Annotated in this window: 49 protein-coding genes (1 of these 49 running past the window's edge); 16 read left to right on the plus strand and 33 right to left on the minus strand. The window is 44.7% G+C overall.

Going from position 1 to position 57671, the window contains the following annotated elements:
- Positions 1-315: 315 nt before the first annotated feature.
- The 4 genes from IJE10_00290 to IJE10_00305 are packed head-to-tail and all read right to left on the minus strand — an operon-like array spanning position 316 to position 3859.
- On the minus strand, positions 316-510 hold the full coding sequence (locus IJE10_00290; protein ID MBQ2966545.1) for a hypothetical protein: 195 nt from the start codon (positions 508-510) through the stop codon (positions 316-318).
- 15 nt (positions 511-525) lie between these two features.
- Positions 526-1326 carry a prolipoprotein diacylglyceryl transferase gene (locus IJE10_00295; GenBank protein MBQ2966546.1) on the minus strand — a complete coding sequence of 267 codons (801 nt, stop codon included), beginning with the start codon at positions 1324-1326 and terminating at the stop codon, positions 526-528.
- Position 1327: 1 nt separating this feature from the next.
- The gene (locus IJE10_00300) at positions 1328-2602 is read right to left on the minus strand and encodes an insulinase family protein (GenBank protein MBQ2966547.1); all 1275 of its coding nucleotides are present in this window, start codon (positions 2600-2602) and stop codon (positions 1328-1330) included.
- Complete coding sequence (locus tag IJE10_00305) at positions 2603-3859, minus strand: insulinase family protein (protein MBQ2966548.1); 1257 nt, start codon at positions 3857-3859, stop codon at positions 2603-2605. It lies immediately after the preceding gene.
- 171 nt (positions 3860-4030) lie between these two features.
- Here IJE10_00305 and IJE10_00310 point away from each other — a divergent pair, with 171 nt between their 5' ends.
- Positions 4031-4321: a hypothetical protein gene (locus IJE10_00310; GenBank protein ID MBQ2966549.1), complete on the plus strand. Its 291-nt coding sequence runs from the start codon at positions 4031-4033 to the stop codon at positions 4319-4321.
- A gap of 42 nt (positions 4322-4363) precedes the next feature.
- On the opposite strand, the gene argB is transcribed toward IJE10_00310, so the two are convergent.
- From argB to IJE10_00345, 7 genes are read right to left on the minus strand one after another with little or no spacing between them, the layout of a single operon-like run.
- Positions 4364-5245, minus strand: a complete 882-nt coding sequence (gene argB, locus IJE10_00315; protein MBQ2966550.1) for an acetylglutamate kinase — start codon at positions 5243-5245, stop codon at positions 4364-4366.
- Positions 5246-5255: 10 nt separating this feature from the next.
- Entirely contained in the window at positions 5256-6296 is a 1041-nt protein-coding gene (locus tag IJE10_00320; protein ID MBQ2966551.1) for an N-acetyl-gamma-glutamyl-phosphate reductase, read from the minus strand.
- 59 nt (positions 6297-6355) lie between these two features.
- The gene (locus IJE10_00325; GenBank protein MBQ2966552.1) at positions 6356-7594 is read right to left on the minus strand and encodes a methionine gamma-lyase family protein; all 1239 of its coding nucleotides are present in this window, start codon (positions 7592-7594) and stop codon (positions 6356-6358) included.
- Between the two features lies 1 nt (position 7595).
- A complete protein-coding gene (locus tag IJE10_00330; GenBank protein ID MBQ2966553.1) occupies positions 7596-8453 on the minus strand; it encodes a hypothetical protein in 858 nt (285 codons plus the stop codon).
- Positions 8447-9436, minus strand: coding sequence for a M20/M25/M40 family metallo-hydrolase (locus IJE10_00335; GenBank protein ID MBQ2966554.1), 990 nt, complete (start codon positions 9434-9436; stop codon positions 8447-8449). Before IJE10_00335 ends, IJE10_00330 begins: the two co-directional genes overlap by 7 nt.
- Positions 9430-10458: a M42 family peptidase gene (locus IJE10_00340; GenBank protein MBQ2966555.1), complete on the minus strand. Its 1029-nt coding sequence runs from the start codon at positions 10456-10458 to the stop codon at positions 9430-9432. The genes IJE10_00335 and IJE10_00340 overlap by 7 nt, the downstream gene beginning before the upstream one ends.
- 9 nt (positions 10459-10467) lie before the next feature.
- Entirely contained in the window at positions 10468-11823 is a 1356-nt protein-coding gene (locus IJE10_00345; GenBank protein ID MBQ2966556.1) for a UDP-N-acetylmuramoyl-L-alanine--D-glutamate ligase, read from the minus strand.
- A gap of 194 nt (positions 11824-12017) precedes the next feature.
- Here IJE10_00345 and IJE10_00350 point away from each other — a divergent pair, with 194 nt between their 5' ends.
- The 4 genes from IJE10_00350 to IJE10_00365 all read left to right on the plus strand — a co-directional run bounded on the left by IJE10_00350 (position 12018) and on the right by IJE10_00365 (position 14853).
- Complete coding sequence (locus tag IJE10_00350; GenBank protein ID MBQ2966557.1) at positions 12018-12329, plus strand: hypothetical protein; 312 nt, start codon at positions 12018-12020, stop codon at positions 12327-12329.
- A complete protein-coding gene (locus IJE10_00355; GenBank protein MBQ2966558.1) occupies positions 12322-12801 on the plus strand; it encodes an Lrp/AsnC family transcriptional regulator in 480 nt (159 codons plus the stop codon). Before IJE10_00350 ends, IJE10_00355 begins: the two co-directional genes overlap by 8 nt.
- Before the next feature lie 80 nt (positions 12802-12881).
- Positions 12882-13967, plus strand: a complete 1086-nt coding sequence (locus tag IJE10_00360; protein ID MBQ2966559.1) for an aminotransferase class I/II-fold pyridoxal phosphate-dependent enzyme — start codon at positions 12882-12884, stop codon at positions 13965-13967.
- A gap of 1 nt (position 13968) precedes the next feature.
- Positions 13969-14853, plus strand: coding sequence for a hypothetical protein (locus IJE10_00365; GenBank protein MBQ2966560.1), 885 nt, complete (start codon positions 13969-13971; stop codon positions 14851-14853).
- An 18-nt stretch (positions 14854-14871) separates the two neighbouring features.
- Here the strand turns inward: IJE10_00365 and IJE10_00370 are convergent, their stop codons facing one another.
- Positions 14872-16119 carry a helix-turn-helix transcriptional regulator gene (locus IJE10_00370; protein MBQ2966561.1) on the minus strand — a complete coding sequence of 416 codons (1248 nt, stop codon included), beginning with the start codon at positions 16117-16119 and terminating at the stop codon, positions 14872-14874.
- 249 nt (positions 16120-16368) lie between these two features.
- Between IJE10_00370 and IJE10_00375 the strand changes: the two genes are divergently transcribed.
- Positions 16369-20013, plus strand: a complete 3645-nt coding sequence (locus tag IJE10_00375) for a hypothetical protein (protein MBQ2966562.1) — start codon at positions 16369-16371, stop codon at positions 20011-20013.
- 41 nt (positions 20014-20054) lie between these two features.
- Here IJE10_00375 and IJE10_00380 read toward each other — a convergent pair whose 3' ends face one another.
- Positions 20055-21722, minus strand: coding sequence for an S-layer homology domain-containing protein (locus IJE10_00380; GenBank protein ID MBQ2966563.1), 1668 nt, complete (start codon positions 21720-21722; stop codon positions 20055-20057).
- 78 nt (positions 21723-21800) lie between these two features.
- A complete protein-coding gene (locus tag IJE10_00385; GenBank protein ID MBQ2966564.1) occupies positions 21801-21989 on the minus strand; it encodes a helix-turn-helix transcriptional regulator in 189 nt (62 codons plus the stop codon).
- Positions 21990-22087: 98 nt separating this feature from the next.
- Between IJE10_00385 and IJE10_00390 the strand changes: the two genes are divergently transcribed.
- Positions 22088-22363: a barstar family protein gene (locus tag IJE10_00390; protein ID MBQ2966565.1), complete on the plus strand. Its 276-nt coding sequence runs from the start codon at positions 22088-22090 to the stop codon at positions 22361-22363.
- A 93-nt stretch (positions 22364-22456) separates the two neighbouring features.
- Here the strand turns inward: IJE10_00390 and IJE10_00395 are convergent, their stop codons facing one another.
- Entirely contained in the window at positions 22457-26242 is a 3786-nt protein-coding gene (locus tag IJE10_00395; protein ID MBQ2966566.1) for a hypothetical protein, read from the minus strand.
- 1851 nt (positions 26243-28093) lie between these two features.
- On the opposite strand from IJE10_00395, the gene IJE10_00400 reads away from it, so the two are divergent.
- On the plus strand, positions 28094-28840 hold the full coding sequence (locus IJE10_00400) for a helix-turn-helix transcriptional regulator (protein MBQ2966567.1): 747 nt from the start codon (positions 28094-28096) through the stop codon (positions 28838-28840).
- A gap of 80 nt (positions 28841-28920) precedes the next feature.
- Here the strand turns inward: IJE10_00400 and IJE10_00405 are convergent, their stop codons facing one another.
- The 8 genes from IJE10_00405 to IJE10_00440 all read right to left on the minus strand — a co-directional run bounded on the left by IJE10_00405 (position 28921) and on the right by IJE10_00440 (position 33900).
- Positions 28921-29175, minus strand: a complete 255-nt coding sequence (locus IJE10_00405; protein ID MBQ2966568.1) for a 30S ribosomal protein S18 — start codon at positions 29173-29175, stop codon at positions 28921-28923.
- Positions 29176-29202: 27 nt separating this feature from the next.
- Positions 29203-29670, minus strand: a complete 468-nt coding sequence (locus tag IJE10_00410; GenBank protein MBQ2966569.1) for a single-stranded DNA-binding protein — start codon at positions 29668-29670, stop codon at positions 29203-29205.
- A gap of 19 nt (positions 29671-29689) precedes the next feature.
- Positions 29690-29983, minus strand: coding sequence for a 30S ribosomal protein S6 (locus IJE10_00415; protein ID MBQ2966570.1), 294 nt, complete (start codon positions 29981-29983; stop codon positions 29690-29692).
- Positions 29984-30115: 132 nt separating this feature from the next.
- The gene (locus IJE10_00420) at positions 30116-30508 is read right to left on the minus strand and encodes a hypothetical protein (GenBank protein ID MBQ2966571.1); all 393 of its coding nucleotides are present in this window, start codon (positions 30506-30508) and stop codon (positions 30116-30118) included.
- Positions 30509-30558: 50 nt separating this feature from the next.
- Positions 30559-31248, minus strand: coding sequence for a hypothetical protein (locus tag IJE10_00425; protein MBQ2966572.1), 690 nt, complete (start codon positions 31246-31248; stop codon positions 30559-30561).
- A gap of 13 nt (positions 31249-31261) precedes the next feature.
- Positions 31262-32035 (minus strand): hypothetical protein, encoded by a 774-nt coding sequence (locus tag IJE10_00430; protein ID MBQ2966573.1) that lies wholly within the window; start codon positions 32033-32035, stop codon positions 31262-31264.
- Positions 32036-32046: 11 nt separating this feature from the next.
- Positions 32047-33258 carry a cofactor-independent phosphoglycerate mutase gene (locus IJE10_00435; GenBank protein ID MBQ2966574.1) on the minus strand — a complete coding sequence of 404 codons (1212 nt, stop codon included), beginning with the start codon at positions 33256-33258 and terminating at the stop codon, positions 32047-32049.
- A gap of 18 nt (positions 33259-33276) precedes the next feature.
- Positions 33277-33900, minus strand: coding sequence for a YggS family pyridoxal phosphate-dependent enzyme (locus IJE10_00440; GenBank protein ID MBQ2966575.1), 624 nt, complete (start codon positions 33898-33900; stop codon positions 33277-33279).
- Positions 33901-34023: 123 nt separating this feature from the next.
- On the opposite strand from IJE10_00440, the gene IJE10_00445 reads away from it, so the two are divergent.
- From IJE10_00445 to IJE10_00465, 5 genes are all read left to right on the plus strand, one after another.
- Positions 34024-35073: a rod shape-determining protein gene (locus tag IJE10_00445; GenBank protein ID MBQ2966576.1), complete on the plus strand. Its 1050-nt coding sequence runs from the start codon at positions 34024-34026 to the stop codon at positions 35071-35073.
- A 132-nt stretch (positions 35074-35205) separates the two neighbouring features.
- Positions 35206-35754: a phosphodiesterase gene (gene yfcE / locus IJE10_00450; protein ID MBQ2966577.1), complete on the plus strand. Its 549-nt coding sequence runs from the start codon at positions 35206-35208 to the stop codon at positions 35752-35754.
- On the plus strand, positions 35751-36434 hold the full coding sequence (locus IJE10_00455; protein MBQ2966578.1) for a DUF554 domain-containing protein: 684 nt from the start codon (positions 35751-35753) through the stop codon (positions 36432-36434). The genes yfcE and IJE10_00455 overlap by 4 nt, the downstream gene beginning before the upstream one ends.
- A gap of 16 nt (positions 36435-36450) precedes the next feature.
- Entirely contained in the window at positions 36451-37020 is a 570-nt protein-coding gene (locus IJE10_00460) for a TIGR00730 family Rossman fold protein (GenBank protein MBQ2966579.1), read from the plus strand.
- A 9-nt stretch (positions 37021-37029) separates the two neighbouring features.
- Positions 37030-37689: an HD domain-containing protein gene (locus IJE10_00465; GenBank protein MBQ2966580.1), complete on the plus strand. Its 660-nt coding sequence runs from the start codon at positions 37030-37032 to the stop codon at positions 37687-37689.
- Positions 37690-37726: 37 nt separating this feature from the next.
- On the opposite strand, the gene IJE10_00470 is transcribed toward IJE10_00465, so the two are convergent.
- The gene (locus IJE10_00470; GenBank protein MBQ2966581.1) at positions 37727-38173 is read right to left on the minus strand and encodes an SEL1-like repeat protein; all 447 of its coding nucleotides are present in this window, start codon (positions 38171-38173) and stop codon (positions 37727-37729) included.
- Between the two features lie 119 nt (positions 38174-38292).
- On the opposite strand from IJE10_00470, the gene IJE10_00475 reads away from it, so the two are divergent.
- A complete protein-coding gene (locus tag IJE10_00475; GenBank protein MBQ2966582.1) occupies positions 38293-38535 on the plus strand; it encodes a helix-turn-helix transcriptional regulator in 243 nt (80 codons plus the stop codon).
- A 23-nt stretch (positions 38536-38558) separates the two neighbouring features.
- Here the strand turns inward: IJE10_00475 and IJE10_00480 are convergent, their stop codons facing one another.
- Positions 38559-43460, minus strand: coding sequence for an S-layer homology domain-containing protein (locus IJE10_00480; GenBank protein ID MBQ2966583.1), 4902 nt, complete (start codon positions 43458-43460; stop codon positions 38559-38561).
- Positions 43461-43590: 130 nt separating this feature from the next.
- Between IJE10_00480 and IJE10_00485 the strand changes: the two genes are divergently transcribed.
- Both IJE10_00485 and IJE10_00490 read left to right on the plus strand, forming a co-directional pair.
- Positions 43591-44463 (plus strand): helix-turn-helix transcriptional regulator, encoded by an 873-nt coding sequence (locus tag IJE10_00485; protein MBQ2966584.1) that lies wholly within the window; start codon positions 43591-43593, stop codon positions 44461-44463.
- 90 nt (positions 44464-44553) lie between these two features.
- The gene (locus IJE10_00490; GenBank protein MBQ2966585.1) at positions 44554-49080 is read left to right on the plus strand and encodes a hypothetical protein; all 4527 of its coding nucleotides are present in this window, start codon (positions 44554-44556) and stop codon (positions 49078-49080) included.
- A gap of 45 nt (positions 49081-49125) precedes the next feature.
- Here IJE10_00490 and IJE10_00495 read toward each other — a convergent pair whose 3' ends face one another.
- The 8 genes in view from IJE10_00495 to IJE10_00530 are tightly spaced (at most 30 nt apart) and all read right to left on the minus strand, a layout consistent with a single transcriptional unit that may run on beyond the window.
- The gene (locus IJE10_00495; GenBank protein MBQ2966586.1) at positions 49126-50043 is read right to left on the minus strand and encodes an EAL domain-containing protein; all 918 of its coding nucleotides are present in this window, start codon (positions 50041-50043) and stop codon (positions 49126-49128) included.
- 30 nt (positions 50044-50073) lie between these two features.
- A complete protein-coding gene (locus IJE10_00500; GenBank protein MBQ2966587.1) occupies positions 50074-51015 on the minus strand; it encodes a glycosyltransferase family 2 protein in 942 nt (313 codons plus the stop codon).
- Positions 51016-51025: 10 nt separating this feature from the next.
- Positions 51026-52408, minus strand: a complete 1383-nt coding sequence (locus tag IJE10_00505) for an EAL domain-containing protein (protein MBQ2966588.1) — start codon at positions 52406-52408, stop codon at positions 51026-51028.
- 14 nt (positions 52409-52422) lie between these two features.
- Complete coding sequence (locus tag IJE10_00510) at positions 52423-53490, minus strand: glycosyltransferase (protein MBQ2966589.1); 1068 nt, start codon at positions 53488-53490, stop codon at positions 52423-52425.
- A 7-nt stretch (positions 53491-53497) separates the two neighbouring features.
- On the minus strand, positions 53498-54517 hold the full coding sequence (locus IJE10_00515) for a glycosyltransferase family 2 protein (protein ID MBQ2966590.1): 1020 nt from the start codon (positions 54515-54517) through the stop codon (positions 53498-53500).
- 10 nt (positions 54518-54527) lie between these two features.
- Entirely contained in the window at positions 54528-55586 is a 1059-nt protein-coding gene (locus IJE10_00520; GenBank protein MBQ2966591.1) for a glycosyltransferase, read from the minus strand.
- A 5-nt stretch (positions 55587-55591) separates the two neighbouring features.
- Positions 55592-56800: a glycosyltransferase gene (locus IJE10_00525; protein ID MBQ2966592.1), complete on the minus strand. Its 1209-nt coding sequence runs from the start codon at positions 56798-56800 to the stop codon at positions 55592-55594.
- 9 nt (positions 56801-56809) lie between these two features.
- Positions 56810-57671: the 3' portion of an O-antigen ligase family protein gene (locus tag IJE10_00530; GenBank protein MBQ2966593.1), read on the minus strand. Its footprint extends 428 nt past the window's final position; 862 of the gene's 1290 nt are visible here — the last part of the coding sequence; its start codon lies beyond the right edge, outside the window — the gene reads right to left on this strand; it ends in the stop codon at positions 56810-56812.

The following is a 57671-nucleotide window of genomic DNA, read 5'->3' on the forward strand; positions in this document are numbered from 1 at the left end:
ACAGCAATTTTGTGTGTTGCAAGAGGGAGCTTATTTTAATGTAGTCGCAGCCTAAGCAAGCTCTCTTGTGGTACCCAAAACCGTTTTAACGCTACCGCTAAACGGTTTTGACCACTCCGCCCCGAGCTGACAAAACAGTCCACCGGACTGTTTTGTTTAACCGCTCGCGCATAGCAAAAACGCATTTATCAAAAGAAAACGCGCAAAATTTTGCGTGTTTTCTTCATTTTGTGTCTTTCTCGTGAGTTTGCACAAACTTTGTTCGTCTTTATACTCGCGTTTTTGCGATCCGGACTTTTTTTACATTCCCTTTTTTTACTCTTTCTTTTCTTCTTGCGGTAGATTGAGTTGTTTTTCAATTCGTTTTAAAGCTATGTAGTTGCAGATTGAGAAAACGGTCGCAACAATACACAAAATGACTGCGACAAAAAAGCAGACAAAACAAAAAACAGTAAACAGACTCACACCCACAATAAAATCGCTGGGCAACGTATTTAAAAAATGAATCATCCCTTGTTTCTCCTTTCACTTTAACGGTTCTTTATCTTTTTTCATGAGGCGGTACAGCAAAACGGCACCAAGTACCGCAGTGAGCAGGGCAACCACCTGTGAAATACGGAAAGGTCCCCAATAAAGACTGTCGGTACGCAGACCCTCAATAAAAAATCTGCCTACACCATACCAGATGAAATATGTAAAGCACACCTGTCCATCCTTTTTCTTGTGCTTGTTCAGCCATATCAGCAGAAAAACACCGCACAGACTCCAGAGACTCTCATACAAAAAGGTGGGATGCACAAACACTTCGCTTCCACCCGAGGTGTGAAGTTCCATGCGCCAGGGCAGACTTGTTTCTCCGCCGAACGCCTCGCGGTTGACAAAATTCCCCCATCTGCCGATGGCTTGTCCTAACATAACCCCCGGCACACACACATCAAACAGCTTTTTCCAGTCAATTTTTTTGTATCTGCAATAGGCATACGCCGCAATGCACGCACCGATGATGCCACCGTAAACCGCAAGACCGCCCTCCCAGATTTTAAAAACATCCAAAAGATTGTCTGCATAATGCTCAAAGCGGAACGCGCAGTAATAAAGCCTTGCACCGATGATGCCGGCAGGGGCACCCCACAGTACAACGTCTAAAATGTTATCGGCGGTTAAATTATGCTGTTTAGCAAGATGTGTACACAAAATAACCGCTAAAATGATGCCGGTTGCAATCAGTACGCCGTACCAGTATACATCTTTTCCGAATAAATTGAATGCCACGGGGTTGACATTAAAAGAAATGCCAAGCCCGGGAAATCCGATATAGGTATCCATATTATTTCGGCAAAATGACAGACAAAACGCATCTGTCTTCTGCCAGCTCCTCTCTGATAAATTGTTCCACATCCTGCTTGCTTACGCTGTCGCACGCTTTTAAATAATCAAAGAAATTGTAGCCCAGAAATGCCGATTCCATCACGTTATGCACAACCGTTTCCACATTGTTGAAGCGACGGATATATCCGCTTCGGCAAAGGGTAAGCTTGCGGTTAAATTCCGTGTCCTCCACACCGTTTTCCACAGCCGAAGCAATGGTTTTTAAAACTCTTTCCCGCACCGCTTCGTATTGGTCGCCCTCACCTGAAAGGATTGCATGGCGATACATAGGACAGCACTCAAAATCAAACTCGAAATTTTCGTTGATTAAGCCTTCATCATACGCATCCAGATAAAAGGCACTGCTTTTACCGAACAAAATATCCAATGCGGTTTTGCCAATAATTTCCTGACGCAAAAGTTCAAAGCCTTCCGCCTTTTTTATCCCTTTAAAGCCAATCATATACAAAGGAAAGCCTACTGCAAGCTTTTGCTCCGTGTAAGATTTAAGCACTGCAGTTTGCTCTTCCGGATAGTGCTTTACAGGCGCTTTTCTCGGCTCTAATCCCGAAAGCATCTGCTCTACCTTACCTGCGATTTCATCCGCATCCAAATCCCCTGCGATAATCAGTGCCATATTCTCGGGTGCATAATACATGTTATAGCAATCGTACAGAAGCTCAGGGGTAATGCCAGAAATGCTTTCCACGCTGCCCGCAATATCCCGTCTTACGGTACAGTCCTTATACATCGCCTCCAGCAGATTCTGGTACACTCTCCAACCCGGCTCGTCTAAATACATGTTGATTTCCTGCCCGATAATGCCCTGCTCCTTTGCCACATTTTCCTTAGTAAAATAAGGCGTGCGCATCAGGTCGATTAAAATTTCAAGATTTTCTTCCAACTTGTCGGTACAGCTGAAGTTATACGCCGTACAGCCAAAGGAAGTAAAGGCGTTGGCAGACGCACCGGTTTTTGCATATTTGGAAAAGGCATCTCCCTCTTCGCTTTCAAACAGCTTATGCTCTAAAAAGTGTGCCAGACCGTCGGGGATACCGTACGTTACACCGTCTTTTTCATAAAAAACATCCACCGACCCGTAATTTGCCGCAAAATAGGCACATTTTTTGGAAAAACCGGGCTTGGGACAAATATAAATCTTAAGCCCCGACGCATGGGTATACACATATATCTTTTCGTCTAAGGCTTTATGCTCTAACAGAATCCGTTCCATTTATTCTTCTCCTTTTAAAAAGTAGACTGTATCCAAAGTCACGCTGTTTGCCGCCGCAACAATTTCTTCTTTGGTTACGGCATTTAACTGCTCAATCACATTTTCGAGTGTGTCCTCTACACCGATTGCCGAAAGATTTGCATAAAAGGTTGCAAGACCTAAGCCGGTATCTGTGATGCCGTTTAACGCATCGGTTAAATCGAGCTTTGCCGCTTTAATATCCTCGTCGGTAAAATTGCCCTTCTGCATTTCGGAAAGCTGCACCAAAATTTCGTTTTTTGCCGCCTCGTAGTTTTTGAATTCAATACCGCTCGAAACAATTAAAATGCCTTTTACATTCACAAACCGCGAGGAAGCATAATAGGCAAGGGACAGCTTTTCACGCACATTCAAAAACAGCTTTGAATAGGGCGAACTGCCAAACAATGTATCAAACAGCATCATAGAATAAAAGGCAGGGTCGGCACGCATAATGGCAGAGCGGAATCCCATGCAAAGCTTGCCCTGGGTCACAGGTGCCGATTCTTCCACATATCGCACGGAATCTGCTTTTTTCACATGCACGGGAAGATGGATTTTACGGGTGCGTTCTGCCCGGATGGGTAACACATTTTCAAGTGTCCTGCAAACCGCTTCTTTATCAAACTGTTCTGCGAAATAGAACGAAATATCCGCATTCTGAAGCAATGACAAATACGCCGCATACAGCTTTTCGGGTGTAATCTCGTCTACCGTTTCTTCTGTGCCGTTTTCGTTAATACTGTATTCCTCGTTTTTGCACATTTCTTCAATCAGGCGCTGGGATGCATATTTTCTTTTATCATTCACCACACCTGCAAGAAAGATTTTCAAATTCTCCTTTTCCCGTTCCACATAGCTTTTACGGAAAGCATTATTCTCCAGCAACGGACGGAACAGTACCTCTGCACAGAAATCAATCAGCTTTAAAAAGGGGGCTTTCCCTTCTGCATACTTGTCTGCCACCGTTTTAAAGCGGAGTGCCAGCAACTGACACGCGCCCTGCTTGCTGATATTAAAAGAGCAGGAGGCACCGTAAAGCTCTTCCAGATATACATTCAAATCCCCTGTTTCAGGATATTTTGCACAGCCACGCGTTAAAACCGCAGGCAAAAGTGCATTCAGTGCGGCACTTTTTTCATCCAAAGGTGTGCGGATATATACGATAAAGGTTGCCGTTTTAAACCGGTTGTCCGGCAAAAGACAAACCTCAAATCCGTTAATCGTTCTTTTTTCCATTTTCTTTCCTCCAATGCAAGGTACCCGCATGCAAAAAGCATCTTCGGGCATACTCTATTTATTATAGCATATATTCTGCAGAAAATCCATAGATTTTTATTGATTTGTAAAGCAAAATCGTGTATAATTAAAGTAAATTCATTTACTTTAGCGATTTTAAAGGGGTATTTCATGAAAAAATTTAATCCCGTTTTTAAAGGGAAAAGTTTTAAAATTTTGAATATCTGTTGTGTAAAGTTTCGGGGAAGCTTTGTGCTTGCCAACCTTCCCAATACCATTTCGGTAACCGGTATTGAGAAATATTACATCAGCATTGAGGACATTTTGCCCTATACACAACGGGACGGCTCTACCCTTTGCGCGCCCAATTTTCGTGAGCAGCTCCGCTACGAATTCTTAAACCGCCTCAAAAAGCCTGATAAGCATTTAAAAGAAAACAACAGACATACTTCCTATTATTAAAAAAAAGCGATTGCTCTGCTCTGCAATCGCTTTTTTAATTCCCTATTTCAAAAACATAGTACCAATACCTGTATCGGTAAAGATTTCCAGCAAAATAGAATGGGGAATACGTCCGTCAATGATATGTACGCGGTTTACCCCTTCCTTTACGGCATGCATGCACGCATTTACTTTTGGTACCATACCGCCGGTGATGACGCCGTTTTCAATATAACGGTGTGCGTCGTCAATGTTTAATGCAAACAAAATGTCGCCCTTGCTGTCCTTTACGCCCTCTACATCGGTTAAGAAAATGAGTTTTTCTGCTTTCAGATGCGCTGCAATTTCATTGGCAACGGTGTCAGCATTGATGTTGTAGCTGTTTCCCTCTTTATCAGTACCGATTGGTGCGATAACCGGGATGTATCCGCTGTGAATGAGGGTGTCAATCATGTCGGTTCGTACCTTTTTGATTTTGCCCACAAAGCCGATATCCACGGGATTTCCATCCTCGTCCTCGGTCAGCTTTTCACATTCCATCAGCTTACAGTCAATACCCGATAAACCAATCGCATCTGCACCTTTTGTGTTCAAAAGCGAAACGATTTCTTTGTTGGTTTTTCCGATTAAGGTCATCTGTGCCACGCGCATGGTGTCCTTGTCAGTCACGCGCAAGCCGTTTTCAAAATGGCTTTCAATATTAAAGATTTTTAGGTTTTCGTTGATGTCGGGGCCGCCACCGTGCACCAGTACGGGGTTAATACCGATAAATTTTAAGAGGGTTAAATCCTCCATAACCGAATTTTTCAGATGGTCATTAATCATGGCGTTGCCACCGTATTTTACAACCACCGTTTTTCCGTTGAGCTTACGGATGTATGGAAGTGCTTCAATCAATATGCCCGCTTTTTCAATTAAAACTTGCATTTTTTCTGTATTTTCCATGATTTTCTCCTTACAAATAGTATCCGGGCGCCGCAAGACCTGTCTTTTCGTCTAAACCAAACAGAATGTTCATGTTCTGGATTGCCTGACCGGACGCACCCTTAATTAAATTATCCAGCGTAGAAATTACAATGACGCGGTTGACTCTCTTATCCACCGTAATACCGATTTCCACAAAGTTCGAGCCGGCTACATTTTTAACCTGCGGAATTTTGCCTGCATCCAGCACACGAACAAAGTATTCATTCTTATAGAATTCTCTGTACATTTCCACAATTTCCTCGCAGGACAAATCCTTGGAAAGGTTTGCATACATAGTAGAATATATACCGCGCTTAAAGGGTGCTAAGTGAGGTGTGAAGGTGAGCTTAATGTCTTCGCCTGCCAGAATAGAAAGCTCCTGCTCAATTTCGGAGGTGTGACGGTGGGTTGCTACCTTATAAGCCATCATGGTGTTATCACATTCGCTGTAGTGATACGCAAGTCCTAAGCCTCTGCCTGCACCGGTTACACCGGATTTGGCATCCACGATAATGGTTTTTGTGTCAATAGCCTTTGCCGCAGCAAGCGGTGCCATACCCATAATAGAACAGGTGGTAAAGCAACCGGGATTGCCCACAAGAGAAGTCTTTTTAATTTCATCTCTGTGTAATTCACAAAGACCGTACGCCTTCACCTTTAAAAGCTCGGGCGCGCAATGGGCATCTTTATACCATTCCTCATACACCTTTACATCGTTGTAACGGAAATCGCCCGAAAGGTCGATAACCTTAATCCCCTTTGCATAAAGAGCAGGGATAACCTCTTTAGAAGCACCGTGCGGAAGAGCGGTAAATGCCACATCACACTCTCCGGCAACCTTGTCGATATCCAGCTCCTCGCAAACCAGATTGCAGACATTTTTAAAATTTCCGTAAATTTCATCAATGGGTGTGCCTGCAGTAGAATGGGAAACCAGCATCTTGATTTCTGCCTCGGGATGCATGGAAAGCATACGAATCAGCTCTTCCCCCGTGTATCCCGTAGCACCTAAAATTGCAACTTTAATCATATGTATCAACTCCTGTTTGCACCATTATACACTATAATGCATAAAAATGCAAGTATTTTTTATTTATTCAATAAATTTTTCTTATTTAAATTGTCAAGGGCACTTTTTAAGCCTAATTTCCCGTAGCTGTAGGTCAGTCCGCCTTGCATATATACAATATAAGGTTCAATCACGGGACCGTCTGCCGAAAGCTCAATGGAGGAGCCTTGTGTAAACGCACCCGCCGCCATAATCACCTCGTGCTGATAGCCGGGCATTGCCCATGGCTCAGGCAGAACCTTTGAATCTATGGGCGAGCCCATCTGAATACCCTGACAAAAAGCAATGAGCTTTTCTCTATCCTCTAAACGGATTGCCTGAATAATGTCTGTCCGTTTTTCATCCGATGCCGGGCAAACCGAATAACCCAAAGACTCGAACACACCTGCCGCAAGCACCGCGGTTTTTAACGCCGAGCAAACTGCAGAGGGTGCCATAAACAATCCCTGATAAAAGGATTTGTTGACCCCTAAGGTCGCCCCGCCCTCTTTGCCGATGCCCGGGCTTGTCATGCGGTTTGCAATGCGCTCGATTATTTTTTTCGAGCCTACAATATACCCCCCTGTGGGTGCAATGCCGCCGCCGGGATTTTTAATAAGCGAGCCCGCCATCACATCGGCACCTATATTGGTCGGCTCTACCCGTTCGGTAAATTCACCATAGCAGTTGTCCACAAAGATAATGGCATCTGTTTTGGTTTTCACAAAGCTTAACAGCTTCTCCATTTCCTCCATGTCTAAGGATTTTCTGTAACTGTAGCCCTTAGAGCGCTGAAGCATCACCATTTTCGGATTATGCTCTGCAATAGCCTTTTCAATGCCTGCATAGTCGGGGGCACCGTTGCTTAACAAATCCACCTGCCCGTATGTAACGCCCAGTTCCTTTAAAGAGCCGGGTGCCTCTCCGCGGATGCCGATGGCTTCCTCTAAGGTGTCATAGGGTTTGCCGGTGATGGCGAGCAGATGGTCTCCGGGGAGCAGAACCCCGAACAGCACCGCCGTTAAAGCATGGGTACCCGAGGTAATGGTATGCCGTACAATGGCATCCTCGGTACCAAAAATCTCGGCATATATTTCTTCTAAAGTGTCTCTGCCGAAATCGTCATAGCCATAGCCCGAGCTTGAGGCAAAATGCGCTTCATTCACCCCAAACTTCTGAAAGGCACGAAGCACCTTTTCGGCATTGTAATATTCATTTTCTTCTAAGACACGGAAAGAGGCTTTTACCTTTTCCTCTGCCGCGCGTATCAAATTATCCATTTCAATCCTCCAAAAGAGTCTGTACAATTTTTTCAAGGTTGTTTGCCGTTTTTACGCGGATACCCTGACGGACATAGTCCGTAAAAAGGGTTGGAATACCTAATACCGCTGTGGTATTCCATGCCGATTTACTTCCTAAAGTCTTTTCGGTATTGTCTGCAGTGCGTGCATACGGGATTTCTGCTTTTTGCAGAGCTTCTTCTAACAAAGATGAACTTTCGGCAGAAGCACTAAAGCCTTCTCCAAGCATTTTTAGCGCAAATGTATCGCTTTTGGTTTCTTCAAAAATCAAAGTTTTGTCAGGCTTTATGGTTTCGGTTGCTGCCTGCAGACCTGTGGTGTTGTGGTGGGAATTTACCCCCAGCACCACACAGATATTCCGCTTGGTTTCGGGCGCGGTTAAAAGGGCTGCCACAGCTAAACGGTTTGCAATGCTTTTGCCGAGCAGAAGATTTTGTTCCTTGTCGGTTTCGCCTTCAAACTCCCCGTCAAGCACACCGCATCTTCCCTGCTCTATCCCTTCTCCGCCGTCTGCCATATAGAGATATTTTTTATCTCCTTCTTCACAGACAATGCCGGTATAACCGCCAAAAGACACCGTCATGGACGGATAAATCTTACGGCTCCCCAGGTGCGAAAAATACACCTTTTCATTTTTAATTTCCATGGCAAGCACCGCATCCTCATCCAGCGAAGCATACAGCATGGTAAGTGCGCCTTCACCGTTGTTCCGGTATACTAAATTACCAAACGCATCCTCTTTAAAATGCGGATATTTCATGGTAATATATTTTTTCAAAATGCCCTCGTCCCCACAAGGGGCAGGCAAAGCACAAAGCATCTGTAACAAATCTAACATAAGCTTTCTCCTTTCAGATAAGCATCCAAGAGATTGACTGTATTTTTAAAATCTTCTTTCGCAATCACACCCACCTGCGCATGCAGATACCGGCAGGGACAGGATACTGCCGCAACTTTTTTGCCGTTTGAGGCGATGGCTCTTGCATCGTTTCCGCCTGCGGTCACATTTTTAAACTGGTGCGATATATCGGTTTGTGCAAGTCTGCTTCGCACTTCAAGATTTGCAAAGGAAGCACCGTCTGCAATGGTAATGGCAGGGCCGTCACCGCAATTTGTGGAACGCTTTTCCTTTTCCACATCCGGCATATCCAGACAGGTTGTGTTTTCCACTACAATATAAACGTCCGCATCAATCCGTCTTGAGGCAACCGTTGCACCGCGTGTGCCCACCTCTTCCTGGGTGGTGAACACAAACCAGATGTCATGGGCGTAGGTGTTTTTCGCAAGCTCTGCTAAAATTGCACAGCCCGCACGGTCATCAAAGGCTTTGCCGAATATGTGTGTTTTTGTTTCATGCCAAAACCCTTCAAAATATGCAACATCACCCTTTTTGACCACCGTTTCGGCTTGTTCTGCAGAAACCGCGCCAATATCGATATAAAGCTTTTCTAAGGGCAATTTTTCTTTCTTTTGTGCATCGCTCATCAGATGCACCGCTCTTGCGCCGATGACACCGGAGATACTGCTCGGACCAACCGTCACCCGTTTGCCCACCAGCACACTTTCGTCAATACCGCCTACGGTGCGGAATTTCAGCAATCCCTCGGGAGTGATGGAGGAAATAATAAGTGCCACCTCATCGGTGTGCGCAAAAAGTGCCACCGTTTGCCCTAGGTCTGTGCCCTTTTTAAAAGCATACAGATTCCCGATATTATCCCGAAACACTTTGTCACAGCATGCCTTCATTTTTTCGGTCAGTACCGCTGATACCGTTTCTTCAAAGCCTGAGGTGCCGTTTAGCAAAGACAGTTGTTTTAGCATACTTCCACCTCCGAAACCGCACGGATTTCATCCGCAGAAAGATTTGTAATATAGGCAAAAAGCAAATCTGCCGTACTTTCAAAATCGTTTATAAACATGGTTTCCACGGGGGTGTGCATATAGCGGATGGGTACAGACAAAAGTCCGCAGGGAATGCCTAAGTTTTGCACCTGATACATCCACGCATTGGTGCCCGAACACCCCTCTAACACCTCGGTCTGGTACATAATGCCGTTTTTTTCGGCACGGTCCAAAAGGCCCTTACTGATTGCTTTATGCATATTCGGTCCCACGCCGATGGCAACACCCTTTGTGCAATCCAACGCCTCGTCCGAGGTTTCGTCGGGGGTTTTGCCAAAGGTTACATCCAGAACAATTGCCATATCGCCCTGTACCGCACCGTATTTTGCACCCTTTAACCCCATTTCCTCGCCGGTGGAAAACACCGCCGTCAGGTTAAAGGGTAATTCAACATCTTGTAGTCGTTTAAAGGTTTCAAGAATCAGTCCACAGCCCACGCGGTTATCTAAGTAAGTACCGCTTACCGCAGACAACATTTCCGCAAAGCGGGGTGCATAACGGATACGGTCGCCTACACGGATGCTTTCCGCATTGTCACCCGTGTCCACCCAAAGCATGGAAAGGGAGACTACATTTTCCGCATCTTTTTTATCCATCAGGTGTGGCGGTTTAGATGCCACTACGCCCGGAATGTGCTCTTTTCCGATTTCCACCAGGGTGTTGGGCAGAATTTTTGCATCCATACCCCCTACCGATGCAACCCGTAAGAAACCTCTTTCGCCCACTTCCTTTACGCAAAGACCTACAGAATCCATATGCGCATCCAGCAAAAGGGTGGGTGCGTGTTCATTCTTACTCTTTTTAACTGCAATCAGGTTTCCGGCTTTGTCGGTATACACCGCATCGGCTGTGATTTCTTTTTTCAAAGCCTCACGGACTTCATCTTCCTCACCCGAAACTCCGAACGCCAAACACAGGCGTTCCAGCTGTTTTATATCCATATATTCTCCTTACAGATTCATGACAAGCTCTTTAAAGAGGTTGCCTCTTTCTTCAAAGTTTTTAAACATATCAAAGCTGGTGCTGGCGTTGGACAAAAGCACCACATCGCCATTTTCCGCCTTTTCTCTTGCGGTTTTCACCACATCTTCGTATGTAGTAAAGCGCAGAATTTCCACCTTATCGCCATTTTCCGCTTTGCGCACCGCGCTTTCAATGGCATCAGAGGTTGCACCGATTAACAGCAGGCATTTTACATGCTCTGCAATGGCAGGTCCGATGTCATCATAAGCAATACCCTTGTCTTTACCGCCTGCAATCAAAATCACCTTTTGCGGAAATACTTTCAAGGTGTTAATGGTACGGTTCGGACTGGAATCAATGGAGCTATTGTAATACCGAACCCCATCTAAAGTACGCACCAGTTCAATTCTGTGGGGCACACCGCCAAAGTCCTTTGCCACATTCACAATGCTCTCTCTGCTTACCAGATCATGCACTGCCCCGATGGCAGTCATGTAGTTTTCCACATTATGATTGCCGGGAAGCTTGATATCTGCGGTATCCAAAACCGCTTCATCCCCATAGTAAATTACACCGTTTTTTAAATGCAAAAGGGCATCCCCTTTGGAAGAAAAGGTACGAAGCACCCCTTTTGCTTGTTCCGAAACCTTTAAGGTATCCGCATTGCCTGCATTGGTTACAAATATATCGGATTCACTCTGATAAAGCATGATGTTCTTTTTCGCATCAATGTATTCCTGATAATCCTTGTGCACATCCAAATGGTTGGGCGAAAGGTTGGTCATCACCGCAATGTGCGGAGATTTCTTAAAGGTCATCAGCTGAAAGCTGGAAAGCTCCACAACCACCTTATCGTTTTCTTTCACCTGAGCAATATCGGGAAGTAAAGGCTTACCGATGTTACCGCCGAGCCATACCTTATAGCCCTCTGCTTTCAACATTTCGGAAATTAAGGTTGTGGTTGTGGTTTTGCCGTCACTGCCCGTTACCGCAATAATCTCGGCAGGACACAAATCGAAAAACACTTCCATTTCAGAGGTTATGATACTGCCCGAAGCCTTTAGCTCTAAAAATTTCGGGATGTCGGGACGGATACCCGGGGTACGGAAAATGATTTCCCCATGCATGTTGTCGGGGAATGCATCCCCAAGCACCAACTCAACGCCTCGCTTTTCAAGGTCGTCCGCAACCGCGCCTAACTGTGCTTTTGTTTTCTTGTCCCCCGCGACTACCTTTGCGCCACAGTCAAGCAGCATGGAAATAAGCGGAATGTTGCTGATTCCCATACCAAACACACCTATTGTTTTGCCTTTTAAGCCTGCAAAATATTCCTGATATTGCATCATACTAACCTCCAAAACTTTCTAATATAATAGTATACCACTTTTTTTGCGGTAAATCAATCTTTTTTGCGGTTTGAAGTAAAAAAAATACACCTTTTTTAAAAATTGCGCAATTTTTTATAAAAAAGAGTATACAAATTCCAAAAATTGTGCTAAAATAATCATAATAATACAGGTTTGGAGGTTTACAGACCATGAAAGAGGGTAAAATTTTTTCTGTACGACCCATGGGCTACAGCAAAAAGAATGTAAATGCCTATTTGCTGGAGTTGGATGAGCGGGCACAGCAAAAGCTTGAAGAAGAGCGTCGTAAAAACGAAAAGCTCGCCAAAGAGAATAAAAAATTACAGGAGGCTTTAGAAGCACAGAAAAAAGAGCTTTCGGCATTAAAGGAACAAACCGACAAACTGAAGGCGGAGCTGGAAACAAAAGCAAAAAAGGCTACGGGTGGTGCCCTTTCCGCCCGCTTTAGAAAGCAGAAACAGGAGGTAAAAAAACATGCGTGAAATCATTAAAATTTTAGAAAAAGACGGCAAAGCAACAGCTGAAAAAATCGCAAAGCAGTTAGGTCGCGATGTAGAAGAAGTAAAAAAAACCATCAAGCAGATGGAAGAAGATAAGATTATTGCCTGCTACAAAGCGGCAATCAACTGGGAAAAGGTGGACAGCGATTTGGTGGTTGCCATGATTGAAGTAAAAATCACCCCACAGATTGGCAAAGGCTTTGACAGAGTGGCAGAGCGTATTTACCAGTTCCCCGAAGTTAAAAGTGTGTACTTGATGTCTGGCTCGTATGACCTTGCCATTAACATCGAAGGCAAAAATGTGCGTGATATTGCGCGTTTTGTCAGCGAAAAGCTGGCGGCACTGGAATGCGTAATTTCCACTGCAACCCACTTTGTTCTCAAAAAATATAAAGACGGCGGTGTTATTTTAACCGATGGCCCGAAAGATGACAGAGAGGTGATCGGCATTTGAGCTTTTCCTTTGAAATTTCGCCTATTGTTACGGACATCAAGCCCTCGGGCATCCGTAAATTCTTTGACCTGGCAAGTGAAATGACCGATGTGCTGTCCTTAGGAATCGGTGAACCGGACTTCGTGACCCCCTGGCACATTCGCGATGCAGGTATTATGTCTTTGGAAAAGGGGCAGACCTATTACACCTCAAACGCAGGCCTATCTGAGCTTAGAGGTGAGCTTTGCACCTATTTAAAAAGACGTTTTGATTTAGAGTATACCCCTGACCAGGCACTTATTACCGTCGGTGGCAGTGAAGCCATTGACGCAGCTATCCGTGCGCTGATTACCGAAGGGGATGAAGTGATTATCCCCGAGCCGTGCTTTGTTTGCTATGACCCCATTGTGCGCTTGGCGCACGGTGTACCGGTGCCGATTGTTACCGAGGAAAAGGATAATTTTATCTTAACCCCCGAAAAATTAAAAGCGGCAATCACACCCAAAACAAAGCTTTTAGTTCTCCCCTATCCCAACAACCCCACCGGGGCTGTGATGACAAAAGAGCAGTTAGAAGCGATTGCCGAGATTTTAAGAGACACAAATATCGGCATTTTGTCGGATGAGATTTATGCAGAGCTGACCTATTCGGGCAAGCATTGTTCTATTGCAAATCTTCCCGGTATGCAGGAAAGAACCATCATTGTAAGCGGTTTTTCCAAGGCATATGCCATGACCGGCTGGCGTTTAGGCTATGCCGTAGGCAACCGCGACGTGATTAAAGCCATGACCAAAATCCATCAGTTTGCCATCATGTCCTCCCCCACGACCGCGCAGTATGCGGCAATTGAGGCGTTAAAAAACGGCGATGAGGATATTGCGGAAATGGCATCCCAGTATGACGAACGAAGAAGAGTTTTGATTGACCGCTTGAACGAAATGGGACTGACCTGCTTTGAAGCTCGCGGTGCCTTTTATGTGTTCCCGTCCATCAAATCCACAGGACTTTCGTCCGAGGAATTCTGCAAGCGCCTTCTGGAAACCAAAAAGGTTGCGGTAATCCCGGGCAGTGCCTTTGGCGAATCGGGCGAGGGACATGTGCGTATTTCATATGCCTACTCCCTAAAAACCATCAACAAAGCGCTCGACCGCATGCAGGAATTTTTAAACGAGCTGAAAGAAGGATAATATGACTTTAGCGGTAATTGACTTAGGCTCTAATTCTTTGCGCATGGGTGTGTATCAAAAAACGCCTGACGGCATTCAAATGGTGCATCAGGAACGGTATCCCACCCGTCTGAGCGAAGGCTTAAGCGAAGACAATTTATTAAAAGATATTGCCATGGAACGCACCGTAAGTGCGTTCCATGCTTTAAAAGAAAGTATCGGCACGTTCTCCGATTGTACCGTAAAATGCGTTGCCACCGAAGCCCTCCGACGGGCAGAAAACGCGGATGTTTTCTGCAACCGTGTACAAAAAGAAACGGGCATCCGCATCGAAATCATTGACGGGGACAGCGAAGCCCGATACGGGCTTTATGCCGCTTCCCTTTCCGCTAAAACCGACTCATTTTATATGTTAGATACCGGCGGTGGGAGCTTTGAAGTGGTGCTTTGCGAAAAGGGTGCCTTAAAGGGACACACGTCTTTGCCCTACGGTGCGGTGGTTTTGACCGAAACCTTCCAGCCCGACCAAAAGGGTATTGATGAAATTTATCCCTTTGTTTTAAGCAAGATGCAGGAAATTCCGTTTGTACAGAAAAACGGCTATCCCATTGTACTTTTAGGCGGTTCAAACCGCATGATTGGAAACATGTACACCTTAACCCACGGCATTCCCTGGGGGGACGGGGTGTGCGTACCTTGCAACGCGGCTAAAGACATTATGCGTCGGATTACCAAAACACCGCTTGAAAAACGCCTGGAGCTGGTGGGCATGGAGAAAAACCGTGTGGACATCATCACCGCGGGTCTGATGCCCCTTGCGACTCTTCTGCAATGCACCAACGCTGAAAAGCTGATTCTTTCCACCAACAGCATCCGCGAAGGTATCGCGGCAGAACTATTACTTTAAAAACCAAAGGACTTGGAGCTAAACTCCAAGTCCTTTTTTATATTTCCCGGGTGTCATTCCCGTTTGCTCTTTAAATTTTCGGATGAAATAGTATTCATTTTCATAGCCGATTTGTCCGGCAATTTCTTTGACCGAAAGACTCCCCTGCCGCAGAAGCTGTTTTGCATGCTCGATGCGGATATTCTGTAAGTCTTTTTTGGGAGACACCCCAAACCGTGCTTTATAAAGAATGTAAAAATATGGTGTACTCATATATGCTTTTTTCGCCATAAGCTCTACTGTCCATTTTTCCTGACAGTTTTCTATAATCGCATTTTTCACCGCAATCAGTCTTCTATGCATCGTGTCCGTAAGGACCGGTCTTTCTTTTATAATATGTATTTTAGCAATACGGAAAAACAACTCGTGAACCAATGCATCGGTAATTTCTTTTTTAAATGTGATTTGCTGGTTCATCTCGTACTTGATTTTTTGTATAATATCCGTCACAAAATCGGCTTTATACAAGCTATAAGGCATATCATATTGAAGCCTTGTTCTTTTCATCAAATCAGTCAAATCATCCTGTATTTCCATCTTATCAAACTTAAGCGGTTTACCATTACTTTCAAAACGGCAGGGCGATGCACTTTTGTAAAGGATTAATGTCGCCGGCTCTGCCGTTATTTTTTCTTTTTTTGTATGAATGATGACAGGCGTATGAAAATAAAGCAGGACTGAATTTCCGTTCGTGGTCTGTATAAGCTGTGCAGGTGCTTTTTCAGAATTGTGTTCGCCTTCCCCTTCGTGATTTCCGGAGTCTGCCCACTCAAATTTCACATCTGAAGGTCTGGAATACGCACCGCCTTTTGCAACCAGTCTGAAATACTCGTTGTTTGTTCCGGCAAAATAATAGGTTCCCACCTTTGTCCACGCGCCCTGACGGTCAACCGTTGCTTCCGAAACCGAAAGCGGAATGTCATGGACCGTTTCACCGTTTGCATACACTTCGCCCGTCATTTTCACAGGATTTTGATCGGCCCCGTATTTGATATTCCAAAAAGAAATAGTATACCGACCCGGACGTAAGTTGTACGGTGTATACTGTGCAAACCCCTCCGGCTCAAGACTGTAATAAGAAGCACCTTTCGAAGTAATTCCGGTTGAATTCGCCATTCTGGCAGTTTCCCACCTGCCTTCCATATGAAAGCTACAACGGTTTTCCAAGTTGCCCACAGCAGAATCAGGGAGCTTTGAGGACATAATTTCCGGGTTAATGACAATCATTCAATCACCTCTGTTTTCATTATATAAGAAATTATAGAAAAAGTCAATTTTTTTAAACATAAATATATTTTTTTGCGTTTTTACTTCTGATATTATTAAGTAAGGAGCATATTTTATATGTATAACAAAAAATGAAAAAGTCAATTTTCATTTTAAATCCCGAAAAAAATGAATCAATTGGTCGCATGTATGAATTTTGAAAAGCAAAAAAGTGTTTACTTTTAAAATATTCTAAAAAGGAGAAAAAATATGAAAAAACAAATTTCCATTATCCTGGTAATCTGTTTGCTCTTGTGTCTGACACCCACATCCGCACTGGCGGAAGATACGAATTCAGGTGAAAGCGTACAGCTTGTTACCTTTCAGCGCATCGGCACAACAGACAGCGGATTTTCTCAGGCAGGTTCATCCTGGAAGGATGCAACTATGCCGGATTCTACCGGCGACACAACCAGAGGCGTAAGTAAATACAGCGGTTCGGTCGGTCATTATGTCCAGTACACGCCCACCAACTTACAACCTGGCTGGTATGATGTTTCCTTCTGGAACATTAAATATCAGGATAGCCAGAATCCCATGAAAATGACCGCGACCATTTTTTCAGACAGTGTAACAACCGAAAACATTACCTTAGGTGTAAACACCACCTCTGAAGACCGTGGCGGTATATGGACCAAAATCGGCACCTACTATTTTGCAGGCACCAATGACGAATATTTACGTCTTGTTGCTTCAGGCGGTTCTCATGCCAGAATCGCGGACGTGAAATTTGAACTGAATGAGAGCTACCAACCGCCCAAAGCGACCTTCCAGCGCATCGGCACAACAGACAGCGGATTTTCTCAGGCAGGTTCCTCCTGGAAAAATTCAACCATAGCGGATTCTACCGGCGACACAACCAGTGGAGTAAGTAAATACAGCGGTTCGGTCGGGCATTATGTCCAGTATACACCTAACAACTTACAACCGGGGTGGTACGATGTTTCCTTCTGGAACATTAAATATCAGGATAGCCAGAATCCTATGAAAATGACTGCAACCATCTTTTCAGGCGGTGACACAACCGAAAACATCACTTTAGGTGTAAACACCACCTCTGAGGACCGTGGCGGTATATGGACCAAAATCGGCACTTACTATTTTGCAGGTACCGATGACGAATATTTACGTCTTGTTGCTTCAGGCGGTTCTCATGCCAGAATTGCAGACGCAAAATTTGAACTGAATGAAAACTACCAACCGCCCAAAGTGACCACACAGCGCATCGACACAACAGACAGCGGATTTTCCACCTATGGCGACAACTGGAAACCGGCCAGCATGCCGGATTCTACCGGCAATACTACAAGAGGTGTAAGCTTGTACACCAATTTGACAGGCTCTTATGCCCAGTACACACCCAAAAATCTGGAGCCGGGGTGGTATGATATATCTTTTTGGAATATCAAATACAGCACAAACCAAAATCCCATCAAAATGACCGGTACCGTTTTTGCCAACGGCAAAACAAAGGAAAATATTAAACTTCCCGTAAATACCGAGACAGAGGACCGTCAAGGTATATGGAGTAAAGTCGGCACCTATTATTTCAGCGGTACCGACGATGAGTATTTCAGGCTTTTTGTATTTGAAAACGGAGAATATGCACGTGTTGCGGATGTAAAATTTGAAAAAAACGACAGTTTTGTTCCGCCCCCGAGCTTCGGTGATACCGAAATTTCCTTAAACGGCACCGACCGCTTCCACGCAATATCAAAAGAAGGAAATTATTCGGTATACATTAACAAAACAGCTGCAACGGACGGACTTTTAACTTTATACGCAAACGGTGCGGAAATTGCCAAGCATTACACAAATGGCGTCGAAACCGGAAAGATTTATCTCGGTACTTTTTCCTTCCCGGACGATGCGGATGTTGAGCTTTGCTATGTCCCTCTCACAGGCTCTGCGCCCTCACCCGTAAGTACAGTATATTTTGTACCCGCAAGCGGTTCTTACGCCATATATAAAATGTATAATCTGCAAAAAGATGAAGAAGTGTTCTTCTTCAACGCAGGCATGCATAAAATTACGGCAGACATTACCAATAATTCAGGCAGTAGCGGCTATTACAAGCTGATCGGTGCAGTTTACGAAAACGGTATTTTAATAAAAAGCGTATCCAGCGAGCGAATATATCTTGAAAACGGCGAAACCGAAAAGCTTGAAGTACAGGTACCCATCACCAACTCCAAAAACAATACAGAACTGAAAGCTTTTGTGTGGGATGATTTCTCTAATATTCGCCCCAAAGTTGTTGCGAAAGCTTTTCAGGCACAGGATGACCGTATTTTCGGTGCTGTAACCATAACGCCCAATACATTTGACAGTACAGGCAGTTGGACCATAGCCGGAAATTCTTCGGCTTTCACCGGCACCATTCTGTCAGGGAAAACTTCTTCAAGTGCAGAAACAGAACCTGCAACCGTATCCCTTAAGCTGCCTGAAAACGACTACAGAATATGGGTTCGTACGATAAACTATACAACCAATCCCGATGCCCGTTATTTCAATGTGCGCGTAAACGGCACCGTTTTGGATAAAACCTTCGGTCAGATAGGTCAGGACGGTCTGTTCTGGGAGGACGGTGGCGTTGTAGCATTAAACGGCGAGACACTGCTTGAAGTGCTTGACACCTCTAAATACTACGCAAAAATTGACAGCATTGTAATTACCGACGATCTGGATTACACCCCTGCCGATTCCTTCGAACAAATAACCGAACACGCACCCATACTGACTAAAAACCCCTCTTCCATGACAGAATCCGCAATGATGGCAGATTTCACCATGGACAAAAACTATGTTGGCGGAAACTACATCTTACATGAAAAAGGAAATAATACGGTTCACATTTCGCCCGACTTAAGCGATACAAGTCTTAGCGATGGTTGGTTCTATTGGAACTTTAAAGCAACAAGCGGCTCTGACAGAACTGTAACCTTCAAGATTACGGGATGCACACAGGTTATCGGCGCGAGTGGTGCTGTGTACAGTACCGATGGCGGAAATAACTGGTCTTATATTACCGAAAGTGCAAAAAAGACACAGTTCAGCTATGATTTCAAGGCAAACGAAACAGTACAGTTTGCGGTAACCATTCCGTACCAGTATAGCAACCTGACATCTTATATAGGCACGCTTTCGAGCGACAGAGTGGCAGTTTCCACCCTTTGTAAATCGGAAGAAAACCGAGATGTCCCTCTTGTAACCATTGGTAATCCCGATGCAGAAAAGGCAGTTATACTGACCTCCAGACATCACTGCTGTGAGACAACAGCCTCTTATCATTTGGAAGGCATCATGGATTATCTGTCCCAGGATGCCCCCGATAGTTTGTTTGACACCTATTGCTTCTACATTGTGCCTATGATGGATGTGGACGGTGTAGAAAACGGCGACCAGGGCAAGGGTCGTGCTCCGCACGATCACAACCGTGACTATCAGAAAGACCTCTACAGCTCTGTCCGTGCACTCAAAGCATTTGTAGCGGATAAGGATGTGGAATTCTTCTTAGACCTGCATTGTCCGATGCTTCAGACATCTAAACCCTACCTGTACTACTCCACCGAGGACAAAGATGCGGTTGCTGACTTTAGTGCAATACTTGCAAATGCCACCGCAAACAGCGAATATTCCAACCCTATCATCTTTGACGGAAGCCGTGACTACGACTCGGGTGATCACTATGCTGATTGCTCCAGAGGTTACTTCTTCCTGGAAGTTGGTTCTCCCTTCGCTACAACCTTGGAATTCCCCTACTCAGGCGAAGTAGGCGATGAATACACCGTGGAAAGAATTTACAACTTTGGTACAGATCTGGCAAAAGCAATTGAAACCTATATTACGAAATAAACCAAAGGACTTGGAGTTTAACTCCAAGTCCTTTTTGTTTCTTATCCCATAGAGCGCATTCTGTATAAGCCTTCGCCAATTGAGTCGATATACACATAACGCCAATGTGAAGTTGACACTGTCCCCCAGGCGTATCTGTCTACATAGCTATAGAAAACGGCATCCTGTGTTGCTTTATCTGTCTCCCATTCTCTGCCAAACACCCAACCATCTTCCAAATCTTCTTTTGTTTCGCGATAGTAGGCGGCGTCCAGCCTTTCTGTCATTTCTGCATACCCCGCCTCGTTTAAAATGATATCGGTTTCTATATACGGTTTTACAAACCACAGCTGACCATCCTCGTAAATTTCCTCTATCCAATAATTATATGTATATTTTTCGATTCCCGTTTCGGGCAAAGCCACCAGCATCTCTTGCTGAAAAAGTTCAGCTACGGTAAGCTCTTTATCTGTCGGGAAACGGATACTGCCATCTGCATTGTATGAAATTGCAATTTCATTCGTAGCACTTTCTCCGCCTTTTTTGTAAAACCTTAATTCAGGAATGGTGTTTTCCGGCATCCACATTGTCGTTTCAAGGCCGTCATCGGTATAATATCTGACAATATGAATACCTGACCCTATTGAAATCCCGTCACCTATAAAATAACGCACGAAATTCCAATCCATACCGCGACGGATGCCTGCAAAATCTTCAAGTGTCAATTTTTCACCGCAAGGCTCTAATTTTTGAGTGTCCCACCAAAGGGATATGCGATTAAAACAAGTAATAACCTCTTCTTTTGTGGTATAATCCTTCGGAACAAATTCCATAGCGCCTTTTCCCTGCAAAATTCCGCGTTCACGCAAGGTATAAACATCTTCTTTTGCCCAATCCGAAATTTGTTCTTCATCTTTAAACTCTTTTAATTCGCTTAAATAGGGATTTAACTGCGAAGGTGCATATTTCTCCTGCTCCAACGAAACAATCTTTCCTAAAACCTTGGCAAGCTCTTCACGGGTAATCAAATCAAATGGTGCAAATTCTGTTTCGGTTTTGCCGTTGATAACACCCAGATGATACAGCTTTGCTACTGCCAAATCATTTGTATCGTCAAAGGGAGCAGAAATTTGCACATTTGTTTCTATTCCGCGGGCATTTAAGAAGCTTTCTGCTATCTGGCAAACCTCAAGACGGTTTATGGGCAAGGTGTAATTTGCCTCATTCCAGGGTAAGGTGAATTTTAATGTGTGTGCAGTTTCAATATCCTCTTTTGCCCATTCCGAACACTCCGCACTCAAAATAGTATTGGTTGTTTCTCCGCTTTTCATCCTTGTAATAAGGGTACGAAAACGCTCAAATTCACCGGGGTTAAACCGATGTGCGTCTCCCGGATACATCGGATTCTTCCCGATTTGAATGTAAAACCAGTTTTCGTCCAAACGAAAAGCATCACGCGTGCCATCCTGCTTATGCACCGAAATATACCAGTCCTTTTGCTCATCCAAAATTATAAAATTTTCTCTTACCGGATTTTCGGGTGTTTTCCACAACGCATCAAGATAAAACACGATATCTGCCATTTTCTGCTTGTCCTCAGTCATATAAATATCGGCATAATCAAAATTTGTCCCGATTGTAACCTTTATCGGCTCGCTTTCAGCACGTGCCGATAAGTCGCAAAATCCGAGGCATAACAAGAGTCCAACAACCAAACACAGCTTCTTCATACGATTCACCATCCTTTATGTTTTCAGTATAACTCTATCCCTCTTCCTTGTCAAGCACCGTGGCGCAAGCGTTGCGTTTTACGGCACAAGCGTTGATTTTTTATACTGCCCGGGTGTCATTCCCGTCTGCTCTTTAAATTTTCGGATAAAATAGTATTCATTTTCATAGCCGATTTGTCCGGCAATTTCTTTGACCGGAAGTTTAAATTTGACCCTGAAATCATTAGAGCCATCAGCAGCTGTGTAAATTTTCTTGACAAAACACAATTTTTATGGTATAATTGTTGCGTAGTGCAACATGATGGTGTGAAGCAGTTCCTTCTACCCGGGTTAAAGAAACCGAAACACAAACAAGGAGAAAAATTATGAAAATATATAATATTTACTTTTCGGGTGTACAAACCAAGGATGCATTTTACGAAGCCATTATCAGGGCAATGAATTTCCCGGATTGGTGCGGTAAAAATGCCGATGCCATTTGGGACATGATGTATATGGATGTAGAATACCCTGCTCATGTTTTTTTACATGACACCGAAACGCTCACCGACTATTTAGAACACGATTTTTCGCTTTTGCTGGAAACATTTGAAGACGCACGCGAAAAATACAAGGTAGATATAAATGTAACTTGCCTGTAACCATCATTTCACATGATACAGATTCATTCGGTAAGATCTAACATACCTAAAAAAAGAACTCTGTTCAGTAGAACAGAGTTCTTTTTTATCATTTTAGTTTAAAGGTTTAACGGTACCGCCCTTAACAGTTCTTACAGAACCGTCTGTTGCGGTAAGCTTTAATTCGTAGCTGAACGGTGCGTTCACATCGTCAGCCTTTACGATAAATTCGTAAGGATAGCTTTCGGTAGAAACCGTTTTCTTTTCACCGCCTGCGGTATAGGTCATTTCAACCTTTGTTACAGCCGACGGTTTGTCGGTTGCATAAACGTATACATAGTAATCGTTTTCGTTCATCTGCAGAACGATTGCTTTACCGTTGCCATGGTCATGGTAGGTAGAGCCAATTTCTACGTCTGTGCCCTCTAAGGTGTAGTCAAAGCCTGCAAATGCCGGAGCCTTAACTTCGGGTGCATCAATTGCTACCGTAATCATGCCCTTAGCAGGAACGGTTACGGTCACCTGACCGTTTTCAACCGTTGCTTCAGACTTGTTGCCTGCCGCATCATAAATGGTTGCAACGCCCGAAACTGCACCAACCTTTTCACCAAAGGTCAAAGGCGTTGTTACATCGGATGCAGACTGATTCATGAGCATAAATGCGGCTTTGCCGTCTTTTCTTGCACCAACCCAGTCAATCTGCAGATTGCCGGAATCTAACACCCCTTCGTCAATCCACAGCCACATATCATTCATGTCATACACATTGCCCGGTGCAAAGCCGTAGTGGTTTGCATAGAAGAATGCATAACCGCTCTGACGAACATAGGGGAATTCAACTTTCTGACCCGAACGGTAGAATGCCTGGTTGATTAAGAAGTCTTCCAGCATTGCCATAAACGGCGGTAAGTGGTGGTAGTAAACACCCGATACGTCAGGTCCTTTATAAGGATAGTTTTCCTGATTCTGGATGTTGGTTGCACCGTATCTGCCGTAGTAGTAGCCGGAGTAGTTTGCAAATCTGCCCACCATTGCATTTTCTGCAACGGTTGCTAAGTATTCATCACCGGTGTATGCCGCAATTTTCAGCACATCACCAACCCACATGCTCATGATGATGTTACCGGAGTAACCGCCCATTAAGAAGGTGGACGCCTGCTCTAAGCCTAAGCCGGAGCGTGCCGCTGTCCATGCGTCAACGGTTTCGGAGTAGTCGGTCTGGTCGTTAGGACCTAAAGGCTTCTGCTCGTCACCAACCCAGCAATGATAGCCGTTAAAGGTGTTTTTGGTGTTGTAGTTTACAAGAAGCTGTTCTGTTCTCTGGTCACCGGTTACGCCGGGCACCCAAAGGGTGGTTACCAGATACTGTGCGGTATAGTATGCCGCATCTAAATAACGCTGTTCGCCCGACAATTCATACATATCCACAAGTGCCGGTAGGTTTGCGTAGTAGGTGGTGTAAATAAAGTCACCGAAAGGCTTTTGCTGTGTCTGATCACCATAAACGGTGCTCTCTAAATATTCGTCAGCCTTCTTCATAGCGCTTTCCAAATACTTCTTATCACCGGTGTACTGATACAGATACATGTCATCCGAGAAGGGAGTCATGGAGTTGTAGCCGTTGATATTCTTACCTGCCAGGGTGTTCTGAATACCGGTTTCCAAAAGATACGGAACACGGCCACGGGTCAGTTCGTACAAACCGCCACGTACGTTCATGTTGTAAATATTGATGAAACTACCGATGGGATACGGAATCTTTTCGATAGAAACGTAACCGTTGGATGCCGCCAAACCACCTTTGGAGTTGAACTGCAGATTACCGCGGGTCATGAAGTTTGCAATGGTCGGCAAGGTTCTTTCCACCAGGTAATTTTCATCTTCTGTTAAGAGATAAGTCTGCAGAGCCTGCATCGGGTCTGCAACTGCTGTGGTATTCTTACTTTCAATGTTCCAGTAAGACTTATCCAGCGGATCCCAACCGGAAAATTCGGGGTCTAAGGAGAGCTTTCTGGTGTTGAAGATTGCTTCGTTCAAGGACGCATAAGTATGCTGTCTGTAGCTGTCCACACCATAGATATCCTGTGCAATGAATTTATAGCTGTCAAACCAGTCTGCTACACGGGAAATAACTCTGTAGCTGAACGAAGTGGTCTGACCGGGAGTGAGGTAGGAATCAGGCGCACCTAAAATCGGTGCAAATGCGATACCCTGATAACCGCCGTCTGTACCCTTCATACCGATACCGTATTCTGCATCGGTACGTTTTACTACATCCACACGGGTCATGGACGGGTCGATTACAACACCCTTGGTAACCTTTGCGGTGGTGTATTTGTTGTTTTCAGGCATGGTATAGGTGCCCATGGGGGTAAACAGATACTGTTCGGAATAAATACCGCCATCTTCGTCTACACGTTTAGACTGTACACGGAAAGGTGCTAAAGCAAAATAGTACTGTTCAAAGGTCATCTCATCGCCTTCTGCCGCACCGATGGTGTAGTAGCCATCCATCGTAAAGGACGCATCTACCGAAACTTTAGGAGAATCGGTTTCATCCACGATTTCCCAAACTGCATTTATCGTACCAACGTCTGTAGACGCGGTGATTTTTACAGCTTTATCGGATATAGCTTCTATACTTGTGGGCACAAACCATTTCAAAACGCCTGCCTTGAATACATCTACACCCATATAAGAGGAAGCCGGCTTATCCGCAGCAGTTAAATACTGGGACTGGAATACATATCTGTCCTGGGGCGCAATACCCAAAGAAACGGCATTGGCACGGATAACCATATAACCTAACTGTTCGTTTCTGTTGTTGGTCTTAACCCAGGTGCCGTTTACATTGTTATAAATTTCGTTCTGGATTACAACACCGTTAGAGGTCTGAACCTGATAGAACTTAACCTGTACTTTATCGTTTCCGATTACGTTTTCAGAAAGAATTGTACCCTCTTCTCTTGCGTATGCAGGATAGAGCGGAACTTCCACATCAAACGCACGAACAGGTGCTGCCTGCGCAATCAGTTCGCTGTATGCGGTAGAGGGCTGATAATCCATATCGTCTGTAATCAGAATCATGTCACATCTTGCATAGAAGCCGGATGTATCTACCAGTTCTAAAATATGTTCGCCTGCAGTTAAATCCACATCGCCTGCAGTCTGCCAGCTGAAGCCGTTGTTCCCGTGTGTACCCATCAGACCGCCAATCTGCTTGCCGTCAATCTGAATGGCAAAGGTACGCTTGGAGGTATAGCTGGAGGTATAGTCACGGCTGTGCGCAAATACTCTGTACTTGCCGTCTTTTACAACATTGATTCTTGCTTTTGCGTTCTTTGTAAGCTCAGGTCTGCCATCCTCAGGCGCTGCATTGTCAGCCTCAGGAATCATACCGCGCATTACACCGCAATCAAAGCTGCCGGTTACCACACCTTCTAAGTCCCATGTACCTACATCATAGTAGCTTTCGGGAGTCAGCATGATAAGCTGCGGCGGAATTTCCGCATAAATCCAAACAGTCTGGTTTGCATCATCCCAGGAAACCTTTGCACCAAGTGCTTCGGATACGAAACGGAGCGGTACTAAAGTTCTGGAATTAACTAAAGTTGCGGGAGAATCCAATGTATATTTTTCACTGCCAACCTTTGCTTCGGTAGAATCAATGGTTAAGCGGATATCGGTACCGTTACGGGAACCGGTTGCGGTTTGTGTTTCATCGTCCCAGCCAACGGTACAGCCGAGCGCTTCAAAAATTGCGCGGAACGGCACCATGGTTCTGTCGTTAATGAGTACCGGCGGAACATCAAAGGTCATATAAGAACCGTTTAAGTTGATGGCAATTTCATCCGCCGGACGGTTCGGGTCTTTTTCTGTATTTACCTTTGTGGGACGCATATCACCCATAGCCACTAAGGATTTAATACCGTTGTTGGAGCTGTCGGGAACGAAATCTAAATTATCGGTAATGATAATCATATCCCATCTGCCGTAGTTACCGGTATGGTCAATAATCTTAATTTCATTCTGTCCTGCAACAAGAGGCAGAACAGCTTCTTCAAAGCCCCAGTTGGTACCATGTACACCGCATTCTCTTGCGTATACACCGCCCACATGAATCTGGAACTTTCTGCCACTGTTGGCAGGCTGGTCGAAGCTACGAACCATTACCTTATAGATACCGGTCTTGGGAACGGTAACCGTAAAGGTTGCAGGTTCATTCAAATGCGCTCTGCCGTCCGCCTTGGACATAATGATATTCGCTTGCGGACTGCCGTGGGTAATGGGCGAAATCTGCCAGCTACCTAAGTTGGACTCGTCAAAATCCTTTGCAGAAACGACAATATATTCATATTCGTCGTCTACAAGCGTCTGATCCGCTTCGGGAACATTGGGGTCTGTGATCAACCCTGTAATATTGCTTTCATAAGTACCCTTTACAATGGTTGCCGACTGGTTTTCAACCGATGCATTTTCGGGCGGAATGTAGGACGGGCTGTTGGTCAGCAAAACGCCCTGAATACGACCGTAGTTTGCACCGCTGTCTACCACTTCAACCTGCACATCGCCCTTTTCAAGGTCGATTTCACCGCAGTATTCCCAGGCAAAGCCGTTGACGCCATGCGCGCCCAGAGTACGTTCGGTAAGTTTTCCGTCTACAGCTACTTTATAGGTACGCACGCCGTCACCGTAGTCACGGGTCCATGCCCACAAATAATATTTACCGGCTGTATTGTTTTTGAAAACAGTAATTGCAGGCTTCATATTATCAGGCTTCTGTCCGCCGGGAGAACGGAGTACATCCAATGTCGAACCGTCTCTTCCGGGAGAAAGCCATGTACCTAAATGATCACCAAAAGCGCTTGCACCCAAGAAATATACTTCCTTTTTTTGGGGTTCTTCGCCTTTGGGAAGGTTTTTGTTCACAACGATTTCTTCTTTTTCCACTTCTTCCACTTTGGAAACGATTTCGGGTTTGTTTCTTTCAAGCGCACCGCTCATACCCGAAGCATCGTCCGGAAGCCTAACGGTGGGGTTGGTGGAAAGGGCTACCGCCTCAACACGGGCATAGTTTGCCGAAGAGTCTACCAGCGAAATTTTCACTTCACCTTTCTTAACTTCCACCTTACCTGCTTCCTGCCATTTATATGCATCTACACCGTGGTTACCCACTGTGTTGGGAAGCAAGGTATCGCCTACCTTAATCTGACAGGTACGTACACCGCTTACAACCGGATTACCATTGTTGTCAACACCACCTGCAAAATCACGCACGCGAACCCACACCGTATAGTTTCCGTTTTCCGGAACCTTAATGGTTACGGTTGCATCCTTCGAATTTGCAGGCTTGTTGCCGCCGATGGCACGCAATACATACCCATAAGCACCATGTTCTCTGTTTGCCAAAGACCATGTGCCTTTGTTTGTGAAAGCGTCTGCACCAAGCATGATTGTTGTGTCTGCCGCAAAAGCGGTAACGGTACCGAGCACGGACAGTAACATACAAATTGCAAGAAGCAAACTCAAGCTTTTTCTGAACATGAAATCACACCTTCCTTTTTTTCTACTATAATTATAAACCGAATGTCTCGTCTTGTCAACGGATTTTGATTATTCGATTCTATACTTATTTTACCATATAGATTGCGGTTTCACAATTACTCAAAATATAAAAAACTTATCCCAAACTATATTTTTCTTGCGTATATTGAAAAAATATGCTATACTGATATTAAAGGAGGTGCATATATGTTCCAGTCTGTTCCCGTGGTGCAATCTATTGCACTGTTTTACAGAATTCACCGGCACAAAGGCTTTGTGGCAGAAATTCAGAACCGAAAGAATTCATCCTTGCTGTTTTGCCTGCACGGAAAGCTGAAATTTGTGACCAACAAAAACGAAGAATTCTATGTAGATAAACTGCATCCTATTTATGTGCCTGCCGGTTCAAGCCATCAGCATTTTTGTGTAAAGGACTGTGAGTGTATTCTGTTTGACTTTTATGAACAGACACCCGGTGACAGTATGGCAAACACCGCACCGGTAAACGAAAAAGAATTGCTCTCCATATATGCTGAAATTACCGCTTTGAGTGCGTTGCCCTCCGTTCCGAATCAGGCGAAAATTATATCCTTGTTTTATCAGCTCTTGTCCCTTTGCGCCCAGTCCGCACAAATCGGGCAAAACCGATTGCTTGCTCCTGCCTTACAGTACATTTCTTTAGAGTTCCAGAATGTGGATTTATCCCTTCAGCAGGTGGCAGACGAATGCCACATCAGCAAAATCTATCTGCACAAATTGTTTGTGCAGGAATTCGGCATCACCCCCTTTCGCTACATCACCCATCTTAGGATGGAGCGGGCAAAGGTTTTGTTGCAGGAAAAATATCCGCCAAAGCAGGTGGCAAAGCTTGTGGGCTACGGCGATATGTACGCCTTCAGCCGTGCCTACAAACGTCATTTCGGCGTCCCGCCCAGAAATGATTATATCAAATAAGATGAAAAGCAAGTAACGGAGCGGAAAAAAACAAGCCTGCTATAAGCAGGCTTGTGTTAATTAAGCTCTTGTGTCGCCGATCAATCGCTGGAATAGGGAAGCAGAGCCAAATGTCTTGCTCTTTTGATTGCTTCGGTCAACTGACGCTGATGCTTTGCGCAGGTACCGGTAATTCTTCTGGGAAGAATCTTGGAACGTTCGGAAACGAAACGTCTCAATTTAGCGGTATCTTTATAGTCGATAGACTGAACTTTGTCCACGCAGAACTGGCAAACCTTTTTCTTCGGTTTTCTGGCTCTGGGAGCTCTGTCTTTAAAGTTTTCTCTTTCTGCCATTGCAGTACACCTCCTTAAGTGTTTTGGTTAAAAGGGTAATTCGTCGTCATCGGGAAGCAGTACAAAATCGTCTGCCGCGTTTTGCTGAGGAGCCGCCTGCGGGGCAGTTTGCTGCACGCGGGGTGCGGTCTGCTGAACAGGTGCGCCCGGCGCCATTCCGGCACCCTGTGCGTCGCCCTTACGTTCTGCAAAATGCAGTTCGTCAACAACCACCTCGGTCACATATACGCGTTTCCCGTCTTTGTCATCATACTGTCTTGTCTGAAGATTGCCTGAAAGAGCCAAAAGCTGTCCCTTAGCAAAATACTTTGCTAAAAATTCCGCCTGATTTCTCCAAGCCACGCAGTTAATAAAATCTGTCTGACGCTGTTCGCCCTGGCGCACGAAATTACGTTCTACAGCCAGAGAAAAGCTTACAACAGATGCACCTGTCGGTGTGCTTTTTAATTCAGGGTCACGGGTAAGTCTACCCATCAGAATAACTTTGTTTAACATTCTTCGCTCCTCCGTTTAATCAGTCTTCCTGCTTAATTACCAGGTAACGCAAGATACCGTCGGTAATCTTAAACTGTCTGTTCAGTTCTGCAGGGAATTCCGGATTGGCAGTAAATTCAACCAAAACATAGTACCCCTCGTTTAAATCGTCGATTTCATAAGCAAGTCTTCTTTTGCCCCAAGTATCTACTTTAGCAACTTCACCTGCGGAAGAAATCAAAGATGTAAACTTTTCAACCAAAGCATTGACAGCTTCTTCACCCTTGGTCATATCCACGATGAAGATTGTTTCATACTTGTTTGTTTTTACCATCTTTTTACACCTCCTTCTGGACTTTTGACGCATGCCTTCCCATGCGTAAGGAATCGCTTAACTTCATAAGCTATACTATTATATACGAACTTTTCCATTTTGTCAAGTCTTTTTTATATAAAAACGTGCCGGCTAAAACCGACACGCACGTTTTTCCCGATTCCTTGCCGAAACATCCAGCAAAAAGATTGCCAGATAGCTTATACAGAACCACAAAACCGAAAACAACAGGCTGACCTGCCCCATTATGTGAAGCTTTAAGTTGGAATAATCCCACACACCAAGCTTTAACCAGCGGTTAAGCAAAAGTCCCGAAAGGAACTCGGCAACCGTGATAAAGCCTGCACAGCACAAAGCCCGAAGTGCTTTTGTGCATTGCTTAAACCGTTTGTTAATCCAATCGATTCCGACAAAACAGATGCCCCCCAGAACCGTCATGCTCGGATGGGTATAGCCCCGCCACAGAATTTCCAACAGGCTGTAGCCGATTCCTCCTATTATAAATAAAGAAAAGCAACGCTTCATACCAAACACCCCTTTTAAAGATGTATGTAGTTTGCGTTGCTTTTTATTTTTTATTCAGCGCAGAAGAACGCTGTGCCTTCTTCCGGGTTATGGATTGCATAAGAATCCAGTATCGGCTTGAATGAACCGTCATCGTTTCTGCCCGTATTCCACCAGCTTAAGAAATCCTCGGGGAACTGGGTAACATTTGTGCCCGGCATATATAAATAGAAAGTTTTGCAGTTTTCCATACCGTACGGCGCGGAAGGCACATGCAATGTTTCGTTTTCAATCCATTCCTCGGTCTTTTCATTGGTAACCGTCAGGTCTCCAAGGGTCAGTCTGTAGGAATAATCATCAATTTTTTCAATACTTTCAAAATTGCCGATAAAATCACAGAAATAATAGGTACCCTTGTAACCGTCACCGCCCGAGCCCATATCGATGTCCTGATAATGTCCTTGGAACAAGCCATCCTCGGTTACGGTCATTTCGGTGTACCATCCGCCGGCACCGCTGGAAAACCAGAATTCCTTTTGACCTTCAAAAGGCATCACAATCCCGGTTACACTTACCTCGGGTGTTTGTTCTTCTTCGGTCTCGGTCGCTTCCGCTTCCGTCGCTAAATCGGTTTCAGTTTCCTCTTCCGGAACCGAAATCTGTGTTTCCGTCTCGATTTCTGTATCTTTCTCCGCACAAGCTGTAAAAAGGCTTACGCAGAGTAACATACACATGCAAAAAAACAGAATTTTTTTATTCATATAAAACGTCCTTTCATTTGTTTCCGAAATAGCCGAGCTTTGACGTCTCACAAAGCAAAGCATATGTATCCGACATTTCTCCCGGAGCAAAGGCAGCATAAAGCGCACGCATGGATTCGGGAACTTCTTCCTGCGGAGTACCGGGCAGATACAAAACAAATTCCTCCCCGGGCTTTAAAACAGATGGCTCCGCGAAAATGTATTTCTTGCCGTCTTCCACCCAGTGACCTGCCTGCTTATTTGTGTAGAGCAATTCAGAAAGGGTCGCTGCATAGGCGTGCTCGTTCATCTGCCGGACATTCTGAAGTTTCCCCTGAAACTCACTTTTAACAACATAATCCTCACCGTCCAGAACCGCCTTGCTGATATAATCTCCCACAAACGAACCGTCCGGTGAAATAACGAAATTTCCGGCTCTGTCTGTGTCACTTGCCAGCTTAAGCTTCACCTCTGTTTGTAAAGGAAAAACAGCTGTTGTCCCGCTTCCGGTCTGTAAAACCTCATTTTCGGAAGTGTCGGGATTGACAATTTCTTCTTCCGTATTGTCTTTTTCATCCGACTCTGCCGGGGCTTCAGAAGCTCCGCCCACATAAATGACGGTTGGCTTTGCTTCACGCACCGTGCCGGGATGCTCCATGTTCATGTAGATGGATTTAATGGCGATATTCCGACCGTTTCCGTTATCCATGCAAACATCCGCAACACAAATCCCCAACAACAGAAGACATAACAACGACAGCACAATATTCATAATCAAGAGCGTTTTTTTGCTGTTTTTCAAACGCATCCGTCTTCCTCCTACAGTGTTTTTTTAATAAGATGCCCCATAAGTTCAGAAGCCTTGTCCAGATAAACACCTGTGGCTTCGCACATTTTTTCGGTATAAGCTTCCGCACCTTCTTTTTCGTTTGTGCTGTCATAAAGCACAAAGGGTACAGGATCGGAAACGTGCGTTTTTAAATCCAAAGGGGTGGGATGGTCGGGCATCAGAAGTACCCTGTAGTCCTCTCCTCTTGCCTTTAAATCTGCAATAATGGGCGCAATAATTTTTTCGTCAATCAGTTCAATGGAGCGCACCTTGTTTTCCACCTCACGACGGTGACCGCATTCGTCGGGGGCTTCTAAATGCATATACAGCATATCATTTTCTTTCAGAAGTTCAATACCCGCCTGTGCTTTTCCGTCGAAATTGGTATGAATGTTGCCGGTTGCGCCCTCTACATCGGGGCAAACCATTTTAGCAGAAAGCCCGATGCCTTTAATCAGGTCAACCGCAGAAACAACCGCACCTTTTACGCCGTACAAATCCGCAAAGGAATCCAAAACCGCCTTTCTGCCCTCGCCCCAGATCCAGAGAGATACTGCAGGACGCAGACCGCGTGCAATTCTGGCTTTGTTTACGGGGTGGTCTTTTAAGATTTTTTCACTTTTTTCCATGATTTCCTGCAAAACATGGGCATTTTTCCCCTTGGGCAGGTATTCGGTCACTTTCCTATCCGAAATATCATGGGGCGGTGTCAGTTCAAAATCCAACTCACCATTTCTCCAGACCAGAATATGTCTGTATGAAAAACCGGGATACAGTTGTAAGGTATCGGTATTGAGTTCTTTTGCCAGGTCTGCAATCAATGCATGTGCTTCTTCGGTGGTAATTTCGTCTGAGCTGTAATCAATCATGGTCTTATCCGCATAATTCTCCTCGTCCGAAAGGGTGACCAGATTGGCACGGAAGGTAATATCCGCATCATTGAGCGGCACACCCACCGAAACCGCTTCCAAAGGTGAACGGCCTGTGTAATATTTTTCAGGCGCATAGCCCATAACCGAAAGGTTTGCGGTGTCACTGCCCGGCTTCATACCCTCGGGTACAGTTTTTGCCATACCGCAAATGCCTTTTTTTGCAAAATAATCCATATTCGGTTTTTTGGCAACCTCCAGCGGGGTTTTGTTGCCTAATTCCGCGTTGGGGTAATCTGCCATACCGTCTCCCAGAAAAACAATATATTTCATGCTTTATGACTTCCTTTCTCACTCAAAAATAATTCTGCCGATGCGCACCATGGTGGAGCCGTTCTGAATGGCTTCTTCAAAATCTCCGCTCATGCCCATGGACAAAATGCCGTCTTTTAAAACCGAGGCATCAAACGCCTCCCGTAACCGCTTAAAATATGGATTCGGGTCTTCTCCCAAAGGTGCCATGCCCATCAGACCGCAAAGCCTTATATTCGGCAAGCCTTGTACCTCAGCAATAAAGGCATCCAAATCCTCGTAGGAAACCCCGAATCGGTCATCAATACCTGTAGAATTGACCTGTACCAGACAATCGGTCACAATGCCCATCGCCTCGGAATGCTTTTGGATTTCGTTGGCAAGCTTTAAGCTGTCCAGCGAATGAATAAGGGCAACTTTCCCCACAATCTGCTTAACCTTATTGGTCTGCAGATGCCCGAGCAGATGCCACTCGATATCTTCGGGCAGGTTTTTCTGCTTTTTTAAAAGGTCCTGCACCTTGTTTTCGCCGAACGCCCGTTGTCCCAGCCCGTACACCTCCGAAATTTCCTCTTCGGTGTGATATTTGCTGACACAAACCAGTTTTACCTCCCGGTTTACCGCCAGGCTGTCCACTTTATTTTTAATTTCTGTATAACGCATAGTATCACCGATACCATTATATCACTAATTTGTTCAGGATGCAAGAATTTTCAAAAAAGAATTGATTTTTATTTGCGTTTCATGTATAATATTTTTAGATATGGAAAAAAGGAGTCGGCATTCATGTTTGAATTTTTCAAAAACACGTTCCGTTTTGGAACAGATATAGCCATTGATCTTGGCACCTCCACCGTTTTGGTTTATGTAAAGGACAGAGGTATAGTGATTCGTGAGCCATCCGTAGTTGCCATCGACAAAAAGAACGGCAGAATTGTGAAGGTGGGTATCGAAGCACAGGAAATGATTGGCAGAACACCTAAAAACATTGCAGTTATCAAACCTTTGATGGACGGTGTAATTTCGGACTACGAGGCTACTGAGAAAATGCTGAAATATTTCATCAGCAAAGTCAACAATTCCAAGCTTTTCAAGCCACGGATTGTGGTGTGTGTGCCCAGCAGTGTAACCGAGGTTGAACAACGGGCAGTTATTGACGCGACCATGCATGCAGGCGCCAGAAGTGTGCATCTGATTGAAGAGCCAATCGCGGCGGCATTAGGTGCAGGTATTGACATTTCCAAGCCCTACGGTACCATGATTGTAGATATCGGTGGCGGCACCACCGACATTGCGGTGATTTCTATGGGCGGTGTAGTAACCGGGCGCTCCATCAACGTAGCCGGTGACAAATTTGATGAAGCCATCAAAAAATATGTGCGTAAAAAATACAATGTTGCCATTGGCGACCGTACCGCAGAAGAAATCAAAAAGCAAATCGGTGGCGTGTATTTCAGAAGCGAGCCGGTAAGCTGTACTGCCAAGGGCAGAAATTTAAACACAGGTATGCCCCAGACCATTACCCTTACCTCAGAAGAGGCGTTTGAGGCTTTGGAAGAACCTATTTCCGAAATCTGTGAAGCCATCCACCGTGTTATGGAGGATACACCTCCCGAGCTGGTTGGCGACATCACCACCCGCGGTATCACCTTAACCGGTGGCAGTACCGCCCTATATGGTATTGACTTGCTTCTGCAACGTGAAACCGGCATTCAGGTGGAAATCGCACCCGATGCGGCATCTTGTGTTGCCATCGGCACAGGTCAATCCCTTGACCGTATCGGTGATATGAACGTACTGGTAAATAACAAATACCGAAATACAATTTCACTTTAACAAGCGTATCTCATTTTATTCATTTGTTATCGCAAAGGAAACGGACTTGTAAAAAGTCCGTTTCCTTTTTTATTGCATTTTCGTTCAAAATATGATATACTGAATAAAACTACATCTTCGGGAGTTGATTTCATGAAACTGATGTTTGCATCCGACATTCACGGTTCTGCGTACTATGCAGAGCAGGTTGTGAAAATTTTTGAAAAAGAACAGGCAGAAAACTTAATTCTGCTGGGAGATATTCTCTATCACGGCCCGCGGAACGACCTGCCAAAAGAATATGATCCCAAAAAGGTCATTGCCCTTTTGAATCCCTTAAAGGACAAACTGCTTTGTGTCCGCGGAAACTGCGACGGCGAAGTAGACCAGATGGTGCTTGACTTCCCCATCTTAGCCGATTACATCATGCTGTTTTTAGACGGCAAGCGGGTCTATCTTTCCCACGGACATGTTTATAATCCCGAAAAGCCCATGCCCCTGTCAAAGGGTGATATTTTAATCAACGGACACACCCATGTACATAAGGCAGAGGATTGCGAAACCTTTACCTATTTAAACCCCGGCTCGGTATCCATTCCGAAAGAAGGGCAGGTACCCAGCTACATGATTTATGAAAACAAAACCTTTACCATAAAGAATTTGGACGGAAACAATCTTCTTACATATGAGGTGAAAGCATGACAGGTGTATTGGTAAATGTACTGACTGTTCTGGCAGGCAGTATTGTAGGGCTTTTATTTCACAAGGGCATTTCCAAAAAATATTCTGATGCAGCAATGAAAGCCATCGGTCTTTGCACCCTTTACATTGGCTTCAGCGGTGCTTTGGACGGCAACAATGTTTTGGTTGTTATTGCATCCATGGTACTTGGCACCCTTTGCGGAACCATGCTTCGCATAGACGATGGTATCAACAATCTCGGCAAAAAAATCGAAAAGAAATTCAAAAAGAAAAAGGGAAACATTGCAGAAGGCTTTGTGACTGCGTCTCTTTTGTTCTGTGTAGGCTCCATGACCATTATGGGCTCACTCAATGCAGGCATCAGCGGTGACAATACTTTGCTTTACACCAAAGCTTTCTTAGACCTTTTTTCCTCTGCGATGCTCGCCTCCTCTCTGGGCATCGGGGTACTGTTTGCCGCGCTGTTTGTTTTCGTTTTTCAGGGCGGACTTGTGATTCTTGCCGAATACATCGGTCCTTTTTTAACCGACACGGCAATTTGTGAAATGAACTGTGTTGGCTCGCTTTTGATTATCGCACTGGGCTTAAATCTGCTGAATGTTGCCAAAATCAAAGTTGCAGATATGTTGCCTGCCATCTTGTTTGCGGTTATCATCACAAACTTAGTTGCATATTTTTAAAGCAAGGAGGGTATTTATGAAAATATGTGTTTACGGTGCTTCCAGCAATAACATTCATGAAAGTTTTATAAAAAATACAGAAGAGTTAGGCTTTAAACTGGCAAGTCGCGGACATTCTCTGGTGTTCGGTGGCGGCACAAACGGTCTGATGGGCGCTATAGCACGTGGTACGACCCGTGGCGGTGGCGAGGTTATCGGGGTTGCGCCCACCTTTTTCAATGTAGACGGCGTACTGTATGAGGCCTGCACAAAAATGATTCCCACTGAAACCATGCGCGAACGCAAGCAGATTATGGAGGATTTGTCCGATGCATTCATCATGACCCCGGGCGGTATCGGAACCTTTGAAGAGTTTTTTGAAATTTTAACCTTAAAACAGCTTGCACGCCATGCAAAGCCCATTGCCATTTTTAACGTAGACGGCTTTTATGACCCGTTACTTGCCTTTTTACAGCATGCCATTGACGAGGGTTTTATGAACGAAAGAGCAAAGAATATGTTTGACGTTTTTACAGATGCAGACGCGCTTTTGGATTATTTGGAAACCGACAAAAAAGAAGCAATGCTTTACAAAGATTTTAAATAAGGAGCAGGTATGACTACACTCGAAAAAATCAAAAAAAATAAAGACATTACCACCTACATTCTCATGGCGGACGAGTCCATGAAGGCTTTAGGCTATACCGAGCATTCCTTTGCCCATGTGGGAAAGGTTTCAGATACCGCAAAAAACATTTTAGAAACCTTAGGCTATGATGCACACACCATTGAACTGGTACAGATTGCGGCATACATGCACGATATCGGAAATCTGGTCAACCGCCAGGAGCATTCCCAGAGCGGTGCGGTAATGGCGTTCCGTATTTTGTCCGCCTTAGAACTTCCCGCAGAGGATGTGGCAATCATCACCACTGCCATCGGTAACCATGACGAAGGTACGGGTGTTGCAGTAAACGCCGTTGCCGCGGCACTGATTATTGCGGACAAAACTGATGTGCGCCGCTCCCGTGTACGAAACAGCGATGTGGCAAACTTTGATATCCACGACCGTGTAAATTATTCGGTTACCCAATCAGACCTTGAAATTGATACCACGAAAAAATACATCCTGTTAAAGCTTACTGTTGATACAAAATATTCTTCTATTATGGACTACTTTGAAATTTTCTTAGGACGCATGAGCATGTGCCGTAAAGCGGCAGAAAAATTAGGCTTACGCTTCCGCCTTGAAATCAACGGACAACGATTACTTTAAAACAAAAAAGGTCGTAGCATTTGCTACGACCTTTTTATCATCTTAATGTATATCCACCAAAAAATTTTTTCCTGAACCGACGCAGCTGTTCGCTGCAATCATACCCTGCATCATGGGCTTTCTGAAAATAATAAAATGCTAAGTCGAAATTCTTTTTGCAACCGCGTCCTTCGGTATACATAACACCTAAATGAGACGCGGCAACAGGCGCTTTCTCTGTTTTGCCGTCAGCACATTTTTTCAGCAAGCTGTGTGCCAAACTTATTTCCTCTGCATTCACCCCCACTCGAAGATCCGCATATAAAAGGGCAAATCCCAAGGCATGCTCAATATCTGCACAAAGCAAGGCATCCTGATCTACCTGCGATCGTGCCTCTTTCAACAAAGAAATTACCTCTTTACAATCGGTATCATCCGACAGATTGCTTTGTAATGCAAGCACTTGCTCCCACAGTTCCTTCGCCTTTTCCGTTCCGGACTTCAACGCCTTTACACCTCCACTTCACTTTTGTTCTCATACTATCACAAAAATCCTCAAAAGTCAACTCAATTGAGGTAATTTTTTAAACTCAAAAGAGGTAAAATGATTTTGAGGTGATAGTATTGAATATCGGAGAAGCAGTAAAGCTTCGCATTTTAGAGCTTTGTAAAATGCGGAAAATCACAGTCAACAAATTGGCAACCATAAGCGGCGTAACCCAATCCACTTTAAGCAACATAACAGGCGGCAGAAACAACAGCACCACCATCTCCACCATCAAAAAGCTGTGTGACGGCTTAGATATTTCCATTGAGGAGTTTTTCTGTTCCGAGCTGTTCCGCCATTTAGAACAAGAGATAAAATAAAAGAGCCTTTCGGCTCTTTTATTTTATTTATGTACTTTGGTTAAGGGGATTTCAAGCTCTGCGCCGTCTAAGGTAACTAAGGTTGCGGAGAAGCTGAAATCATCTGCATAAGGCAGGGTGAATTCAAAGGGATGCTTTGCATCGGTTACCGTTTCGGTCTTACCGTTTGCGGTGTAAGAAACGCGCATTTCCTTTACCTGTGCAGGTGTGGAGTCAGCATAGATGTAAACGGTTTCCGTACCTTCGCCAAAGCCTAAAACCATAGAGCGGATATTACCTGCGGCGGTAGGCTGGAGATTGGAGCTTTCTGCGCCAAACATTGTGCCGTTTTCAGCAGGTGCAAGCTTTGGTGTAATATTTACGCCGTGAATGGCAAGGGCATATACGCCTTCCTTTGACACATTTACCCTAAAAGTACCGCCTGTGATTTGCTCAACATGCTTAAGCTGTGCATTATTTACCCATACTTCTGCATTGTATGCTTTGTTTTTATCCATACCAAAGGCTTCTAAGTTGATTGCAACATTTGCCGTTACATCCTTTTTGGACTGGTTGGTAAACACAATACATAAGGTATCGTCTGCTCTGTAGGTTGCATAGTTCAGCTGCGGATTGTCAATGCTGAGTGCCTTTGCCGGCATATACGGATATGCGTTTTCGATATGGTAGAACTTACCGGGAAGTGCACCATAAGCATTGGTTTTAACATACGCATAAGAATCCACATAAATACCGTTGGTCTGTACCTGTCCGTTGGTCTTGTCATACACATCGGCATATAAGAAGTCCAAAAGCATGGTGATGTGCGGCCAGATGTGGTTGTAATGGAACGAATTATAGGTTAACTGTTCATAAGTCTTAAAGGGGAAATCCTTTGCCATATACACATCGGTGTAGCCGGTGTTGATGTGATAGCCCGGGAAGTTTTCATATCTGCCCACCACCGCGTGACGTGCTACACTCTTTAAGAATTCGTCATCGGTGTCTGCGCCGATTTTCATGAAATAGGGCGCATGGAACGACATGAAAATACCTCTGTGACCGTGGCTGGTAAATGCCGCTTCTGCATGCAGACCGATTTCAGAAACCTTCCATGCCTCAATATCCTTTTCTTCCGCTTCCATGGGCATGATGCCGCGGTTATACGCATATTTGGGTGCCACATTGTTTTCGTTGATGTGTACCGTTCCGTCCGGCACGCCGGGGGTGTACCATAAGAACATCGCAAACCGTCTTGCACCAACGTGTGCCGCATCTAAGTATTTCTGCTCGCCCGTCATTTCATACAGCTCATAAAGCTCTGTATAGTCGGGACAGAAGAAATGCCACCAGCTGGAGCTTACGCTGTTGTAGTCACCCGAAAGACCCGAAAGTCTGGTTTCGATATATTTATCTGCGCCTTTTTTTGCAATTTCTAAATAGCTCGGGTCGTTGGTTGCCTTGTAATACACCATCGCCTGCTTCCAGTCGGTTTTGGCAGGACTTCCCTTTTCGGTCATTTTATCATAGTATGCCTTAACCGTGTTACCGCTCATCTGATAAAGTGCCGCATATTCATTCATTTTCATAGCAGGCACACCGAGGGCGTTACTGCCCTGGGATGCGGTTTCCACATATTTGTAGGTTAAGTCGTTTCTGGACATCATGTATTCCGAAAGCGGCAACGCACGATTGTCGTAAAGAGCTTTGTCGTCATAAACCAGCGCTAAAGATGCCGGATGTACCGCCGACACGTTTTTGGTGGTACCGGGGGCATCGTTTTCGTAAGAGAACCCTTTGTATTCGGGCATAAACTTGGAATAATAGTCGTTCATGCCGTAGCCAATCATGTTTTCAATGACCTCGTTCATGGAAATGTTGCCGTTGGAACGGAAATCATAAAAACCGTAGTTTTCGGAAATCAGATCGGGCAAAATCGTTGCCACATCGCCTTTATACACCGAAATTTCGGTGAGCAGGGACACGGAATCGCCTGCTTTTTTATTGGAGGAGGTGCTTCCGTAGAACGGCAGATATATCTGGGGCTGAATGTTGCCCTCTTTAGACTTTAATACCGCACCGTAACGGGAATTTTCGTAGGTGGGAATTTTATAGGGCAAATCCTCCTGCGCTACACCATAGAAAAGGGTATAGCCCTTTGTACGAACTGCCGTACCTGCTGCAGGCAGATGGTATTCAGGCGTCATATAGGACTGGAGCGGGAATCTGCGTTCGGTCCAAACCATGGGCTGCCAGATTTCCTCCGCCTCAGCTTCGGTAAAGGACGGGAAGCCATTATAGCCGAAGGTGAAATAACCGTCTTTTTTGAGGGTATACTCAATTTTAAGCTTGGGATGTGCCGTGCCCTGCTCTAACGAAAGGGTAAACTTCGGCACGCCGTATTCGTCCCCTGCAGAAGTAAACACAATCTCGGTATCGGTTGCCGAAACAGAGAAATTGTTGTAGTCTACCACAATACCTGCGCCAAACAAATTTTCGGTTCTGCCCTCTACCTTGCTTTCCATTTTATGGAATTCATGAGCTTCGCCAATCACCGCACCCTCTGTGCCGTAAAGAGTCCAGGAGGGAATGTTATAGGTCACTCTGTCTTCTTCCACATTCTGTTGCTTCAAGTCGGGCGCTTTTGCGTTATAAACTGCTCTTCCGCTCGCCTTAAATGCATAGTTCTGTCCGTCGGTTGTAAGCAAAATATTCCCGTCAGGCGAAACAGATACGACGTATCTTTCATTTTTCAATACATAATTTCCGTTTTCCTGTGCAACCTTTTGGGACATGGAAAGACGCATAATGCGTTCCATAACCGTTACCGCTTCGGCACGGGTCATGTTATCCGATAAACCCAAAGCACCGTTCGAGCCAATCATAAGCTTAGACGAAACCACCGCTTCTGCCGCAGTTTTGTCTGCACCCGAAAGGGCATTTAATTCTTCAAACTTGTTTTCTGTAAGCGGTTCCGGCTTGTAACCCAAAACCTGCATGGTGTTATACAGCACATGGGCTAAGGTTAAACGGGTTGCCGTTTCTTCAGGATTGCCGGCCACAGGCGTATTGCTTAAAAGTCCTGCCGATTCCGCACCCGAAACATACGGGTCGTACCAATTTGCACCGCTTGCGCCCTGCGGAAGCTTTAAGAGATTTAAAAACATGGTTGCAAGCTCGGCGTTGGTTACCTGCGCATCCGGCTCGAAAGCAGTTGCACTTTTACCGTTGATAATGCCTCTTTGTACTAAATTTTCCACCGTAGCTTTCGCCCAGTGTCCCTGAATATCCGGGAAAGTGTTGGCATTAAAAGGGGTGGATTTCTCGGTTGCCCAATCGGGTGCCGGAGGGGCATCCTCGGGAAGCTCTGCGCGCTTTGCTTCGGCTTCCATGGGCTTGGGCAATTCCTGTGTATCGGGAGATAACTGGAACATCACAGACCCGACTCGGGTGTTTACCGTGGTATCCACTTCCCCTTTTACCAACTCCACATATTCATTTCCGCTGCCACCGAATTCAAACACACCGCAATCATGCCAGCCGGACACATACTGTCCTGCATGGGTTACCACCTGCTCAGTCACACCGCTGTCGGTATGGATTTTTACGGTGATGGTTTCGTTGTTGTTGGCATAGAACAAATTAAAAAACAATACCCTTACCTTACCTGCCTGCTTGATGCCGGGACGGTATTCCGCACGGTCACCGGTGGTAGCAGTATAATAGGTAGAATCTTCATTATAATCCTTCAGCGCGCCGGATTTACCCCACACGCCAAAGAGGGTTTTGTTGTCGCCATCTTTAATGGGCGAAATAATAATAGTCTGCTTGTCCTGGCTGACAAACACGTTTGAAGGGCTGCCACTCGCCTGCTGTTGTTGCTGCGCCTGTTCTTCCTTTTCATCCTCTGCAGTATAGCCGATGACCTCTGTGCCTTTTAAAGTGCCCTTTACAGAAACCGATGCACCTTTTTTGGCATAGCCCACCGATTCTACACGGCTGTTATAGCCATAAGAAGCACCGATACGGGTCATGCGGATGTACTGACCCGCCGAGCCGTCTGCTTTAAAAGTACCTAAGTGATACCAGCCCTGGGGATTGTTATTATGGTCAACCGAGTAAATAAACTTTTTACCGCCCACATACACTTCAAGCTTTGCGGCACCGTCATTTTTGCCGTCCGAATGATTCATCAGGTAGTAGTACAAATCCTGCTCTCCGTCTACGCCTGACAAATCCCATTTACCCCATTCATCCTTGATGTTTGTGTATTTCATATAGGTCACCGCACCCTTGAATGCGGGAGATGCCTTCCAGTTTGCGGGGGTCTTTACGGTGAATTTATCCGAATCTACGCTGATGATGCTAAGCTCGCCCTGCTTGATAACCGATTCACCCGACTGACCGCCGTTTGCTTTCGTGTTATCCGCAATGTCGCCTTTGCTGTCTACCGCCGCGCCTTTCGGGGCATAGCCGACTGCGGATGCGCGGGTATAAAAGCCGTAGGTCGGACCTGTACGGCTAAGCTTTATGTACTGGTCTTTTGAACCGCTTAAAGAAAAGGTGCCGATTTTGTACCAGCCGGTTTCCTTTGCGTTGTGATCCACCGTAAAGGAAGTGGTTTTGCCGTCAATGCAAACTTCTAATTTTGCGGTGGCATCATTTAAGCCGTCCGAATGGCTGAACGCATGATAGTATAAGTCCTGCTCTCCTTTTACGCCCGATAAGTCCCACATGCACCATTCATTTTCAATATTGGTAAACTGCAGTTTACCGCCGGGGCCTATAAGGCTTGTAGATTCTTTCCAGTTCGCCGCGGTTTTCACCGAAAATTGCGCAGAGCCTGCGCCAATTACGGTAAATCCGTCCGCCGCAACCGCCTTCACGGGCAGAAGCATAGCAGAAATCAGCGAAAAAGCCAAGAAAATTGCTAAAAATTTCTTCATAAGGGTTGCCCTCCTTTTTAATCTGTGTTATACTGAAAACAGACCATTTGTTACTTTAAGTATAGCATAGAGTCTGCCTTTTTACAAGACCCTTTATTGCTAAAAAATACACAATAATTGCGGAGGAAACATGAAGAAAAATATTTTCATTCAAAACATGGAGCAACAGCGCTATGCGGAGATTACCAAACCGCTTTACGAACCCGTCCCACGCATTCCGTTGGGGGTTGAAAACTGCGGAAACGCCCGAATTTTTATGCAATTTAAAAGCATGGAAACCACCCATCGGGGTTTTGTGTGCATGTATGTGGATGAGGGCGAGGGAATCATTTCGTTCGAAAACAAACACATTTCTTTAAAGAAAGGTAATCTTTTATGCTATCGGGCAACCAACGCAATAATTAAGCTGACAGCCCTTAATCAGTCCTGGTCCTATAAATGGATTGACATCAACGGTGATGCCTCTCTTTTTTATTACCGCGAAATTTGTAAGGATATGTTCCCCTCGGCAGTCATTTACAACATGCCTCCCGACACCTTTTTTCATTATTATAACAGACTGATAAAAAATCTGCTGATTGAATCCAAAAGTGCCTGCTTTAAAAATGCTTCTGTTTTAACGGAATTTTTAACCACCATTCTTTCGGGTCCCGAGGCACTCCCCCGGGAGGAAGGCAAATACGCCAAAAATTTTGCTACTCTTTTTACATATATGGAAAAGCACTATTTCAACCCCTTGACCATTGATGATTTGGCTGCAGTATTCGGCTTCAGCAAATATCATTTTATCCGTGTATTTCAAGAGTACACAGGTGTTTCTCCCATGAAATATCTTTGCAAGCTCAGAATCGGCAAGGCGGCAGAAAGCTTAGTACTTTCAGACCGCTCGGTAGACGAAATTGCACGCATTGTGGGCTACAACTCCACCTCCCATTTTATCAGCTATTTTAAAGAAAACACCAACATGACACCTCTGCAATACCGAAAGAATTACAAGAAATAATATCAGTATAACTTAAAAAACATATCACTATAGCAATATACACATATCCTGTCAAACTGTTATACTAAAATAAAAAAAGGAGCGATGCTTATGAAAAAACTATGTCTTTTGCTTGCAGTTTTAATGATTCTACCCTTGTTTTCTGCAATCATTCCTGCAAGTGCACAGGAAAACGTAAAAGTCGTTTTCAACGGTACACCTATGAAATTCGATGTGCCTCCCGTTATTTTAAACGGCAGAACGCTTGTGCCTCTCCGTGCAATTTTTGAAGCACTGGGCGCAGAGGTAACCTGGGATGATGCCTCCGAAACCGCTATCGGCGTGCGCCGTGGTGTAAGAGTTTCGGTAACGGTTGACTCCTCTGCCGCAACCATCAACGGCAAGGCCGTAACGCTTGACCAACCTGCTGTTTTAATGGATGGCAGAACTTTAGTGCCTCTCCGTTTTATCTCAGAAGCTTATGGCTGTGAGGTAGGCTGGGATGATGCGACACAGACGGTCAGCATTAAAGCAGAACCTGCTTATGCGGCACATCATATAAACGTAAAAATGTTTGAAGAGCTTGGTACCTGGAAATTTTCAGGTAACATGATTGTGGGTACCCAGACAGGTCTTGAGGAAGGTCAAAAGCCGGAAGAACTTTCCCAGGATGCTGTTGCAAACGTATATATCGACACCCCCGGCAAATACAACCTTTGGGTACGCGACCGTGACTATGCCAACAACCAGCCGGGCAGCCGTTTCTTCCATATCGCGGTAGACGGCGTTCGCCAGGATAAGGTTTTGGGTGCTCACGGTCAGGAAGGCTTCCGTTGGACATTTGTTTCGGAACTCGACCTCACCGAAGGCATGCATGCCTTTGCTTTACAGGACACCTCCTGCTTTTTTGCCCGTTGCGAAGGCTTTTTCCTGACACAGGATTTAGACTACACGCCGGCTGAAGATGCGGAAGAACTGGCTAAGGTTGCTGTACCTGTAAGTGATTTAGACAACATTCCCATTTCGATTTATCCCGGTTGGAGTAAGCGTGAAATGGAAGATACAAAAACCGTAACCATCGGCAATGATACCACCAAAATTAATTTTTATGAAGGTATTGGCTTCCGTGGTGCTTTGGTGCAAAACGAAATTCTTGTAAAAGACAAAAACGGCAATTTTAAATCCGTAAAGGCAAGAAACGAAGAGCTTGGTGTGCTGATGATTTCTGCCGACAAAAGCGTCTTTAAAGGCTACACAGGCTCTACCTCCGAAGAGGTTGGCGGTGTGACTGCAGAACAGACCATCACCTTAAAGGGCGAAACCTTTACAGCCGCAACCGATAGCCTCTACTTAACAGGTGTTCCCACCTGGTTTATTCCGCAGTCGGTGGAAAAACTTTCGGATACCGAAGCAGTGCTTTCTTTTGCATCCCAAAACGGTGTGGAATTGAAAGTGACCTACAGCTTTGACACCGTAAGTCCTGACCCGAAGGTTACAATTGACGCAACCTTTACAAAGGACGGTGCGCACTCTTTCCTGCTCTATAGCGGTGACGAGCTGACCGACGGAAGCTATGAACAGGTAACCGCACCTTTCCTATATGTAAAAAAATATGTGCCCGATACCGCAACCATGGTACCTGCCTGCTATCTGTTTACCCCCATGGCAACCTTTACGGTAAACAAAGACGGTGCGCTTCTTACTAAAGGTATTGCCATGGATCCCCAGTCGGTACCGAGAAGTGTGCCATATCCCGAAACCTCACCTTTCTGCTTAACCTTAAGAACACCGACAGGCAATCTGCGCGGTCAGTTTGCGGCACCGCAGTTTGGTACAGAAGAAGCAAACTTTAAAGCAGGCGACAGCTATTCGGTATCTTATCGTATCATCAATCGCTTTGATGACTGGTATGAAACCTACACCCATGTGGTAACCGATATTTATGACAACACAGATATTCGTGAAAACGTATACGGCTCGCTGAATGATGCCATTTACAATCTGGACAAATTAATGTTGGATGACATTTACGGCGGTTGGGATGCCAAAAATATGGGTTGGTATAATATGGAAGCAAAGGGCGTTTCTTCCCAGGCAAACTTCATGACCGCTGTACAACGCTACTTACTTACAGGCAACGAAGATATGCTGGAAAAACGTGCGATTCCCACTTTGGCAAACCTGCTTTCCCGCATAAATGCACATTTCTGCAGACATGACATTGAAACCACCTATACCGATGCACCTACCGTTTTGGCAGAAGCACCCAAGACTGGTAACGCGGCAGTTTATGCAGGCCTATATGAAATGTCCCAGGGCAGAATGCCGTTTCTGCTGAATACTGCCGTTTCCAAAAAGGCTGTGGGTGCTGACGTGGACGGTATTACCGCACAATCTGCTTTCTTACGCATCACAGGTGAAGAAAAATATCTCACACAGATTAAAGCAAACGCAGATGCGTATATCAACAAAACCTTTAATCCCGACGGCAGCTACATGAACGGCTATTTTGACCAGGCATTTGTATTTGGTGACTATCTGCCCAAGGTTGCAGCCTTTATGTACGCGTATGAAGAAACGGGCGAACAGAAATATTTAGATGCCGCACACGATGCTGCAAAATTACTCTTAACCGCAACCTGGACAACAGGTTACCATAATGGCTACGGCAGCGCTCCCTATGAAATCGATCCTGCCGCAACTGAGGCTTTACACAAAATCCGTGCCGACAACAAGGATTCCAACTGGTTCATGCACGGTTTGACACAATGGAGACTGGGCTATCCTTACGGCGTTTACGGCTTAACCTCCGAAAACCCCGTAAAAATTCCTGCCGAAACCGTAAAAGGCTTCCAGCCTACCCTTACAGGCTTTGGTACCGAGCATCCGGTAACCCCGGCACACGGCAACTCCATCACCATGAACACCTGGGCACCCTTCTTACAGAGACTTGCGCTCTACACCGGTGACGAATACTTAAATACCCAGGCAAGAAACGCTTTAATTGGCAGATTCACCAATTATCCGGGTTATTATCAGGACAGATACATTACCCATCAGCAACAGCCGAACTACCCCTACGAGGGTCCCGATTACACCTTGGTTTACTGGCATCATATTCCGGTATTCCAGTCCATGCTTGAAGATTTCTTAATCTCCAGTGCCATTTACCGTTCGGAAGGAAAGTTAGAAATCCCTGCACTCCGTCAGCACGGCTATGCATACTTCCTGACCCAACAGTATGGGCACAAGCCTGCAAAATTCTATGACGAAGACGGCTTATGGCTGTGGCTGGACAAAGGCGTTATTACCCCCGACAGCGTAAATGTAGACTATGTAATGGGCAGAAAAGACGGCAAATTTGCAGTTGCTCTGATGAACGAATCCGCATCCGATCTTACCACAAATGTTTCTCTGGACGAAAAGCTCCCCGCGGTTTCGGGTGATGGTGTGCTTTATGACAAGGACGGTAACAAATCTGCGCTTGCATTAGGCGACAGACAGTTTACCGTAACCATTCCTGCAAAGAGCATGGTAACCGTTATGCTGAATGTACCGACCCTTACTGCACCATCTTATGCATTGGACGAAATCCGCTACACCCTTGACAATCACAAAACTGTAGCAGAACATACCAACGGCTATGGCTATGCATTACAGCTTTCTCCTGAAAAATATTATGCATATCTGTATGTAACCGACATGGCAAAAGACATGAAGGCTTTGCATGCGACCTACACCGTAAACGGAAAAACCGAAACGAGAACCATTTCGGAATATCCCTTTGAAACCATTATTCGGGTAGATGGCAGCGCACCCATTCAGTATACCTTAAAGGCTGAAATGGCAGACGGCAGCACCAAAAACTACGGTGGTGGCACATTAGAGCCTCTTCCGCAGGGTGCAGAAACCAATATCGACGGGTTCAAAACCCCCGAGCCTGCCGATTGGGGCAAAACAAAAGTTGTTTCGGGTACCTTTATGGGTGTCGGCTCTGCAGGCGGTGTATTCCGTATGGTTGTAGACAACAAGGATATGCCTTTTGCGGTGGAAGCTAACAACTTAACCTGCTGTAAGGTTGCCGCAACCGTCACCAACACCGAAACAGGCGAACAGAAGGTTCTTTACACCACTTTAGCGGGCAACGAAATCCGTCCTACAAATATTGTTCTTTTAGGACCGCCCACCGAAGAAGTGCCCCTTACCAACTTTAACAAACCCAAATGGGACGTTCAGTTTAACATGTATCCCGTAGGCACGCCTGATAAAGACGTGATTGCACCTGAAGTTGACTTTGAAGTGAAACCCGAAGAGCCGGAGCGCGAGCCGGTTGAGCTTAAAGAGCCGCTCACCGTTCCGCTTCTGGGCATGGGCGTAAACGTGCAGTTCCGCGGTGTGGTTGAATTCAAGAACATTCCCTTTGACATTTATGAAAATGCATTCAAAGGCTATCGGGCAGAGGTGACCATTACCGAGCTTGCAACCGGCGAGCAAAGAGTTTTGAAGAACGTAATCTTAGGCAACGAAATGCGTTCGACCAACACGGTTATCCTGCTTGACTTTACCAAAGAAGTTCCGTCCCAGAATTTCTCTTACGACAAGTATAAGGCAACCATGACCATATATCCCAATAAATAATTTAAAAAGGAGCTGTAATAAATTTACAGCTCCTTTTTTAAACTATTAATACTGCTTAATGAAGGTTTCGCACTCTTCCAGCGGAAGAGGCTTGGAATAGTACCAGCCCTGAATAAAATCACACTGGGACTCGGATACAAGAGCGTTTTGTTCTTCTGTCTCTACCCCCTCGCAGATAACAGACAAATTCAAGTTGTGCGCAAGTGCAATAATGCCTGAAAACAGCTCTTTCCCGCGCTGGGTACCGGTTTTGAGCAGAATGTCGCGGTCAATTTTAACCACATGAATCGGATAATCGCAAAGGTTTGCAAGGGATGTGTAGCCGCTTCCCAAATCGTCCAGATAAATTCTGAAGCCCAACTCTTTGCAAAGCTCCACATTCCGTTTTGCCGTTTCACGGTCTTTTTCAATCGCATCTTCGGTAATTTCGATTGCAAGCTTTGATTTATCGAAATCATAGTTTGCCGAAATCTCCTTCAGCTTGTCAATACAGTCCTCTTCCGAAAGCGTGATGCGCGTAAAATTGCAGGAAATCGAAATATCCTTATACTCGGTATCCTTCCACTTTTCCAGCTGACGGCAGGCAAGCTCAAACATATAAAAATCATGCTTGCTGATAAGTCCTGTTTCTTCCATTTGCCCGATATAATTGCCGGGACCTACGATTCCGCTTTCAGGCTTATCCCATCTCGAAAGGGCTTCCGCGGAAATGATTTTTTTGTCCTTGTTATCCACCACAAACTGCAGATACATTTTAAATTCTTTGTTTTCAATGCCCTTTAAAATGCTTTCAAGATGTTTTTCGACTTCTGTTTGCTTCGCCTTGCTTTCCTTCTTCCCGGCTTTCTTTATAGCCGTCTCGCTTTGCTTTCTTATATTTCGGATACGTAAAATTAATGCTATAACAAACGCAGATTGCACCAAAATAACAACCAAAGCCAATATCAGAATTAACTTTTCCATGTTATTCACCCCATGAATAATATATTATTTTCATTTTTTAAATACTATTTGGTCTTTTTTTGTGCTTTTTACGGTAGAAGAGATGATGTATTTTGGTCTGCCCTTGATTTCTTCATAAATCCGCGCAATATAGTACCCTATAATACCCAGACTGATCATGATGATACTACCGATAAAAATAGTGATAATGATGACAGTTGTCATACCCTCAAGGGCTCTGCCTATGATTTTATCTATCAGTGCCCACACACCGAAAACAACTGATATGGCAAGCATTACAATGCCCAGAGCCGTTACGATTTGCATAGGTGCGGTTGAGTAAGAGGAAATGTTGGAAACTGCATATTTCACCAGTCCGCGGGTAGACCATTTTGACTCTCCGTCCACCCGTTCTGCCACATCATACTCAACCGTTGCTTTATGGTAACCCACCCAGTAGGAAATGGCTCTGAAAAATCCCCGTTCGGGCATTTTATTAAGCACATCCACCACCTTTCTGTCCAAAAGCTTGAAGTCGGACGAATTTGCCATATCAAAGCCTGCCATGCGGCTGATTGCCGAATAGAAAAGCTTTGCACCCAGCTTGTGTGCTTTCTTTTCCTGCCCGCGTGTTGTTTTGATGCCTTCCACTATTTCATAGCCCTGCTCCCAAAGACGGTACATTTCGACTATTTTTTCGGGCGGATGCTGAAGATCGCAGTCAATGACCACGGCACAATCGCCGTTTGCGGCGGCAAGACCTGCAGAGATGGCAGATTCTTTGCCGAAATTTCTGGAAAAATGCAGACCTGAAACGTTGTCCTTTTCTTCCGAAAGTGCTTTGATAATCCGAAAAGTCTGATCCTGCGAGCCGTCATCCACAAAGATAATTTCGCTGTCAATTCTGTTTTCCGAGAGCAACGCATGTATCGTGTCATATGCACGTCTGATACACTTTTCTTCGTTATAAGCAGGAATAATTACCGATAACATAAAACACCCCCTACTGTTTGTCAAACAATGCTTCTAATTGTGTAACCGGCATGGGACGGTAGAAATAATAGCCCTGCAGTATGTCGCACCCTGCCTTTACAACTGTTTTTTTGTGTTCTTCTGTTTCTATACCTTCACAAAGGGTCTTAAACCCTAAGTCATGTGCCGTTCTGATGATATTTTTCAGAATTACAAATCCCGCCTCTGTGGTCGCATTTTGTGTAATTGCCTTATCGATTTTCACAATGCTGATATCAAAATCAGTTAAATCGCCAAAGCTGGTGTAGCCCTTGCCGAAGTCGTCTAAGAGTATCAGGATACCCTTTTCCTTCAGACGTGCCAGATTCTGTATCATTATCATCTTTTCCGCTTCGTTCAGGTTTTTATCTTCTAAAATTTCAACCGCAATGCAGGAATAATCAATCCCGTATTTTCCTACTACATTTATAATGTTATCCGCAAGATTCGGGTCACAAAGAGTGTAGCGCGAGAAATTGATTGTGTAGACATACCGGGTGCGGGTTTCCTTATCGCTTGCAATCCATTTGCAGTTTTTTTCAAAGATATAGTAGTCAAACTTTTCATTCAGTCCCACATTATTCACTGCCGAAAGGAAATGATAAGGGGTCAGCACCCCTTCGGTTGCAGAATTTAAGCGCGACAGCACCTCTGCACCTATAATTTTATCCGTTTTGGCATCCAGCATCGGTTGATACTCCAGAAAAAATTTGTTATTTTCGATTTCATTCTGTATATTGTTTTCAATTTTTATTTTCCGTTCAAAAGCTTTGCCGTTTGAGCTGTCCCACTGACAATACAGAACTTTTTTATCCGCCGCCATGCTGCAGGCCTGTTTCGCTCTTGCCAGTGCTGTTTTAAAGGATACATCCGTTGCAGCCGTCTGATGATAGCCGAAATGTACATGCACCACATTCACCGCACCGTGGCTGATAAACACTTCGTTGATTTCACGGAAGCACTTTTTGATGTGATTTTCCAGAACCGAAGCTTCGAGAGTATTAAATGCAACAAAATTTTCGTTGCCGTAAAGAGCCATCTCACCGTCTGCCTGCAAACACAAATGGCTGAACAAAATCTTCTTAAGTTGCGCATACATTCTGTTCACCTTCGACTCCGAATGCAGTCTTTGCATGCTGTCTAAGGATAGCGAAATATATACGAGAGAACGGTTTTTCCGCATTGCTCCTGATTTTTCAAAATCATTTTCGATTTTACTTATACCGCAAAAGCTTTTCTCGGCTGTTCCTTTGGCTGTTTTTACCGATTTAACCGTAAAATACAGCCCGATAATGCCCATTACAAGAAAAACAATTGCAAGCATGGTTATAATCACATAAGGGTATTCAAATATCTGCGATTCAAAAAAATTCATTTTGTAGGCACCTGCTATCTCTCTTCAAAAATTGGGAACTCTTTTGTTCCTGCCGTCTGTTTAAGACCTGTCTCGTTTGCTTTTTGCATACACTTTTCAATATCCTGCCTTGCCGTTTGTTTTCTTCTGTACACTTCTTGAATCAGAAATACAGGGTTAAAGGAAAGCATGGCTTTTATCACATCCGCCTTTGGCACACCGCACCGCTTGTATTCTGCAAGAATTTCAAGCAACGCGTAGTTTATATCCCTTTTGGCAAGGCTTTTTTTTGTTTTGGCTCTCAGCCATTTTGCATATTCTGAAAATTTTGTGATATCGGCATTTTCCTTAAAATAGATTCCGCTGATATAAAAAGCTTGCATCTGCCCGTCCATACCCTCTGCCATTGCTTCGTAATAGCTTTGCTCCACTTTAAGCACTTCGGTGTGCTGTCGCTCTTGGGTGGTGCTGGTGATTTGCTTATCATGAAGCCGATAAATCAGAAGGCATTCGGGCAAAATCTCCATTTTCTGCTTTTCCATTGCCATTCTTGTCCAAAGTTCCAAGTCCTCGGTACAGGTAAGTGTAGTATCATACGGAAGCTTTTTCATGACCTCTGTTTTTGCAAACACGCCCGGGTGCAGAATGGGGTTTGCCACCAAAAGCATGGCACGAATTGCCTCGTTGTCACACCGACCGCCTGCTCCGCCCGACATATATACGCCGTTTTTTAAGGTCATAAATCGGCAGGACGACAACGCGATATCGCTGTGTGCCTCCATAAATGCATATTGCTTTGCAAGTCTGTCGGTCAAACAGATGTCATCTGCATCCATGCGCGCGATGTACTTGCCCTTTGCAAGCGATATGGCTTTGTTTAAGGATGCGGGAAGTCTTAAATTCACTTCATTGGTATGCACCCTGATTCTTTCGTCTTTTTGCGAAAAATCCTGAAGGATTTGGGCGGTAGAATCTGCAGAGCAATCATTAATCACAATCAGCTCCCAGTTTTTAAAGGTCTGCTGTATAACACTTTCAATCGCTTCTTTCAGATACGCTTCGCCGTTATACACGCTCATGATGACCGATACAGCCGGATTCATAGACTTTTCACCCTTTCCTTAAGATTTTTTTGATGTTTTTACATGCATTTAAGAAATAAAACGCAATTTTGTAAAGGTTTTTCTGCATCAGAAATACAGAAATTTTGCTTTTAACAGATATGTTTTCAAACTCTGCCTGCGGAATCAGTTTGGCATGCATCGAATTTTTGACACTTTCACGGATGGCTCTGATGCTTTTAAAATGATTCCCTTCTGCTGCCGATGCCAATATTGTAAAACACATGAAGCAGGAATACCTGCTTTTTTGTTTTTCAAAATCAGAAAGCTTTACCGCATCGCTTTTTTCAATTTCGCGGATTACGTTTTCCACAAGTGCAATTTGCTTTGTATTGAATTCTTTGGACAAGGAATCCTCCCGCACCGTGTAAAGATACGCGGTCTTTTTGCTGATATACACACGCTCTGCGTGCAGATAGCAGGGCACGGTACAGCACAAATCCTCCCCTAAAGATATTTTTTCGTTTACCGCAAGCTGATGGGGTGTGAGCAAGGTTCGTTTTACCGCTTTGCCCGACAGATAATAGGAAACATGATTCATATCCTTGTCCATCAAAAGACGCGGATAAATGTATTGTTTGATTTTATCTTTTGTGTATAAGCCTTCATCCAGACCATCGTCCGTAAGGTTTACCGTCTGTCCGTTTTTTACCCAGCGGTAGGCAAAGGATACCATGTCACAGTCTGTGTCACAGATGATTTTTTTGGCACACTCTAATGTATCCGCTTCTATCAGGTCGTCTGAATCCAAGTTGAACACATATTCCCCCGAAGCGACCTGTATGCCTGCCCTTCTGGCACTTGCAAGACCGCCGTTGGACTTGTGAATCACCTTCACGCGTGCATCTTTCGCTTTATAGCTGTCACAGATTGCAGGACAGCTGTCAGGAGAGCCGTCGTCCACTAAAATCAGCTCAAAATCAGAAAAGGTCTGATTCAAAACACTCTCAATGGCACTTTGTAAATATTTTTCAACCTTATAGACGGGTACAATTACCGAAAAAAACATAAATTTTCTCCTATTTGCTTCTTAAGCCGACCAGAATTTTCAGCAAAAGAAACATTCTGTATTTCATGCCGTATGCAAACACGCGCTGTTTAAGCGGAAGTGTGCCTAAGGGGTAAGTTTTAAGGGTGCTTACCGTTTGCGGATGGGTGCAAACTGCTTTTAATCGTTTCTTTAAGTCGGAAAACTTTATTTTGTTTTCTGCCGCATACAGAATTTCCTGCGCACAAATGACTCTGCACATTGCCTGCCAGAATCTGTTTATGTAAATCCGATATTCCTCGGGCTTGATGTCTTTTTCAAATCGCCTTTCGACCTCTTTTATAAATACAAGGCTTTTTTCAAAGCGGTCTTTTTTATAGGCTTTGGAAATGGAGGAGGCGTTTCTGCAGTAGTGATAAAATGCTTTGCGGATACCGGTGGCTTTTCGGATGCAGGCGATGTAATCCACCATGAAAAGTGCATCCTCTGACAGCATTTCCCGCTCGGATTGAAAGGACAGATTATTTTGCTCGATAATCGCTCTGCGGAACAGATTTTTCCAGATGCTCATGCCGTATTTGCTGTCATCTGCATCCTCAGGCGTTGCCCCCACAATACCCATGCGGAGTTTTTTTAAGCTTTCTTCGGTATCAAAATGTGTATCTTCTTCAAAGTAGGTTTTCCGTTCGCATTCGCCCTTTTCGCTGAACATATTGCCGTCTACGAACAGCACGCCGGACATCACCAAATCAGAGCTGTACTGCTCCGCTTTGTCGCAAAGGGTCTGAAACATTTCGGGTGCCACAAAATCGTCCGAATCCAAAAAACCGATATACTCACCCGTTGCCATCTTCAGCGCTGTATTTCTGGCATACCCTGCACCTTCGTTTTCCTTATGTATCACCTTTATACGCGCATCCCTTTCCGCTTTTTCTTTACAGATTGCAAGGGAATTGTCGGTGGATGCATCGTCCACTAAGATAATCTCTATCTCCTGAAGCGTCTGCTTCTGCAGGGAGCTTATACATCTTTCAAGATATTTTTCTGCATTATAAACGGGAACAATAATGCTTACCTTGGGCTGTGGCAATTTTTTCACCTCTTGGCTAATTTTTCGTATTCTTTTACTAAAATATCTGCGTAATCTTCTACACTTAAGATATTGTCTTTTTCCTGCCTGCAGTTTTCTTTTAATGCAGTATAGTACTCCTCGTTTTCGAGGGTTTCTTTGATTTTTAAAGCAATGCCTTCGGGCGTAGGCTCGGTTACAAGCGTACCTGTTACCCCGTCTTTTACAAGCTCTGCCATTCCGCCGCTGTTCATGGTTATCACCGGAACGCCCATGCAATGTGCCTCTAAAATAGAGAGCGGACAGTTTTCATAGCACACCGAGGGCAAAAGTAAGATTTTGGCGTTACCCATCAGTGTCTTTAAGCTTTCCCCGGTCAGAAAGCCTGCAAGAAAGATGTTCGAAATTCCGTTTAACAAATCCGCATCCGGTCCGCTTCCTGCCACCACAAACCGGTATTCGGGAAGAAGCTTTGCCGTGCCTGCAATATTTTCAATCCCCTTTTCTTTGGACAGTCTGCCGACATACACAATGTAGTTGTCTGTTTTTTGATTCTCCGAAGAAAATTTTTCTTTGTTGATAAAATTATGTATGGTTTTGGTTTTGCCTTTATAATAGGCTTTTGCGGACAAAAGCTTGTTTTCTAAAAAATGGCTGGGACAAACAAACAAATCCACCTTTTTATAGGTTTTCAAGAATGCATAAAGCTTTGCTTCGATAACCCCTAAGATGCTTTTGATTTTAGAGCCGTGAATGCATTTGTTTTTTATGCAGTTGAAATGTGAACCATTTACACATTTTTCGCAAGAGATGTTTTTATCGAAGTTATAAAGCAGGTGGTTGGGACAAATCATCTGATAGTCATGCACCGTCTGCACCAGCGGAATGCCTTTCTTTTTTACCCCGTAAATGATAGAGGGAGTAAGCTGAAAGTTTATGTTGTTCATATGCACGATGTCAGGCTTAAAATCCTCAATCACCTGCATAATTTTTTTCTTTGCTTCAAAGGAATAAATAATTTTAAAGGGATACAAAAATCTGGCTAAGCCTTTCCCGTGAAAGTCCATGTTCTGTGTGTATAAGCCTTTTTTGTTGCCTACTGTATTCTGCGTATCGAGCATGCCGAAAAACTGCACCTCATGCCCCATTTTTTCAAGATGCTCTGCTAAGTACAGCATATAGCTTTCACTGCCCCCGCGAGGATAGAGAAACTTATTGACCATTAAAATTTTCATAACCGTGCTTCACTTTCTTTTTTGATTCTCTTTGGAAATATACCCGAACATTTTCTTTTCCCGCCGACGCACATTTTCCTCAAAGGAGTGCCCCATCATCAGTATAGCAAGAACGCCCGTAAGCAACGGATAGTTCATGGTATTGTCGGTGGTGGATACAATGATTAAGTAAAGGATGAGGATAAACGAAATAATGGCATTCTCCACATTTCCTTTTCTTCCGAAATACCATATTCGTACCAGCGTCATGGACAGGAGCCATATAATATAACCCCAAAAGCCAAGATCGATAAAGTGCTGCAGAAAGTCGTTGTGCACCGATGCAACCCCGACGGACATAAAGGTGTTTAACTGATAGGTTAAAAAGCCGATACCGTTTCCTAAAAAGCCCGGGGAGAATTCATAAAATTTATCCACCGCATTATAAATTTCCACACGTCCGCTGGTGTTAATGCCTGCTTTTTCCAGCAGTTCAAAGGCATCCATTTTAATCAGCGCGATGTATGCAATCAGCAAACCGATGACAACAATTGTAAAAAACGTAACCAGTCCGCTTGCGGTTTTGAGGTTGTAGCGGGCAATGAATTTTAAAAGATAGCCAAACAAAAGTGCAATGGCGATAGCGATAATGGCAATACGCTTAAATGCCGATAAAAAGCAGAAAAGGCTTAAGGAAAGCAGGATAAAGTAAAGTATGTTTTTTTGGGGCTTGTACAGCATATAAATCAGGTACGCCCCAAGACAAAAGGCAAGCTCGTGAATTTCCGCCTGCACGATAATATCGCCCGTTACCCCTGCAAAGGTGGTAACAAGGGTTATAAATTCGCTGAAATAGCTCGCAAGCCCGTTTTTTGCAATAACGGTTAAGATC

Source organism: Clostridia bacterium (assembly GCA_017410375.1).
In the GTDB taxonomy this organism is placed as follows: Bacteria; Bacillota; Clostridia; order RGIG6154; family RGIG6154; genus RGIG6154.

Coding starts and splice junctions, on each gene's coding strand:
- IJE10_00400 (MBQ2966567.1), top strand. CDS start 28,094: ATGTTCCAGTCTGTTCCCGTGGTGCAATCTATTGCACTGTTTTACAGA.
- IJE10_00435 (MBQ2966574.1), bottom strand. CDS start 33,258: ATGAAATATATTGTTTTTCTGGGAGACGGTATGGCAGATTACCCCAAC.
- IJE10_00525 (MBQ2966592.1), bottom strand. CDS start 56,800: ATGAAAATTTTAATGGTCAATAAGTTTCTCTATCCTCGCGGGGGCAGT.
- IJE10_00420 (MBQ2966571.1), bottom strand. CDS start 30,508: ATGAAGCGTTGCTTTTCTTTATTTATAATAGGAGGAATCGGCTACAGC.
- IJE10_00440 (MBQ2966575.1), bottom strand. CDS start 33,900: ATGCGTTATACAGAAATTAAAAATAAAGTGGACAGCCTGGCGGTAAAC.
- IJE10_00290 (MBQ2966545.1), bottom strand. CDS start 510: ATGATTCATTTTTTAAATACGTTGCCCAGCGATTTTATTGTGGGTGTG.
- IJE10_00325 (MBQ2966552.1), bottom strand. CDS start 7,594: ATGGATAATTTGATACGCGCGGCAGAGGAAAAGGTAAAAGCCTCTTTC.
- IJE10_00350 (MBQ2966557.1), top strand. CDS start 12,018: ATGAAAGAGGGTAAAATTTTTTCTGTACGACCCATGGGCTACAGCAAA.
- IJE10_00500 (MBQ2966587.1), bottom strand. CDS start 51,015: ATGTTATCGGTAATTATTCCTGCTTATAACGAAGAAAAGTGTATCAGA.
- IJE10_00355 (MBQ2966558.1), top strand. CDS start 12,322: ATGCGTGAAATCATTAAAATTTTAGAAAAAGACGGCAAAGCAACAGCT.
- IJE10_00320 (MBQ2966551.1), bottom strand. CDS start 6,296: ATGATTAAAGTTGCAATTTTAGGTGCTACGGGATACACGGGGGAAGAG.
- IJE10_00430 (MBQ2966573.1), bottom strand. CDS start 32,035: ATGCGTTTGAAAAACAGCAAAAAAACGCTCTTGATTATGAATATTGTG.
- IJE10_00515 (MBQ2966590.1), bottom strand. CDS start 54,517: ATGTTTTTTTCGGTAATTGTACCCGTCTATAAGGTTGAAAAATATTTA.
- IJE10_00410 (MBQ2966569.1), bottom strand. CDS start 29,670: ATGTTAAACAAAGTTATTCTGATGGGTAGACTTACCCGTGACCCTGAA.
- IJE10_00365 (MBQ2966560.1), top strand. CDS start 13,969: ATGACTTTAGCGGTAATTGACTTAGGCTCTAATTCTTTGCGCATGGGT.
- IJE10_00405 (MBQ2966568.1), bottom strand. CDS start 29,175: ATGGCAGAAAGAGAAAACTTTAAAGACAGAGCTCCCAGAGCCAGAAAA.
- IJE10_00390 (MBQ2966565.1), top strand. CDS start 22,088: ATGAAAATATATAATATTTACTTTTCGGGTGTACAAACCAAGGATGCA.
- IJE10_00310 (MBQ2966549.1), top strand. CDS start 4,031: ATGAAAAAATTTAATCCCGTTTTTAAAGGGAAAAGTTTTAAAATTTTG.
- IJE10_00295 (MBQ2966546.1), bottom strand. CDS start 1,326: ATGGATACCTATATCGGATTTCCCGGGCTTGGCATTTCTTTTAATGTC.
- IJE10_00395 (MBQ2966566.1), bottom strand. CDS start 26,242: ATGCGTCCCACAAAGGTAAATACAGAAAAAGACCCGAACCGTCCGGCG.
- IJE10_00340 (MBQ2966555.1), bottom strand. CDS start 10,458: ATGGATATAAAACAGCTGGAACGCCTGTGTTTGGCGTTCGGAGTTTCG.
- IJE10_00360 (MBQ2966559.1), top strand. CDS start 12,882: ATGACCGATGTGCTGTCCTTAGGAATCGGTGAACCGGACTTCGTGACC.
- IJE10_00505 (MBQ2966588.1), bottom strand. CDS start 52,408: ATGAATTTTTTTGAATCGCAGATATTTGAATACCCTTATGTGATTATA.
- IJE10_00460 (MBQ2966579.1), top strand. CDS start 36,451: ATGAAAATATGTGTTTACGGTGCTTCCAGCAATAACATTCATGAAAGT.
- IJE10_00445 (MBQ2966576.1), top strand. CDS start 34,024: ATGTTTGAATTTTTCAAAAACACGTTCCGTTTTGGAACAGATATAGCC.
- IJE10_00465 (MBQ2966580.1), top strand. CDS start 37,030: ATGACTACACTCGAAAAAATCAAAAAAAATAAAGACATTACCACCTAC.
- IJE10_00375 (MBQ2966562.1), top strand. CDS start 16,369: ATGAAAAAACAAATTTCCATTATCCTGGTAATCTGTTTGCTCTTGTGT.
- IJE10_00425 (MBQ2966572.1), bottom strand. CDS start 31,248: ATGAATAAAAAAATTCTGTTTTTTTGCATGTGTATGTTACTCTGCGTA.
- IJE10_00415 (MBQ2966570.1), bottom strand. CDS start 29,983: ATGGTAAAAACAAACAAGTATGAAACAATCTTCATCGTGGATATGACC.
- IJE10_00490 (MBQ2966585.1), top strand. CDS start 44,554: ATGAAAAAACTATGTCTTTTGCTTGCAGTTTTAATGATTCTACCCTTG.
- IJE10_00455 (MBQ2966578.1), top strand. CDS start 35,751: ATGACAGGTGTATTGGTAAATGTACTGACTGTTCTGGCAGGCAGTATT.
- IJE10_00330 (MBQ2966553.1), bottom strand. CDS start 8,453: ATGTTAGATTTGTTACAGATGCTTTGTGCTTTGCCTGCCCCTTGTGGG.
- IJE10_00485 (MBQ2966584.1), top strand. CDS start 43,591: ATGAAGAAAAATATTTTCATTCAAAACATGGAGCAACAGCGCTATGCG.
- IJE10_00370 (MBQ2966561.1), bottom strand. CDS start 16,119: ATGATTGTCATTAACCCGGAAATTATGTCCTCAAAGCTCCCTGATTCT.
- yfcE (MBQ2966577.1), top strand. CDS start 35,206: ATGAAACTGATGTTTGCATCCGACATTCACGGTTCTGCGTACTATGCA.
- IJE10_00305 (MBQ2966548.1), bottom strand. CDS start 3,859: ATGGAAAAAAGAACGATTAACGGATTTGAGGTTTGTCTTTTGCCGGAC.
- IJE10_00380 (MBQ2966563.1), bottom strand. CDS start 21,722: ATGAAGAAGCTGTGTTTGGTTGTTGGACTCTTGTTATGCCTCGGATTT.
- IJE10_00345 (MBQ2966556.1), bottom strand. CDS start 11,823: ATGCAATATCAGGAATATTTTGCAGGCTTAAAAGGCAAAACAATAGGT.
- IJE10_00495 (MBQ2966586.1), bottom strand. CDS start 50,043: ATGGAAAAGTTAATTCTGATATTGGCTTTGGTTGTTATTTTGGTGCAA.
- IJE10_00335 (MBQ2966554.1), bottom strand. CDS start 9,436: ATGCTAAAACAACTGTCTTTGCTAAACGGCACCTCAGGCTTTGAAGAA.
- argB (MBQ2966550.1), bottom strand. CDS start 5,245: ATGGAAAATACAGAAAAAATGCAAGTTTTAATTGAAAAAGCGGGCATA.
- IJE10_00300 (MBQ2966547.1), bottom strand. CDS start 2,602: ATGGAACGGATTCTGTTAGAGCATAAAGCCTTAGACGAAAAGATATAT.
- IJE10_00510 (MBQ2966589.1), bottom strand. CDS start 53,490: ATGAATCCGGCTGTATCGGTCATCATGAGCGTGTATAACGGCGAAGCG.
- IJE10_00480 (MBQ2966583.1), bottom strand. CDS start 43,460: ATGAAGAAATTTTTAGCAATTTTCTTGGCTTTTTCGCTGATTTCTGCT.